The following is a 57,671-nucleotide window of genomic DNA, read 5'->3' as shown; positions in this document are numbered from 1 at the left end:
TAAAATGTGGTAAAGTTGTTGAGTTCGAAGATGATACGATTGAACGTCGCCAAGAAGAAATCGCAAAAGAGAACGGTATTAAACTAACAAACCACTCTCTTTACCTTTATGGTGAATGCGAAGACACTGCTAAGTGCAAAGAGTTCGCTGAATCAAATAGTTAAAATTTGATTTAGACATAAAAAAACCTGCATTAAGCAGGTTTTTTTATGTCTGTAGAAATTAATTAGATAATTTCTAGTAACTCAACATCAAAGATTAATGTTGAGAAAGGTGCGATTGCAGCACCTGCGCCACGCTCACCATAGGCAAGTTCGTGTGGTACGTATAAACGCCATTTTGAACCAGTACCCATCATTTGTACCGCTTCAGTCCAACCTTTGATAACACCGCTTACTGGGAATTCAGCAGGTTGACCACGCTCATAAGAGCTGTCAAAAACAGTACCGTTAATTAATGTACCGTGGTAATGAGCACGAATTGTAGACTCAGCAGTTGGCTTTTCACCCTCACCCGCTGTTAATACTTCGTACTGTAAGCCTGATTCGGTTACCGTAATTTCTGGACGTTTTGCATTTTCTTCTAAGAACGCAACACCTTCAGCAGCAAGTACTTTAGCTTCTTCTTCACGACGAGCTTGGATTTCTGCATTGATTTTTTCGAAAGCAGCTTGAATTGCAGGGATCTCAACTTGGAAATCACTTCCTGCGTATGCGTCTTTCATACCTTCAAAAACTGAGTTTAGGTTTAAACCTTCAAAAGGGTTAGCTTTAAGTTGCTCACCCATTTGTAAACCAATACCGTAGCTTGCTTTTTCAGCGTCTGTTGTAAAAATATCTGACATGTTTAAATTCACGTTTATTAGTTAAAAGATGCATTTATACTAACATAAAAAAACAACGAATAATGCTTAGTTTACTGCGTTTGCTCAGTGTTTAAACTAATTCGCTGCTTTATTTTTTCAATGACAAAGGTTGACGTTGGTAAACTTAAGATCATTGCGACAATAAAATAAACATCCATCAATCCTGCTTTACCGAGTATAACAAGTGGCACAATTAACAAGCCAACTGATGCGATATACAGTGCAGCTATAACAGGCCAATGCTTATCATATTTTCCAATTAAGTGACCAACCAGCACATTAAAACCGATGCCATAAGCAATCGATGTGAGTAAACCATGCTCTGGCTTTGCATCATGTGCCATAGCAACTAGAACATTCACGCCGCTATGATAAAAATAAGAAAAAACACTCCAAAACAGAATATGTTTTATAAGGTGTTTAAAAGTAGACGAAGACTCGCTTGTTGACATGACTTATCTCCAGATAGCAAAAAACCGCCCTGTAGGCGGTTTTTTAAAAATAATGGTGGAGAGATAGGGATTTGAACCCTAGAGGGGCTACAAACCCCTGCCGGTTTTCAAGACCGGTGCATTCGACCACTCTGCCATCTCTCCGTACGGCGCGCATAATAGTGCTTACAGCTTTCATTGTAAAGACTTAACTGTAAAAAAAGCCTAAAAAATTTAAATCAATAATATTGCTTTGGTCTGCGGGCAATCCATGAACAAATTAAACAGACGAATAAACTGATTAGTGCAAAGCCGAGTGTCTGAACAATAATGTCTATTTTATTCATATTGTGATTTGGCACAATCACCAGTAAAAAGGCCGGTAGACTGCTAAACGTTAAAACATAACAACAGACTTTAAACGCACGCCCAAAATCAAAACGTTTTGTACTGTGCATCCACCAGGTAAGTAGAAACAAAACACCGACCGCTGATAAACCTAAAAACTGAGGTGCTTTTGTCGAGAGTGCAACAAACAAAGTGATCACTGCACCAACAATGCCCCAAAGAGACCAAGCGAACCAATTTTCTTTTTCACGTAAAAATAAGTTTCCCATTTTTCTCGTCTTCTTTATCGTTATTTTTCTAAGACTATCCATACGTTAACAAAAAACAACCGATTAAAAAACATACTGAAGAAGAATAATTAAGTTTTTGCATCCAAGCGCTTCTTACAGCAAAGCCACAACTTGAAAAAAAGTAACATAAGCAAGCTTAATCAGGTATGACTCTTGTGATGCTAAAAAGTTCCCTTAACTTACAGTTTCTCAAAAAAAGTGTCTGGTTTATGACGAATGGGCTTTTTAATATCTACCTCAGGTGTGCCTATATACAAGTAGCCGACAATTTCATCCTCTGCTTTGCAACCAAGCGCGTGTTTAACAGCTGGACTTTGCGCAAAGTAGCCTGTGCGCCAAATGCCACCTAATCCCTGAGCGAATGCAGCTTGTTGCATTGCTAACACAGCGCACCCAGCACTTTGCACCTGCTCTATCCGCGGTACTTTTGGGTTTTCTTTTACATCGGCAATTGCGATTATCACCATAGGTGCTCTGAGGGGGAGCTCTTTTGCCCGCTCAATTACGCGGTCATCTTGCTGCTCTTCGATAGCGGCTTGGTGATAGATCTCACCTAATTTATGGCGTGCTTCGCCTTCCACCACGATAAAACGCCACGGCGCAATGCAACCATGATCGGGGACTTTAATCGCAGCGCGCTGAATAATTGAAAGCTGTTCTTCTGTTGGACCCGGTGAAATTAAACGTGGATCTGACTGTCGTGTTTGTAAAAGCGTTAAAGCGTCCATTATTATTCCGTAAATTCTTAAATACGATGCCCGTTAATACAGGCAATAAAATGTAAGCTTATCATTTAACTTCATTATCAATAAAGCGATTACGGTACTTTCTGCTAAACCAGTAATCGAGACTGACATAGCGTCCCCCGCCTGTAAAAAATAGGCCTAACAGCATCGCAAAATAAATAACAGAAAACTCCATTCCGTTATTTAAAATCACAGGGCGCCCTGTTTCATATAAATAATCAGTAAAACCGTGGGTTTCTAATAAGTCGCGCATTTTTGTTAAGCGCTCAGCTGCCGCTGAGGAGTTGTCTAGGCTTGCTTGTGCACCTGGTATTTGTAGCCAGCTTAATACTCTTGCAGGACTGGTACTGGCATCTGTAGGCGTGACAGCAAACCAGCCATTATCAACGTGTACGCTAGTCGCAGCCACACACATCGTAATCATTAATGGAATAGCGGTAAGACGTGTAAACAGCCCCAAAAATAGCAGTATACCGCCAAGAAACTCTGCCCATGCGGCCAAAAATGCCAGTAGTGCAGGCATCGGTAAACCTAAGCCCCATTCTTTGTTACCAAACCATGTAACGATGTCATCAGATGCAAGAAAATATTGGTAAAAATGCGAGACATCTCCGCTCAACGCTAACTTGTTAAATCCTGCGATTATCATAACCGGCGCTAAGATTAAGCGAAAAATTAAAGCGGGTATCCCCTCTAAACACTGCAGACGTTTGAAGATTGTTTGATAGGTATGTGTAATGTGCATAGCGGTCTCATGACTAAAATAGATTAATCAATAAGACCGCTAACAATGTGGTTATCTTTCAGTTAGATTTTGCGTGCGACTTGCAATGCTTCAAAAATAGCACGTTTTGCATCAATGGCCGCGGCCAGTTTTGCACCACCTATCACATGCACTTTTGCGTTTTCAGCCTCCGCTGCAAATGGTTCACTGTTAGACACCTGACCAATACAGGCAATCACTGTATCAACATCAAGTATCTGTTCCTCACCCTTTACGGTAATCTTTAACCCTTGGTTATCAAAACTGATGTACTGGCAGTCAGCAATTTGTTTAACACCATGCTGTTTTGCTACTTGGCGGTGGATCCAACCCGTCGTTTTACCCAGCTCACTGCCAAAGCGACCTGAGCTTCGTTTTAGCATATAAATTTGGCGATTATCTTTGTGAGGTTGTGGCTCACACTCTATTCCCCATTGAGTTTTAAACTCTTCAATGGTTTGATCTTTATGCTCACTTAAAAAGGCCACCATATCGAAACCGATACCTCCAGCGCCTAATATCGCAATTTTTTCACCCAGTTCAACGTCACCTCTAATCACTTCATCGTAGGCAAAAACACGCTTACCATCAGCACATTCAATTTTAGCTTCACGAGGTCTAACACCGGTCGCAAAAACAACATCATCGTATTGATTTAGCATGTTATCTGAAAACTCAGTGCCCAATTTTAATTCAACATTTAAACGCTTAAGTTCATTAGTGAAATAATTTAGCGTGTGATTAAAATCTTCTTTTCCGGGTATTTGCATGGCTAAATTAAACTGGCCGCCCATTTGCTCTTTACGCTCAATGAGCGTTACTTTGTGCCCTTTTTGCGCTAAATAGCAACTCGCAGCAAGGCCAGCTGGTCCTGCACCTACCACTAACACTAAACGTGATGACGCGGCTTTTTCTAGGCTATATTCAAGCTCAAATGCAGCTTGAGGGTTCACTAAACAGGTCGCACGTTTATTTTTAAATACGTGGTCTAAACAACCCTGATTACAACCAATACAAATATTTATCTGCTCAGTTTTATTATTTACGTATTTATTAAAAAACTCAGGATCAGCTAAAAGTGGTCTTGCCATCGAAATAAGGTCTGACTCTCCTGCCGCTAAAATACTATTAGCAATCTGTGGGGTGTTAATACGGTTTACCGCAACCACAGGAACTGAGACTGTGTCTTTTAAACGTTTTGACGCCTCTTTAAATGCGCCAGGAGGAACCATACTGGCAATCGTTGGGACGCGAGCCTCATGCCAACCTATACCAGTATTAAAGATATCAACGCCGGCTTCTTCTAGCGCCAAAGCTTGTTGCTTTACTTCATCAGGAGTAGAACCGTCAGGAACTAAATCCATCACTGATAAACGAAAAATAATAATAAATTTTTCACTGACTTTTGCGCGTACTGCTTTCACTATTTCAACAGCTAGGCGCATTCGGTTTTCTAAGCTACCACCATAAGCATCATTACGTTTATTAGTATGATTCGCCATAAACTCATTAATTAAGTAGCCTTCTGAGCCCATGATCTCAACACCATCGTAGCCCGCCTTTTCGGCTAAGCGCGCTGAGCTTGCAAAATCTTTTATGGTTTTTTTAATGGCACCAAGCGACATCGCCTTTGGTTTGTATGGGTTTATTGGCGCTTTAATCGCACTAGGAGCATGATTAAATGGATGGTAGGCATAACGCCCTGCATGCAAAAGCTGTAAACAAATTTTCCCACCATGCTGGTGTACTGCTTCAGTGTAAGCACGGTGTTTAACAACGTCATAATATGAGCTAAACGTTGATGCAAATGGAGTAAGTTTACCGCGTAAATTCGGACTATACCCGCCGGTAATAATTAAGCCTGTGCCTCCTTTTGCACGTGCTTCATAAAATGCGCGTAACCGTTTACGATTATGCCAGCCCTCTTCAAGACCGGTGTGCATTGAGCCCATAACCAAACGATTACGAAGTTCGGTATGCGGTAATTGTAATTTTTGTTCTAACATTGTCTGCCCCGTTAACTGGTCGAACCTCTATGATGTTTAGATTCTGCGGTAATAACCCAGAATAATCAACTTTTAGCGAGTAATTAACTGTCGCAATTTCTCGTTTTAAACACTCTGTTACTATTTAACAGTTAAATTTCAGATTATTCTAAGCTAAGATGGGATTACTACTAAGCTGTACTGAATTAAGGAATTATTTTGCTAGCAAAGATATTTAAAGGCATATGGACTGGGATAAACTTTTCCCGCCGTTTGGTTCTAAACCTATTATTTTTAATACTAGTAATACTCTTTATCGTCGCTATTACTAGCGAAGAAGACAAAGTTAAAGTCGCGGATGGAACCGTACTGCGCCTAAACTTAAATGGCCCTATCGTTGAAGAGAAAACCTATGTTGACCCTGTAGAAGCAGCCATTAATGATGCGACTATGGGCAAAGAAGCACCTTCAGAGATTTTGCTTGATGATATTATTGAAGTTATCAACCAAGCTGCAAAAGATGACCGTATCTCTGTTATGTTGCTTGATCTTCAAAAAATGCCAAGCGCGCATATCAATAAGCTTAAACAAATAACAAAAGCGATTGATGAGTTCAAAGACGCTGGTAAACAAGTTATTGCTACAGGCTATTACTACACTCAAGCACAGTACTATATTGCAGCACATGCCAATGAAGTGTCTATGCACCCTTATGGTGGTGTCAGCATTGAAGGTTACGGCATGTTCCCGCTTTACTTTAAAGACGCCCTTGAAAAGCTAAAAGTAACACAGCATATTTTCCGTGTAGGTACGTACAAGTCAGCAGTTGAACCATTTATTCGTAATGATATGTCAGATGCAGCAAAAGAAGCCAACCAAGTATGGTTAACTGCACTTTGGAACGAATATAAGTCAGATGTTGCCGCTTCTCGCCCATTTGATGAAAGTAACTTTGACGAAGATATGGATGTTTACCTTGCAAAAATGCAAGCAGTGGATGGAAATTCAGGTGACTATGCCTTAAACAATCAATGGGTTGATTCACTAAAAACATCTCAACAAATTCGCCAGCAACTTATTGACCTAGTCGGTACAGAAGAAACCGGTAAAACATTTAAGCAAGTGAGCTTCCGTGAATATTTATCGCTGGTTAAACCTCCTATCGAATTTGATAACCCTATTACTGAAAAAGTAGCGGTAATCGTAGCAAAAGGCACGATTGTTGATGGTGAACGTAAAGCCGGTGAAATTGGCGGTGATTCTACCGCAGCCCTACTTCGCAAAGCGCGCTTAGATGATAAAGTAAAAGCTGTGGTTCTGCGTATTGACTCTGGCGGTGGTAGCATGTTTGCCTCTGAGATTATTCGTGCTGAAGTTCTGGCACTTAAAGCCGCAGGAAAACCGGTTATTGCGTCAATGAGTTCTGTTGCGGCCTCGGGGGGGTATTGGATTGCCTCTGCTGCAAATGAGATTTGGGCAGCGCCAAGTACGATTACAGGTTCAATCGGTGTTTTTGGTACTTTTATGACATTTGAAAACACCATGGCTGAGTTAGGTATCTATTCAGATGGTGTTGCAACTACTGATTTAGCAGGCTTCTCTATTGCTCGCCCACTGGATGAAAAAATGGCCGACATCATTCAACTCAGTGTAGAAAATGCCTACAAACGCTTCTTAAACGTTGTAGCCGAAGCGCGCAATATGACTCCTGAGCAAGTTGATAAAATTGCCCAAGGGCGTGTGTGGATTGCCACTCAGGCGAAAGAGCTTGGCTTAGTTGATAAACTAGGTGACAAACAAGATGCGATTAAAGCGGCAGCAGAACTTGCAAAATTAAAGCATTACGATGTTAAAACCATCAAGCAATCTTTAACACCCCAAGAGCAAATGCTACAGGATATTTTTGGCACCGCTGCTGTACAAGCATTCTTAGCTAAGTCGCAGTCTTCTGACTCTGTGCTTGCAACACAAGCTAACTTACAAAGCCTTGTTAAGCAGTTGAGTAGTGAAATTGATAATTTAAAAGATTACAACGACCCACAAGGTGTCTATGCACGCTGTTTAGTGTGTAATGTAATTCAATAAGTTACTAACTAACGCGATTTTAGGTATACTAAGCCCAGTTAATTTACTGGGCTTTTTTATGAAACGTAAACGTATATATATCGCCTATACAGGCGGCACAATCGGGATGAAAAAATCGAGCCGAGGCTATGTTCCTGCTGAAGGTTTTTTAACCGAAACAGTGGTCAACAATGCTGAGTTTAATCGTGATGAAATGCCTTTATTTGATATTCACGAATACTGCCCTTTGATTGATTCATCCGATATGTCACCGGCACATTGGCAACTTATTGCTGACGATATCAAAAGTAAATACCAAGACTATGATGGCTTTGTCGTATTACATGGCACTGACACAATGGCCTACACGGCATCGGCTTTATCGTTTATGTTTGAAAATTTGACCAAACCCGTGATTGTCACAGGCTCGCAAATTCCTTTGTCACAGCTTCGCTCTGATGGTCAAGTTAATTTACTAAACGCTATGTACTTAGCAGCGAATTACCCTATTGCTGAAGTCAGTCTGTTTTTCAATAACCAACTGTTCCGTGGTAATAGAGCAACAAAAGCACACGCAGATGGTTTTGACGCGTTTGCTTCACCTAACCTTGAACCGTTAGCGTTATCAGGTATCAATATACAATTAATCAAGGGGCAATTGAGCCCGTATGTCGATAACGAACTGCAAGTATCTAACATTACTCCACAACCAATTGGCGTGCTGTATTTATATCCGGGGATCAGTCCTGAGGTTGTAAAAAGCTTGGTTAACGATAACATTAAAGCGCTTGTATTATTAAGCTTTGGCGTTGGCAATGCACCACAAGACCCTGCCTTTCTAGACATCCTTAATGAGGCTAGTAAGCGTGGCATGGTGATTGTTAATCTTACCCAGTGTTTAAAAGGACATGTCAACATGGGCGGGTATGCCACCGGTAATGCATTACTCAACTGTGGTGTCATCAGTGGCTATGACATGACTTTAGAAGCCTGTTTAACAAAGTTACATTACTTATTTAGCCAAAAGCTTGAGGTTGAAACAGTGCGCCATCTTATGCAAGACAACCTACGTGGCGAGTTGAGTCGATAAAATTAAAGTTTTAGATATTAAAAAGGCACCGTACGGTGCCTTTTTTCATGATGGTGAGTAATTCAACTCATTAACGGACTTTTTCGTCAATATCGACTAAATCAGTTAAATGGCAAACTTCACCACTGTGTGTTTTGATACCGTGCTCACCGAAGTAATCACGCTGTGCCTGAACCAAATGTCCATTACTTGGTGTTGTAAGTGTTGCAATATACGTTTGTGTTGCAGTTAACACAGGGAATGCAAGACCAGAAGCAACTGCCGCCCCTGTCACTTTACGAAGTGCAGCTGATTCACGCTGCATAGAATCAATAAACTCTACGCCTTCAGCAACATTATCTAAGTAATCGGCACGAATAATACAACCCGCTCGCCACGTTTGTAACGTTTTAGCAAGATCAACTTTCCATTGGTGCGCACGTGATGCACCTTTGATAAGCGCAAGACCTTGACGGTAAGCCAGTAAACTTGCCAACGTAAACGCGTCTTTTAATTCTTCTAGGTCTAACTCAACAGTGTTAGTTGCTTTGGCTGCATAGGTCATTTCTTTTGCAGCATGCGTATCACATGTATTTGTTAAATGGCGAGCTTGTACCGCAGCAACCAGTGAAGGCACTGCAATGCCTAACTCAAGCGCATTTTGTGCTGTCCATAATCCAGTGCCTTTGGCCCCTACTTTATTGTCAATTAAGTCAACTAAAGGCTCACCTTCAGTTGTTTCAAGGCTAAGAATATGACTAGAGATTGATAGTAGGTAGCTATTTAATGTTCCTTCAGACCAATCATTAAAAATCTGGGCAACTTCTTTTGGCGTGCGATTAGTGCCCAAACGAAGCAGTTGATACATTTCTGCAATAAGCTGCATCAACGCATATTCGATACCGTTGTGCACCATTTTTACAAAGTGACCGCTTGCAGATTGCCCTACACGCGCAAAACACGACTCACCCTTGTAACTTGCTGCAACTTTTTCAAACCACGGCTCAACACGCTCCCAGCCGCCTTCTGAGCCACTAGCCATCATTGCAGGACCATGGCGTGCGCCTTCGGCACCCCCTGAGATCCCCATTGTGGCGAATTCAAATTTATTTTGGAACTTAAGTTTACGGCTAATACCGTCTTTATAGTTACTATTGCCGCAATCGACGATGATGTCATCACACTCGACGCCTGCTTCCGCAAGCTCAGTACATACTTTATCAACCAATTCACCAGCAGGAACTAAAAGTAAAATTGAACGAGGCGGCTCTAAACGTCTAACCATATCATTTAAATCAGACACAATATGTAAACGGTCTGCCAATCCGAGTGCTTTCGCACAGCTTAGTAACTCAGCACCCGCATCAGGGTTCTTATCGTACGCTACTAATGTCAGCCCTTTTTCAATCAGGTTGAGGGCAAGATTTTTACCCATAACGCCTAACCCTACTAATGCAACTTGCATTTAGTGTCCTCCTCGGTAACAACTATTGGTTAGTTAATCAAAATAAATACGCGCGCATTATACCCAAGCAGCCCAAAAATGCGAGCATCCAAGCCAACTTGGTAAAAATCAGTGTGTTTAAAAGCGACGTTGTTCAAATTATATCAAAATAACGCAGGCATCGGACCAGATTTTTATAATACCCATTTAAAAGTTAAGTGTATTGACGCTACCTGACACCGGTGTCATAATATCGTCATTCAATTTTTGTATTATGATTCAATAATACATGGATTCAGATACTCATAGTTAAAAAACACATTTTTTACCTATGAGTTCTACACCGTGCCGTTGTATAAGCCCATTAGCAAGGCTTTTAGCACGACTTTTTAATAGTAAACCATCAATTCGCTTAACATCGATTAAGCGCACAGGAGAATTTGATGCTAAGACGCACAAAAATTGTTGCGACACTTGGACCGGCAACCGATCGCGATAACAACCTAGAAAAAATTATTCGTGCAGGTGCCAATGTTGTTCGTTTGAACTTCTCACATGGCGTTGCTCAAGATCACAAAGACCGTGCTCAAGCTGTACGCGATATAGCAAAGCGTTTAGGCAAGCACGTTGCAATACTTGCTGATTTACAAGGTCCTAAGATTCGCGTTTCTACATTTAAAGATGGCAAAGTAAACTTAGAAGTAGGTGCTAAATTTACGCTAGACGCAAAAATGGAAAAAGGCCAAGGCGACGTAAACGCTGTGGGTATTGACTACAAAGAATTACCAAACGATGTAAAATCAGGTGATTTACTACTGTTAAATGATGGCTTAATTCAACTTACTGTCGACTCTGTTGAAGGTGAATTAGTGCATACCACAGTCACTGTGGGTGGCGTGCTTTCGAACAATAAAGGCATCAACCGTTTAGGCGGTGGTCTAACGGCCCCTGCTTTCACCGAGAAAGACAAAGAAGATTTAATCACAGCAACCGAAATTGGTGTTGACTATATTGCAGTTTCCTTCCCACGCAGTGGTGACGACATGCGCTATGTACGTTCACTAGCCGAAGCGGCAGGTTCGAACGCGCAGTTACTCGCTAAAATTGAGCGTGCAGAAGCGGTTGAAACCGTTGAAGCAATTGATGATATCGTCCTAGCTTCTGATGCTGTAATGGTGGCGCGTGGTGATTTAGGTGTTGAAATTGGTGATGCTGCCCTTGTGGGTAAGCAAAAGCTTATTATTAGACGCGCTCGCTCATTAAACCGTACAGTAGTAACGGCAACGCAAATGATGGAATCAATGATCGATAACCCAATGCCAACACGTGCAGAAGTTATGGACGTTGCCAACGCAGTGCTTGATGGGACTGACGCGGTTATGTTATCAGCAGAAACAGCGGCAGGTGACTACCCAGAAGAGACTGTCGCAACCATGGCGCGTGTATGTTTAGGTGCCGAGTCACAAAAAGAAACGCACGTCTCTAAACACCGTTTAGATAGCCGTTTTTCTTCTAACGCTGAATCTATTGCACTTTCAGCCATGTATGCTGCTAACCACCTTGACTCAGTGAAAGCGATTATCACACTGACTGAATCTGGTAGCACGGCTAAACTTATGTCGCGTATCAGCTCTGGTTTACCTATTTATTCGCTGTCTCGTCATGCAAGTACATTAGGTCAAACAGCACTTTATCGTGGCGTTTACCCTGTATACTTTGACTCAACTAAATGTGAAAAAGACAACATGGTTCGTGATGCGTTAAACACGCTTGTTGAGCAAGGCTCTTTAGCCACAGGTGACACTGTAATATTAACTCACGGTGACGCTATGGAAACCATTGGTGCAACTAACACGATGAAAATTGTGACGGTTTAAAAACCAATATAACGAAAAAAGGCGCAAAATTAATTTTGCGCCTTTTTTGTTTAAAATAGCGTATCAGCTTGCCAGTGCTGCTTTTACTTTATCACGATAACTGCGGCTTACTTTTAACTCTTGGCCATTATCGAGCACTAATAAGTACTCACCGCTGACTTGAGTAACAAGTTTGCTGATTTGTTTTGTATTAACAATCGCACTGCGATGTACTCGCACAAATAACTGGGGATCAAGCTCTTGTTCAAGCTCTTTCATTGTTTTGCGTAAGATATGTGTTTGCCCGTCTTGGCAATGTAAACACATGTAATCACCAGCAGCGTCAACCCATTGAATAGTAACAACAGGCACACGGACTATTTCACCCTGCTCTTTTACAGCCAGTGACTCCGGATAACGACGGTCGGCTAAGCTATCACCTGTGGCCAGTTTTTTTAAAATCTCTTCGCAATTATTGCCTGTTATACCCGCGACAAAACTCGCTAGTTTTTTCTTATGGGCGTTATCTTGTTGCGTCTTTAAATAGGTATGCACTTTCTCTACCGCCTGTTTTAGTCTGTTGTCATCGACTGGTTTAAGAATATAATCCAATGCATGAATCTCGAATGCTTTTACAGCAAACTGATCAAACGCCGTTACAAATACAATTGCAGGTAAAGGGTTCACACTTTCGCTTAACGCACGTGCTACTTCAAAACCATTCATATTTGGCATTTGAATATCTAAAAAAACTAATTGGATGTTACCACTAAGGCATTCATCTATTGCCTCTTGACCATTGCTACATAAACGAATGACTTCTATGTCGTCAAACTCAGAGAGTCGAACCGCTAAGCCTTTCCTAGCTAATGGTTCATCATCAACGATCAAAGTTCTAATTTTGCTCATTTCTTAACAGCCTTTTCAAACGGAACACGCAGATTAACTTTTAATCCACTTGGCGAATTTTCAGAGAGTACAAACGAATAGTTGTTCTCATAAAGTGTTTTTAATCGGTCCTTTGTATTTGCTATGCCAACGCCTTGAGAATTAACCAGTTGACCATCTATTAACTCAGTACCAGGACCATTATCGCCTACTTCCAATAATAGTTCATTTGCAAAAACTTGTGCTTTAATATCAATCACTCCCCCCTCATTAAGCTGCGCTATCGCATACTTGATTGAGTTTTCAATAATGGGCTGGAGGATCAAACTCGGTACTAATGCCTCTTTCGCTTGCTCGCTAACATCAACATTAACCTGTAGACGCTCATCAAAACGTACTTTTTCAATCTCTAAATACAGCATGAGTGCGTGTATTTCTTGCTCTAGAGGCACCTTTTTAATGGGATCAGTATTGAGTGTGTAGCGTAAGAAGTCACTTAATTTAGAGACCATTAAATTCGCATCTTTATTCTCTTTCACCAAAATTAAGGTTGATATTGCATTCAGTGTATTAAATAAAAAGTGCGGATTAAGTTGGTAGCGCAGCATTTTTAACTGTGCTTCGTGCGCCATTGTTGTTGCTTTTAGGGCTTTTTGACGCTCACTTTGCAGTAGTTGGTAATACTTTATGCCAAAATACAAACCACTCCAGCACAGAATAATATAGACAGAGTCTAATCCTTGCTGAAAATAATAAAACCATTCATTCGGCCGGTAGCCGTGTCGATAAATTTCCCATAAGTTGAATTTTTGAACGACCGCCCATAACGTGCCCGTGATATAGGATGCCCCAAACACAACCAGCATAAGAACCCATGGCGATGCATTCCAAACTTTGCGATACATATAACGCAGTGGTACTGTCATTAAACACCCTGCATAGGCGTTTAATACAATAACAAATACGTAAATATCACGCATTTCAAATACTTTTGAGCCGATATAATTCACCAACGCGTAGCCTATCCAGCCTGCTATTTGCAAAACCCAGAAGAAGCGTTGTCGATTATCAACTAATGATTGCCAATTCAAAATATCAAGTTACCTTTCGTCGTTATTTTTATTATACCGATAGTCACTCATGCAAAGCACTGCCACCTATCTTAATTTTTAATAGCCTTACCGCATTCTACAGGCATTAAAAAAGCGAAGACTTTGACGGCCTTCGCTTTTTAATCGGCAATTTATTACGCCAATTTATCAGAGGCTACTTTGTATTTAGGATCCTCAATCACGTTAACCTCGACAAGATCGCGCGCCTTATGAAGCAACTGAATACAATCTGGGCTTAAATGACGTAAATGTAATTTTTTACCCGCTTTAGCATACTTATCGGCTAAACTATCAATGGCTTCAATCGCACTGTGATCTGCCACTCGGCTATGTTTAAACTCAATAATGACGTCTTGGGGATCACTTTTTACATCGAATAATTCGGCAAAGTTTTTCACCGAGCCAAAAAACAGTGGGCCATGCAATTCATACACTTTTGAGCCTTCTTGGTCGATATAGTTACTTGTATAAATGTGTTTAGCATGCTGCCAAGCAAATACCAGTGCAGACACAATCACACCTACGCACACAGCAATAGCAAGGTCAGTGGCAACAGTCACACCAGACACTAATACAATCACAAATGCATCAGACTTAGGCACGCGCTTCATCATTTTAAAGCTTGCCCATTCAAATGTGCCCAGTACCACCATGAACATTACACCAACCAGTGCCGCCAGCGGGATCATTTCGATTAAGCCTGCTGCAAAAATAATGAATGCCAATAGGAGTAAGGCCGCGCTAATACCTGATAAACGTGAGCGACCACCCGAGTTAATGTTAATCATTGATTGGCCAATCATTGCACACCCGCCCATTGCACCAAAGAAACCACAGGTTACATTAGCAGCACCTTGACCAATACACTCTTTATTACTGTGGCCACGCGTTTCTGTAATTTCATCTATAAGCGTGAGTGTTAACAATGATTCAATTAAACCAATTGCCGCTAGAATTAATGCATACGGAAAAATTATTTTTAACGTTTCAAGGGTAAATGGCACCATTGGAATATGGAATTGCGGCAGACCGCCTGCGATAGTTGCTTGCTCGTTACCCGTCATCCCTTTTAAGAAATCAAGCACAGTGCGTGCTTCAAGGTCAAACCCAATCACAATGCCCGTGACTGTCACAATAGCAACTAATGATGAAGGTACCGCGGTAGTTAGCTTAGGTAAAAAGTGAATAATCGCCATGGTTAACGCGACTAAACCAAGCATTATGTAGAGCGCTTGACCTTCCATCCACTGCTGGCCGCCCATACCATCTGGCACTTTAAATTGACCTAGTTGGGCTAAGAAAATAACGATAGCAAGACCATTCACAAAGCCTAACATGACGGGGTGAGGTACCATGCGAATAAACTTACCAAGCTTAAATATACCTGCGAGGATCTGTAATATCCCCATCAATAATACCGTCGCAAATAGATATTCAACGCCATGGTCTAATACTAAACTTACCATTACGACGGCTAATGCGCCGGTTGCACCTGATATCATTCCAGGGCGACCACCAAAAATAGCCGTAATCAAACCAACAATAAATGCGGCATATAGGCCTACTAAAGGCTCTACATTAGCAACGAAAGCAAAAGCAACGGCTTCTGGCACCAATGCCAGTGCGACTGTCAGGCCTGATAATATATCGTTTTTAGCAGAGCTTGGCGCTTTGCTGAGTAAGTTAAACATTAAGATCCTCTTTCAAGTGTATGCATTTTGGCAAGGCGCAGAATTCTAGCAAAAACTGCCTACGTTAACAATCAGCAACAACCGTAAACACACAGACAACAAAACGGTTAGCACGCAAAAGCACTAACCGTTTGTCAATAAAAAGCTAAATGAAGAAGGTATAATTAAAGAGGTAAAGATGTACTTCGCTTCACACAAGTCATCGTCACATTTGAGTGTACTTCTTGCACAAACTCAAGATTTAGAAGGTTATCGCGAACAAACTGCTCATACCCTTCAATTCCTTTAGAAATAATGCGCAGCATAAAGTCCATAGTACCCGCCATGCTATAGCACTCGGTCACTTCGTCGTAGCTCATGATTAAACGTTCAAATTCAGCTAAGTTTGTTCTGCCATGATTTGATAAGCGAACATGTGCATAAACCAACATATCAAAGCCAAGCTTTTTCTCATCAAGTAAAGCAACTTTACCTTTGATATAACCATCTTGTTCAAGTTTAGCGATACGACGCCAACAAGGAGATTGAGATAAACCAACTTTATCGGCAATTTCTGCCGTTGATAAGCTAGCATCCTGCTGTAATAATGCCAAAATTTGGCGATCTACTTGGTTTAGAGACATTTTATTTCTTTTTCTTTAAAAATACTGAGTAAATTATATAACTGATTTGAATGTCAGTCTGCCTATTTTCTATTATTTATGCGAAAAAAATGCAATTTTAGCCAAAGCGTCCACTAATAAATGGATTCGTTTTTCGCTCATGCCCTACGGTAGTGTTTGGACCATGACCAGGTAAAATGGCAACTTCATCTGCAAACGATAAAATTTCTGATTTAATTGATGCAAGCAGCTGCGCACTATCGCCTTTTGGAAAGTCTGTGCGCCCTACTGAACCTTGAAAAATAACATCTCCGACGATGACCTGCTGTGTCTCGTCATCATAAAAGACCACGTGCCCTGGCGTATGGCCTGGACAATGGCGCACCGATAACTGACTATTACCCACGCTAATCATATCGCCATGGTTTAACCACTGTGTTGGATAAAAAGGTGAAATGGGTGCAAATCCGAACATTTGAGCTTGCATTGGCAGTGAATCAAACCAAAACTTGTCGTCAATGTGTGGACCAATGATGTCAACATTAAACTTATCGGCAAGCTGTTTAGCCGCACCAACATGATCTAAATGACCATGGGTTAGATAAATTGCAATTAATTCACAACCAAGTGAGGCAAGCTGAGCGCATAATTTTTCAGCATCACCGCCAGGGTCAACTAATGCTGCTTTATTCGTCTGCTGGCAAATAATTATGCGGCAGTTTTGTGCAAACCCCGTCACAGGGACTGTAATGACTTTCATCGTTTTTATCCTTGTTCAGGTGTCTCAAACGTCATTAAAATTGGGTATTTTAAATACGCTTGATCATAAAATGGGGTACGCTCATAAAGCCAATTCAAACGCGCTTCTGGATCATTCGCAAATTGTTTATCTTCACGAATTTTCTGATCAAACTCTAACGCAAGGGCCGGTTTTTCTTTTAACATCTGTCGAGCATACGGCATGAGCGCGTAATTTTCCATGTACTCAGTACGTTGAAAAATGGTGTTAAACTCACCCCATGAAAAAAATGAATCAGGGGCTTCAGGGTGCAGCAAATGTGTTGCCAATTCTGAGTAGGGTTGCGCCGTTGAGACTTTATACCAGCCCTGTACATCTACTTGCACAGGAGCATAGTCAAATTTGGCATCTACACGAAAACGCCCTTCAAAGGGAGCTTTAGCAAATGTATAGTCGACTACGCTTGCCTGTGTCATCACTGCTGTTGGCGTGTTATCAACCTGGGTAACGTCGATACCGTGTAACTTAAGTTTTTTGATTATATTGCTATACGCAGGTGGAATGTAAAACGCACGAGGAACATGAACCGTTTTCTTAACGTCTTTTTGCCAAAAAATCGGCAATGACTCATAGTTTTTAGCTTCACCGAGGTATTTAACTTCAGCTTGCCCTGTAAGCGCGCTTTCACTGCGTGAATAGGCAATGCCTTTAAATGCGAGTGTGTCGGGTTGCTTTGCGTAACTACGCTCAACAACGAGTTGTCTCGGTTTAAAATCGAGCTCTTTTTTTACAGCGGCATTTAATGCTTTATCGTTAGCTGCAAGCGCATCAATAGCGCCGTCGATAAACACATAAGTCCCTAACACACGCTGCTTGTAAGGTTTTAAAGAGTGATTTTCAACTAAAATACTAGGCAATGAACGTAAGTCACCCCACCCATTCGAATAACGAGGTGTCGCTACCCATCCTGCTAAGCCTTTTTTAAAATCGCGCTTGTCCATAACAAACACTAATGGCCCAGGTATGTGCCCTGCTTTTTCTAATTTGGCATCAATGACAGGTTTAAACAGGGTGTCTAGCGCTTCTGACACACTTGGTGACTCACTTGAGAACACAGGATTGTACCCATACGTGACATCGTATTGGTAATCAGCGCCATCTGTTACATGTACATCAATATAAAGGTCGGGTTTGAATTGATTTATAACCTGCATAACCCCTTGTACTTCGGGGGTATCAAGCTTGGTATAATCACGATTTAAGTTTAAATTTAGACCGTTAGTTCTAAATCCCATTTCTGCTGGGCCGCGTTGATTTATACGGTTAAATTGGCTACTACGTTCGTGACCATCTACATTCAGAATTGGAATGAACAGAATGTTTACTTTACTTAAAATATCACGACGCTTTCCGGTCGCAATATCACGTAATAGCATAAACATGGCATCTTTACCGTCAATTTCCCCGCTGTGAATACCCGCTTGAACAAAGATAGTTGGTTTGGTATCTGCAACAAGTTGTGTTGGCTCAAACAACCCTTGCTCATTAGCAACAAGCATTTTTATTGCGCGGCCACTGCTACTTGTGGCAATCGTTTTTACTTTAAATTGAGTAGGATTAGCCGCAACGAGTCGATCTACAAAAGCCATTGTGTCTGCATAATTTGGCGATAAGGTGCCATCACTTAATTCAAAATCAGTCGTTAATGGCCCTTTTTCTTGCATTAAAGACACACTGTTACCTTGCCACGGTAACAAAGGAGGTAGGTGGCTGTCTAAAGTCACTACAGTAGATAAAAACACTAAACTGGCAAACATATCACTCTCAAGTGCGGTACTTATTCTATTAACGGGAATTATAACAACTAATTAGAATAGATTGCGTAAACTGCGGTGATTCAACAAAAAAATGGAGCAAATGACAGGACGTGATTATTTAAAGATTCACGGTTCAAGGAGTTCTAAGATCAAAAAAAGGAGCACTAGGCTCCTTTTTAAACTGTATCAAAAGCGAAAATTAAGCCGCTAGGCCTTCTTTAGCTTTTGCAACAAGCGCTGCGAATGCAACTTGGTCGTAAACAGCGATATCTGCAAGGATCTTACGATCGATTTCTACAGATGTCTTTTTAAGACCATTGATAAAACGGCTGTATGAAAGACCGTTTTGACGAGCTGCTGCATTGATACGTGCAATCCAAAGTTGACGGAAAGTACGTTTCTTAGCACGACGGTCACGGTAAGCGTATTGACCCGCTTTAGTAACTGCCTGGAAAGCTACGCGGTAAACACGTGAACGTGCTCCGTAGTAACCTTTAGCTTGTTTTAAAACTTTTTTGTGACGTGCACGTGCGATAACACCGCGTTTAACTCTTGCCATTTCTGAAGACTCCTATTAAGCGAATGGTAACATACGTGAAACTAGACCATGGTCATTCTTATGAACCATCATCTTAGGACGTAAGTGTAATTTACGCTTAGAAGTTTTCTTAGTCAGAATGTGACGAAGATGCGCTTGTTTACGCTTGAAACCGCCAGAAGCAGTTTTCTTGAAACGCTTAGCTGCGCCTCTGTGTGATTTTAGCTTGTAAGCCATTGCAATAACTCCAAATGTATTGCTCAACAATATGGCAAGCAGGCGAGAGATATAAATAGCTCTTCTTTCAAGGCCTAACTTACCGCCATTATCCGGTGAAAGCCCAGTACTAATGCACTGCAACTTTACTTAAACCGGTTATTTCAGGTGAACAGCAAGCTGTTACTTGATGACCTGAGATAAATTCGGTGCGTATTATCGCTTGTTTATTGCTTTTTAGCAATAGGTGCCATCATCATAACCATTTGGCGACCTTCAACACGATTTGGGAAAGATTCAACTTGTGAAACATCTTCCAAATCAGCTTTAACACGATTTAATAATTCAATACCAATTTCTTGGTGAGCCATTTCACGACCACGGAAACGAATAGTAATTTTAGCTTTATCACCCGCTTCTAAGAACTTACGCAAATTGCGAAGCTTAACCTGGTAATCACCTTCATCCGTGCCTGGACGGAATTTGATTTCTTTCACCTGGATTTGCTTTTGCTTTTTCTTTTGTTCTTTTAGTTCTTTGCTTTTCTCAAAGATGAACTTACCGTAGTCCATAACCTTACAAACAGGTGGCTCAGCATTAGGACTGATTTCTACAAGATCTACACCCGCATCATCAGCCATAGCTTGCGCCTCTTTTAATGACACGATGCCAGCTTGCTCGCCGTCAATGTCAATTAAACGAACTTCTTTAGCTGTAATATCTTCGTTGATACGATTTTTTTGAGCTGTTTGTTGCCCTTTCTTGCCGCCTCTAATGGTACGATCCTCCAAGAATATAAAATAAAAAGCGTGTAGTTGGCTGTTTGTTATGCCCTACACGCTCATGATTTATTGTCGATTTTTTATTTCGTCGCTAATTTTTGCAATGAAATCATCAACATTAAATTTGCCTAGGTCTTCACCTGTGCGAGTGCGTACTGCCACTTCTTGTTGTTCAACTTCTTTGTCGCCTACAACAAGTAAGTAAGGAATACGTTTTAACGTATGTTCACGGATTTTAAAGCCAATCTTCTCATTTCTCAAGTCAGCAGCGGCTCTAATTCCAAGTTTATTTAATTTTTGTACAATTTCTTGCACATAGTCAGCTTGTTTATCCGTGATATTCATGATCACCACTTGCTTAGGTGCAAGCCATGTCGGGAACAATCCGGCGTATTCTTCGGTTAAAATACCAATGAAACGCTCAATCGAACCTAATATAGCACGGTGTATCATAACTGGTGTACGACGTTCGTTATTTTCTGCAACGTATGTCGCACCTAAACGACCTGGTAATGCAAAATCTAATTGCACTGTACCACATTGCCATGCACGGTCTAAACAATCATATAATGTAAATTCAATTTTCGGACCGTAAAACGCCCCTTCACCCGGTAAGTAATCAAACTCAATGTCGTTTACTTTCAGAGCTTCTGCTAACGCAAGCTCTGCTTTGTCCCACATTTCGTCTTCACCGATACGTTTTTCTGGGCGAGTAGACAGTTTTACAACGATCTTTTCAAAACCGAACGTTTCATACGTGTCGTAAACCATTTTGATACACGCTGATACTTCATCCATAATTTGGTCTTCAGTACAGAATATATGTGCATCATCTTGTGTAAAACCACGAACACGCATTAAGCCATGTAATGCACCTGATGGCTCATTACGATGACAACAACCAAACTCAGCCATACGCAATGGTAAGTCACGGTATGATTTTAGACCTTGGTTGAAAATTTGCACATGACCAGGACAGTTCATTGGTTTAATAGCATATTCACGCTTTTCAGATTCTGTGGTGAACATGGCATCTGCGTATTTATCCCAGTGCCCTGATTTTTCCCACAAAACTCGGTCCATCATTAATGGGCCTTTCACTTCTTCGTAATCGTACTCACGTAGTTTTTCACGAACGAAGTCTTCAAGCTCACGGTAAATGCTCCAGCCGTCATTATGCCAAAACACCATACCCGGCGCTTCTTCTTGCCAATGCCATAAATCAAGTGCTTTACCAATGCGACGGTGGTCACGTTTTTCAGCTTCTTCTAAACGTTTTAGATACGCTTTAAGTTGCTTTTTATCTGCCCATGCTGTGCCGTAAATACGTTGCAGCATTTTGTTTTCAGAATCACCGCGCCAATAAGCACCCGCCACTTTCATTATTTTAAAATGTTGGCAGAATTTCATATTTGGTACGTGTGGGCCACGACACATGTCAATGTATTCTTCGTGGTGGTATAAACCAGGGCGGTCATCTTTTGCGATATTCTCGTCTAAGATTTCCATTTTGTATGTTTCACCACGTGCTTCGAATGTATCACGCGCTTCTTGCCAGCTTACGGTCTTTTTAACCACATCGTAGTTTGTTTTTGCAAGTTCAAGCATGCGCTTTTCGATGGCGTCTAAATCGTCTTGACTTAATGAGTGATCCATATCGATATCGTAGTAAAAACCATTGTCGATCGTTGGACCAATTGCCATTTTCGCGTCAGGGAAAAGTTGCTTAACTGCGTGACCAATAAGGTGCGCACAAGAGTGACGGATGATTTCTAAACCGTCGTCATCCTTGGCAGTAATAATTTCTAAGCGCGCATCGTCGGTAATTAAGTCACATGCATCAACACGATTACCATTTACACGACCGGCTATGGTTGCTTTCGCTAAACCTGGGCCAATATCGCTGGCAACATCATATGTACTTACTGGGTTTTCAAAACTACGCTGACTGCCGTCAGGAAGGGTAATAACTGGCATTATAAATCCTTATACAGTGGTGATGCCTACAATGCATCACATGTAATTTTTTAAATAAATTTTGAGTAACTCTGCAACGCTTTTACGAATAAGCATTGCCATTTGGTGCCTAAAAGACGTGTATTTACTGAGTCTTCGCAAATACAAGCGCCCATTGTCGCCGCTAGAGTCCTCAAATACAAGTATTTAGGTCAGTAAATTGACAATTACTTAAGTCATTTCATACTTAACAGGTCAGTACTTTAACGGTGATCACGATGCCACACACGCATACGCTCAAGTTTGCTAGTTTGAATTTACTTAACTACACCGCTCCCCCTTATTCGTTTTACCAACAGCATGAACGCTATAACAACACGCAGTGGCAGCAAAAGCAGCAGTTTGTGCGTGATTTTCTGTTTGATTCGAAAGCCGATGTGGTCGCGTTTCAAGAGGTTTTTAGTGCTCACGCATTAGAAATACAGTGTAAAGAAGCCGGTTATGATTATTTTGAAACCGTCGACTCCCCTTCGCACGATGCGCTGTACCCTCAAGTGCTGTTTAATCCTATTGTTGCTATCGCCAGTAAATACCCTTTCACTTTTGTCGAACCTTTGACTCCCTGCCCAGAATTGCTTGAATACCTCAACAACCAAAGTGATTTTAAGTTTAATCGCACGCCTATAAAGTGTTTCTTGGACTTTCCTGAATTTGGTGAGGTGTGCTGTTATGTTGTGCATTTTAAATCACAACGTGTGCAATCTATGGCGCACATACTCAACATACATAACCTTGAAGATCCCTTATTGCAGTTGCTGCACCAAACAGTTGGCGCAATGCAATCGCAAATATCACGCTCATTAGAAGCGTCTATTGTTTATTACGATGCGTTAAAAACACAGCGTGAAAAACAATGTGCCACCTTGGTGATGGGCGATTTTAACGACGTGCTGACAAGCCCCACATTATCATTTATGACACAAGGCTTTCACCCGACTCGTTGCGAGCCCTGTATAGCAAATAATGAACCCGTCGTCGGCTTAACAGACGCCTACCTATTTTGCGCTGCTAGTGAGAACAACACAAAGCCGTTTAGCCACTATTATCACGGCAAGGGGAATGTGCTCGATTATATTTTGGTCTCTGCGCATTTTAATCCACAATGCGCACTATCAAAGGTCTCAAAGCTGGAATACGAAAGCTATGATGCGCATTTAAACCCCCACCAAGCAGTAGAAGATATTACAGTAAGTGACCATAGTTCGATTGCAATTAAAATTCATTTTTAAAGCAACTGTTTTTCAGGACGTTACTTGCTATAATTGCGCAAATTAAGTTATTTAGAGATTAACTATGAGAACATGCGGTGTAGAAATTACAGGTAGTGATGTACTACTGTGTATTTTAACGAAAGATAACGACGTGTTTGATATCCGTGATGTAAGACAAACTCGCTTTACGTTAGGCGATGGTAATGACACAGAAGTTATGCGCAAATTTCAGTTTGATTTTAGAAAACTGATGCAAGATTACCAAATTGATTCTGTTGCAATTAAAGAGCGTCAACCTAAAGGTAAATTTGCAGGCAGTGCTAAAGGTTTCAAAATGGAAACAGCCATTCAACTTATTGAAGAGTTAGATGTGCAAATTTTCAGCGCAACAACAATTAAAGAGCAGCTTAAACGCAATCCACTGCCTATCGAATTTGAAGACACTGGACTGAAAAAGTTTCAAGAAAACGCGTTTATCAGTGCCTATGTGTACTTAATGCGAAAAACCTATAAACAAGATCAAGCGTAATTTATCTTGTTTAAAAAGAACGTGCTACGGCACGTTTTTTTATGCCTGCCAAAAACCATTCTTTTCTCTTAATTTAGCTGCAATCACTGTACATTAGTCTTATAAGACTTTTATTTGTCGACAATCTATGCTTAGTTAAAACTGTAAACTGACACTAAATGAACACGCAGTGTATTCATTTTTGTTATTTTCGCATCAAGTCCATGACAACATTTTAATAGGACACGGAGAAAACAATGCAAGCAAAGAACATACATAATAACAGTCTCCCATTAATACAAAGCTATTTTAAAGGTCGCACTGACATTCCTCTCATAGAGCAAACCATTGGTCAGTACCTAGATGGCATTGTCGACAATTACCCAGAACACCCCGCGATTGTTGTTAATCATCAAAATATCCGCCTTACGTATAAAGAATACCAGCAACAGATTAACCAACTTGCGATGGGCTTGCTGTCAATTGGCGTTAAACCCGGTGATCGTGTGGGTATTTGGTCACCCAATAACATTGAATGGTGTTTAACACAATTTGCCACGGCGAAAATAGGTGCCATTATGGTGTGTATTAACCCTGCCTACCGCCCAAGCGAGCTAAAATACGCATTAAACAGTGTCGAATGCTCAACACTCATCACCGCTGATGAGTTTAAATCGAGTAATTATATCGACATGCTAAATGAACTTGCACCTGAACTAAAAAATGCAAATGCAGGCAATTTAGATCTTAAAGCACTTCCCCATTTGAAAAATATCATTCGCATTGGCGAACGTCCTACAGCGGGAATGTATTGTTTTAGCGACATAATGCAACGTGCGACCGATGCACATAAACTTGAGCTTGATGCGATTAGTGCAACATTAAAAGCTGATCAAGATATCAATATTCAATTTACCTCGGGTACGACAGGAAACCCTAAAGGCGCAACGTTATCGCATAAAAACATTCTCAATAATGGTTTCTTAATGGCACAAGCCATGAAACTAACCCATCTTGATAAATTATGCATTCCAGTTCCGTTATATCATTGTTTTGGCATGGTACTGGGCAATTTAGTGTGTATTAGTAAAGGGGCTACTGCCGTTTTTCCGGGTGATTCCTTTGATCCGAAAACAACGTTAGATGTTGTTGAAAAAGAACACTGTACAGCACTTCATGGCGTACCCACTATGTTTATTGCCGAACTTGAACTAAAAAACTTTGCTGATTATGACTTATCAAGCCTGCGTACAGGTGTTATGGCTGGCTCCACATGCCCAGAGGAAGTCATGCGCAAAGTACAGACCTTAATGCACATGAAAGAGGTGGTTATTGGTTATGGACAAACTGAATGCAGCCCGATTAACAATGTAACCGAAACAGATTCACCACTGGAAAAACAAGTGACAACAGTAGGACGAGCACTTGCCCATACCGAGGTGAAAATTATTGATGAACTTGGCGATATCCAAAAAATTGGTGTGCCCGGTGAAGTATGTAGCCGAGGTGCGGGTATTATGCGTTGTTACTGGAACGATGAAGAAAAAACCAATGCCACTATCGATGAACACGGCTGGTTACATTCTGGCGATTTAGGTGTGATGGACGAACACGGTTTTGTAGCGATTGTTGGTCGTATTAAAGATATGATCATTCGCGGCGGCGAAAACATTTACCCTCGTGAAATAGAGGAAGTACTATACACCTACCCAGGTATTCAGGATGCAGCGATTTTTGGCATCAGTGATGAAAAATATGGTGAAGAAGTGTGTGCGTGGATCCAACCAAAAGAGGATGCCGTACTTGATGAAGATGCCATTCGTGATTTTTTAAAAGACAAGCTGGCTTATTTTAAAGTGCCAAAGCACATTCGCTTTGTCGACGAATACCCGATGACAGTTACAGGCAAATTGCAAAAATTCAAAATGCGTGAACAGATGCAAGAACTACTCAACGAAAAGGCATTTTCGTAGTGTAGAAACAGTAAAGCTCAGCAAGGCTGAGCTTTACATAAATAGGCAATCAGACAGAAAAACTCAATGGGCTTAAACACGCCCACATACACGCTTCTTATTTGTCTAATATAATATCGAAACCACCATAAATCAAACGCTTACCATCAAATGGCATAGGGTTGTTTTCAGGGCTCATACGTGAATCCTCCATTAGTTTCTGCCAGCCGCTATCGCGAACAGCTTTTGAAGGCCAGATGACCCATGAAAACACCACCGTTTCATTTTCATCCGCTTTTACAGCCATGGGAAATGAAGTGACTTCACCCTCGGGTACATCACTCCCCCAGGTTTCGACCACCTTTAACGCACCGTATTCTTTGAATATTTCGGCTGCAAATTCAGCATGGGCAAGGTATTTTTCTTTATTTACTGTGGGTACAGCAGCTACAAAACCGTCGGCATAAGACATAAGTTAACTCCTTTAATAAGCATGTTAAACATAGTCTAATTGCAAAAAAGTGGCTAGCTATTTTCATCAGCAGCGCATTCTTAACATTAATAAGCTGTTCTGTGAGTTAAACAACGCCTTGCTTAAGCATCGCCTGAGCAACCCGTTCAAACCCTGCAATGTTTGCACCGAGCGACAGGTCGTCTTCACTTGAATAACGCTTTGCCGTTGCTGATACTCTATCAAAAATGTTTTTCATTACTTGTTGCAGTTTTTCGTCAACCTGCTGTGGCCGCCATGTTTGCAAGCTTGCATTTTGCGCCATTTCAAATTGACTCGTTGCAACCCCACCAGCATTAGCAGCCTTGCTTGGACCTAAATATACATCGTGCTTTTGAAATATAGCGTGTGCCTCAGCGGTCGTTGGCATGTTTGCACCTTCACAGACAATTTTACAGCCATTATCGACAAGCGCTTGGGCATCTTTTTTAGTTATTTCATTTTGTGTGGCGCACGGTAATGCGATATCGCCGTTAAAGTGCCAAACTTGGTGACCGTCTTTTGGATACTGACTCACAGGGATATACTCTGCTTGTGGGTGCTCGTTCAAGTAATCACGCAGCGCAGCGCCCTGCTCTTTTTTTAAGTGTTTTATTAATTCAACATCAAGGCCATCTTCACAATATAAGGTGCCTTTTGAGTCACTGCAGGTCAAAATAATCGCATCGAATTGTGACAGTTTTTCCATTAAATACAGCGCAACATTTCCAGCCCCTGACACCAAGCAACGTTTACCTTTTAGTGAATCATTTTTAGCATCAAGCATGGCACTAAGAAAATAGGCGATACCATAACCCGTTGCTTCGACTCTTAATGAAGAGCCCCCTAACAGAGTGGGCTTACCTGTAAGTACCCCATTATATTGGTTTGTAATCCGCTTGTACTGACCAAATAGATAGCCAATTTCTCGCTCCCCAACACCAATATCACCTGCAGGCACATCGGTTTGTGCACCAATATGTCGGTACAACTCTGTCATAAAAGAGTGACAAAAACGCATAATTTCATGATCACTCTTTCCTTTTGGATCAAAGTCAGCCCCTCCTTTTGCACCGCCTAAAGGAAGCCCTGTTAACGCATTTTTTAAAACTTGCTCAAAGCCTAAAAATTTGACCACGCTTAAATTAACACTCGGATGAAACCGTAATCCCCCTTTGTAAGGACCAAGAGAAGAGCTAAATTCGATTCTAAATCCCCGATTAACTTGCACGTTTCCTTTATCGTCTAACCAAGGCACGCGAAACATTATCTGTCTTTCAGGCTCAACTAAACGCTCAACAATCGCATTATGTTGATACACGTCATTTTCTTTAAGAATTGGGGTTAATGAGGTAAGCACTTCTTCAACGGCTTGATGGAATTCCTGTTCGTGTGGGTTAGAATCCTTTACAGTTTGCAGCATATTTTCTAGATATTGCATGTCAGCTCCTTTTTCAAGCTATTGAAATGTCTCACTAGTTTTAAACTCACTGATGAGACAAATCGATCACTTTATAATAAAGACGTGTTATTAGGTTTTAGGGCTCATTATTCGCCCATTCGAATGCACCCACATCACCCGGAAAAACAACGGGTGATTCAATACCGTCTTTATTTACTGCTGCAACACCAAAATAGTAGTTATCAATCACCACATTTTTTAACGTCGCTGTTGTCACTTTGCCAACATCACGACTAAATTGCCACTGAGGTTCACTGGTATAACGCCAGTAAATTTTATAGCCTGTAATTGTAGGATCATCACTGTGGTGCCACGATAAGGTGGTGCTTGGTTTAACGGCCCCTGAAATACTGACTCCCGTTGGTGGTGCTGGCGCCCATGCCATTGACGCAAGACTCACTGCATTTAATGACGTTAACTTTGCAGCATATGCAAAATCAACATGATCAATTGTATCACCATATGTAATGCCATCTTCGGTGCGCAAGTCTTGATGTTGTTGATTATAATTTTCGTTGGTTTCCATTATACGAACAGCAGCAAAGCCAACATCGTTGAATGGGCGGTGATGCCCTCCACGCCCAAACCTGTCTAATCGATACACCAACATGGTATCAAGATTTTCTATGTATTTGTCTGCGATTGTATCGATGTAACGTGCGAGGTTGCGGCTCGCGGAATCGACTTCGCCCCCGGTAAACCGACGCTTATGGGCTTGTTCTTTGGTTTCAATAACCCGTGTGCCTTCAGAGAAAATACGTGCGGTGGTGTTATCTGTTACCCCATTAATACCGGTAGAATTACCGATCATATCGTTATTTAAGACAGCATGTACTCGCCAGTTATTATCTTGCGCGTATTTCGCTAATATTTTACCACCAAACAATCCTTGCTCTTCACCTGATAGTGCGGCATAAACAATCGAGCCATTAAATGTGTATTGTGACAACACTCGCGCAGACTCAATCACACCCGCTACACCTGAGGCATTATCGTTCGCACCCGGTGCATCTGAGGTGTAGTCCATCACATCACTGACACGAGAATCGATATCACCCGACATCATAACCATCCGATTAGGGTCAACCTGTCCTCGCTGAATGGCAATTATATTTACCACTTCAACAGGGTTTGGAATACGTTTTTCGCCAGAAATAGTGTCTTTGACCTCAATAATTTCAAGGCACTGGCCACACGCTTTTGAAATTGTTTCAAACTCCGCTTTTATCCAGCGTCTTGCAGCCCCAATACCACGAGTATTTGATTTAGTCTCTGATAAAGTATGTCGCGTGCCAAAATCAACCAAGGTTTGAATATCTTGCTCTATACGGGTCTTTGAAACTGCACTCGCTATTTCATGCAACGCTCGTTGGTTATTAACTTCAGGCGTTGTGGCGTGTGCAGCCGTTGCTAATAGTAATGATGAGCCAAACAAAACACTGCTCGTTGTTATTGTTTTTCGCTTTAACATAGTGTCACTCCTTCAATGAATCATTCAAGGCTAACTAATATTTCGCTTCAAGCAATAGTAATGAGTTAGAAGACAGATTATTAGGTTAAAACTTTTAACACAGCAGATAGGTATTAAGCGCCTCTATTAAATAAAGGCGATTGCTTTTTGTAATATGTGTCTATTTAAAGACCTATTTTGATGGCCTGAGTCGCAGTTGAACTTTTACTTATGGTTTAATACTTTGAGCGCTGGGTAACTTTATATCATCGTTATAAAACACAACTTGATTCCCCCCCGAATGCTTGGCACGGTACATGGCTTTATCAGCACATTGAATCAAATACTCTGCATCACCATAATATTCAGGAAACATTACGGCCCCCATACTAGGGGAGTAAGCAAGCTCGGCATCGTTAAATTCAAGTGGCTTTACTATCTCTTTCTTTAACGTGTCGACCAACATGAGAATGTCTTGCTTGTTCTTTATACTGTTTAAAATGACAACGAACTCATCACCCCCTAAGCGACCTACACTGTCATTTTTTTTAAGCACATGACGAATTCGCATCGCGATGGTTTTTAATAATTTATCACCTGCTGCATGACCATGAATATCATTAACTTGCTTAAATCCATCTATATCAATAAACAACACCCCAAGCACCGACGAAAGCGTATTAGCGATTGACAGTGATTCTTCAAGTTGGTTTATTAAAAAGCTTCGATTTGGTAAGTCAGTGAGCGGGTCATGCCCTGCTAAATAGATAAGCTTTTGTTCGAGTTTTTTTTGCTCTGTTATGTCAAACGCAATGGCGACTCTTACTTGCTTCTCTTGTGACCAATACACAGACCACAAAACATGCACGATCCGGCCATCTTTTCTTACCCAGCGATTTTCAAACCGTGGGTGCTGATTGTTGTTCATTATTTGGTTAATTGCATGTATGGTTTTTGCTCTGTCTTCGGGGTAAACAAAATCGAGCATTTGTCTATTAATTGCTTCGCCAGGTGAATAACCAAAAATAGTTTCGAAGGCAGGATTTGTAAAAAGTAAGCAACCTTTAACATCTACAACACACACAGCGTCTAGTAAAAGCTCAACAATATCAGGTAAATATTCAGATGTTTTTGTATTCATAAGCGACTTCTAAGCAACCCATATTCTGAGTATAGCCGAAACAAAGCGAGTCACTAAACCACTAAAAATTAATTTTTGATCGGGTATAAGCGCTTAGATAACCAAACAGAAATACCACTAAAAAAAGCAATGCCCATGAAATCAGCGACTAAATCAATAAAATCTAACGTCCGAGTTTCAACAAAGTATTGACTCAACTCCTCTAACACCACGAACGTTGCCACGATTGCTGCGGCATAATAGATAGTATACCCGGCCACAACAAACGTTTTAAATTTAAAGGCAAGATTAATAAACAAAGTAAGTAACCCGAACAGACAAAAATGGCCTACTTTATCACCGTAAGGAATGGCAGCAACGAGATCAAAAAACACCGCTTTTTGACCCGTATTAGCGAGGTAAATTACCCAGCCGATAAAAATAAAAAAAGCAGCAGCTAAAACGACCAGTGCGCGTTGTAACATGTTATTACTCCATATGAGATGTTAAGAATAAAAACTGATAAGGGATCACTCGACGCCAATAATGCCAGTCATGTTTCCCAGCACGCTCAATATAGTCATGGCGGATTCGCATTGTGAGCATAGCGTGGTGTAATGCACGATTCTGTTCAATAAAAAAGTCATCAACCCCTATATCGAGCATAATCGCTAAACTGTCATCGCCTTTTTTCCAAGCCGTATTGCCCCCAGCTATTTTATGAAGGTTGTTTATAATGGCAATATCATCCCAGCGGGCTTTATTTTGTGCATAACTGCCCAGCACATTTGCTAAGTCAAATTCTGCCGAAAACGGCCTTACATCAACCCCAGCTGAGATACCCGATACCGCAGCAAACCGTTCAGGGTTATTAATTGCAATATGTAATGCACCAAAGCCTCCCATCGACAAGCCTGTTATTGCTCTGCCTGATTTACTGGCATTCGTTGCATATGTATTATCAATAAAATTAACGACATCATCTGCAATGTATGTTTCGTATTGAGATGCGTTATCAACTTCAGAATCAACATACCACGAACCATAGTTACCATCCGGATTGACGATAATGACGTTATAGTGATCTGCTAATCTTTCTATCTCTGTCAGGTTTGACCAATCGGTATGGTTTCCGCTAAAGCCGTGCAATACGTACACCACGTTATAACGTACAGACAAATTGTAACCCTGCGGTAGAATGACAGTCAGCGGCTTTTCAATCGCTGTTTTTTGACCTTTAAACGTAACGGTTTCGAGCTGATACGCACTGACAGGCAAACACACTAATAGCGACAATGCACAGAGTAATTTTTTCATGATGGCGTCCTTTTTCCTGCTATGTTTTCATTAATTTAAATACATGTAAATACATGAATAAATGTTGTATTTTAAACGTTATTTTTATCGTAAATGCTCTGCTAAAAAGCCAGCTCAATGATATAGTACCACTACTTAATTTTATAAAAGCGTCGCTTATGTATCGTATATTTGAACGGATGACCAATCCATTTCCTAAAGAAAAGCCTTCTCAGCCGCCCAATAGTTTGTTTGCTTTTTGCCGCCATTATACGCGAGGCATGGAGCTGTCATTATTCTTTATGTCATTAAGTGCAGCTGCATTAGCTATTTTAGAGGTTTCTCTTTTTAGTTACATGGGTCAGTTAGTTGACTGGCTAGGCCAATACACACCAGAGACTTTATTTGTTGAGCAAAAATCTGAGTTGATCAGAATGGCTGTGATACTGCTTGTTGTGTTGCCTATCGTGGTGTTTTTTCACTCTGCGGTTTTACACCAAGCACTCCTAGGTAACTACCCAATGTCTATACGTTGGTTAGCTCACCGCTACTTACTTCGCCAAAGTATCAGTTTTTATCAAAATGAGTTTGCGGGCCGCATTGCGACTAAAGTAATGCAAACCTCTCTTGCAGTTCGCGAGGCCGTGATGAAGCTGCTCGATGTTTTGATGTACATTGTGGTGTATTTTGGCGCGATGGTATTTTTAGTCGCAGAATCTGACTGGCGTTTAATGATCCCACTATTAGTTTGGTTACTATTATATGCAGCCATTCAACTTTACTTTGTTCCTAAGCTAAAGCGTGTTGCCAGCTCGCAAGCTGATGCACGCTCAGAAATGACAGGCCGCGTAGTCGATAGTTACACCAACATTTCAACAATCAAATTGTTCTCTTATACTCAGCGAGAAGAGCAATACGCCAAAGACAGCATGGATGTGTTTTTACAACCTGTTTATAAGCAAATGCGTTTAGTGACGAGCCTTAACTTTTCGATCAATACCTTAAATTATTTACTGGTCTTTAGTATTGCTGCCTTATCTTTATACCTGTGGTCGATTAGCGCTATTTCTGTTGGTGCAATCGCTATTGCTGTCAGTCTTTCATTGCGATTAAACGGGATGGCACAGTGGATCATGTGGGAAATTAGCAGCCTATTTGAAAACATTGGCACGGTTGCCGATGGTATGAAGACTTTATCGACGCCTATCGAGGTTGACGATCAACCCAACGCGTCAACGCTTGCGGTATCGAAAGGTGCAATCAACTTTGAAAACGTGCAGTTTAATTATGGTAAAGCAGCAAATGAAACGCACCGTGGCCCCGTTATTAATGGTTTAAATTTAAACATTAAAGCAGGTGAGAAAATTGGCCTAGTTGGCCGCTCAGGTGCCGGTAAATCAACGTTGGTTAATTTGCTTCTTCGCTTTTACGATGTTGATTCCGGAAATATCACCATTGATAACCAAAATATTGCTACGGTAAGCCAAGAGAGCTTACGTAAACACATCGCAATGGTGACGCAAGACACATCACTACTGCATCGCTCTGTAAAAGATAACATCTTATATGGTAGACCTGATGCAACAGAAGATGAAATGTTAGCCGCAGCAAAACAAGCAAAAGCGCTTGAGTTTATCGAAGATTTAGAAGACAGCAAAGGCAATAAAGGGTTTGCTGCTCAAGTGGGTGAACGAGGTGTCAAACTATCTGGGGGACAGCGCCAGCGAATCGCGATTGCACGCGTACTACTTAAAGATGCACCCATTCTCATTTTAGACGAAGCAACCAGTGCGCTTGACTCCGAGGTCGAAGCCGCTATACAAACCAGCCTTGATGATTTGATGACGGGTAAAACGGTCATCGCAATTGCCCATCGCTTATCAACCATTGCGCAAATGGACAGACTTATCGTGCTGGATGAAGGCGGTGTTGTTGAACAAGGCAGTCATGAACAATTAATAGCACAAGGCGGTATTTATGCTGCCTTATGGTCTCATCAAACCGGTGGCTTTATAGGTGTTGAGTAGTAAATCGCGTATTTAAACGTTTAATCGCAGAGGCATTGATAATTCATTCAATGCCTCTTTTTTTTCGCTAATGTGGTTTAAAAACAAAGCACGTTAGGCTTAAAAAATGATGACCACTACACTAAACGTAACCCTATTAATACCACGAGGGCTATATTGGCAATCGCTGCAATCAAAAAGAAATAGCTGCGCGGGCTTGGGTTCTTTTCTATTGCAATAGCGTAATACAGCAGCATGTGAATAATCCTTGCTATCACATACACCCAGATACACAGAGCGAATACATTACTATTCACATTTAGAAAAAAACCTAAAAATACCGCACCTAAAAACAACGGGCTATTTTCTAAACTATTCATAAACGTGCGATGCGCACGAAATACAAAGCTTTCATGACCCAAAGATGCGCTAAACTTACCAGGTACAGCACCGGGTTGTTTTGCCTTAACAACCGCAGCCACACCCCATTGAACAATAAGCATGATTAAGTAAACATAGACAGCAAAATAAGCAGACAAGGTTAATTCAGGCATTGTTAATTCCTTTTGTTAAAATAAGACGAATTCTTTTAAGCTTGCAAAAAGCCAACCAAAATAACCCACTGATTTTTAATGAGATTAATTTTTTTAAATCTTAAAGCTGCATAATTAGTACGGACTGTGTATAAATTTTACAATGTGTGTGCCACATGCAATATACGCTTATTTCCCGCGACCACTTCATTAAGTGCCCTACCTTATTAAGTGCCCTAAAATATAAAGTACCCTAGTATTGCCATAAAAACACTGATAACCCGCTGTTTCATTTATTCAAGGCGCGAACATTTCTTATCAAGACTGTTTAAAGAGTATTTTGCTTTCTCGAAGAGCTAAATAAAGTAAAATCAGACATATCATTTGTTGTCGATAAAATGCCCCAGCTCCTGCGTGTACCAGCGCGGGCCGAGCGCGCTTTGCTGCAGTAATGAATGACCAACAGGCTGGCTACTTGCTGCCTAAGTCACCAAGCGATGCGCTGTATACTATTGTACGCTTGTCAGTAGTCACTGAATTGAAAAGTCCGATATTAGTAGTACACCGTAAGCTTTGCTTGTGCTGCAACTCGGGCAATCACTGTTGCTTTGCCGTCTTTAGAGATTGAACCCAGTTTACAATGTGTTGTTGGTGACATTAAAGTTCTGTTCTTTAGTTGCAAAACCAAATGACTGTGCGTAATTAACATGACCATGGAATGCGCTGAACACGCTTTGATAAAGTTAACTCACTCAACGTTCACTGCCATTTATCTCACTGCGCTAAATAAATGTGTATGACGCAATACCGCAAACAGCGTCGCAAATAAACAAGAATATTTTTTATTGTGCTCATTTTTACTATATTGATTTAATTAAAGAACGTTAAAACACTAAAAAAGAGTAAATAAATTCATTCAAATAATCATAATTAAGTATGCTAACTATCAATTTACTTGCACTTTTGAAGTAGTTTTCGTTTTGCCCCCTCAAATCTCACCGTTTTTACTTTACCCTCAGAACCACACATTATATCGTGAGCATTTACAGACAGCACTTCTCACACGGTGGCTTTGCTGCCTAGCGATGAGTTGATTAGCTAAAATTCACTATTCTAATAATAAAAAGGTTTTACATGCGTTTAGGACCCGGACTTCTTGTCACTGCTGCCTTTATAGGCCCAGGCACCATTACCACCGCAAGCGTTGCAGGGGCAAACTTTGGTTTTGCTTTAATTTGGACACTCTTATTTTCGGTTATCGCCACTATTTTGCTGCAATCTATGGCTGCTAGACTCGGTGTTACAACGGGACAAGACTTAGCAACTGCACTGAGAACAACCATCAAAACGCCTGTGTTTAAGTTATTAGCCGCGTTTTTGGTGATCAGCGCAATAGGGATTGGCAGTGCAGCCTATGAAGCAGGCAACCTCTCTGGAGCAAGCCTGGGTTTACAAGAAATATTGCCCTCGTTTAATCCTTTGATTTGGACACCTTTGATTGCAATTTTAAGTGTCGTGCTGTTGTATACAGGAAAGCATAAAGTAATTGAAGGTGCATTGATCGTTTTAGTTGTGCTGATGAGCTTGGTCTTTATTTCGACATTAATAATGGCTGCGCCGCCCTTAACTCTCGTTTTAAAGGGCTTTATACCAAGTTTACCTGATAACTCCATTACCACGGTATTAGCCTTAATCGGCACCACCATTGTTCCTTATAATCTGTTTTTACATTCAGGCGTTCTTGCCCAAAAACATGACAAAAATAAAGATATTGAAAAGGTAATTAAAGAAACTAATGTAGATACCAGTATCTCAATAACCCTAGGCGGTATTATTACCTTAGCAATTTTATCAACAGCTTCCGTGGCGTTTTATGGCACCGACGCGGGTAAAATTTCTGCAGCCAATATGGCCGTACAACTAGAGCCTTTGTTAGGTGGAATGGCCCACTACTTTTTTGCTATTGGCTTATGTGCGGCAGGCCTCACCAGTGCAATAACGGCCCCTTTAGCGGGTGCATATGCCGTGTGTGGTATGTTGGGTTGGTCAACAAAAATGAGTAATACACGCTTTAAAGGTGTGGCAATTATTATCTTAGCGTTTGGGGCGGTTGTGGCGTCTCTCGGACTTGACCCTGTTGCGGTGATCATCTTTGCGCAAGCAGCCAATGGCTTACTCCTGCCGATTGTGACTTGCTACCTTGTTTGGTTGGTGAATCAAAAATCAATTATGGGAGAATACACTAACTCTGTTTTTGTTAATGTTGTTGTTTTCCCTGTCTTGTTACTCATTTTTAGTTTAAGTATTTATAAATTATTCAGTTTGATTTTCTAGAGTGATAGTGCGAAATGGTAAAATAAAAACCATTTATAACAGATTAGTCGTCCATACCAGCGCAATATTACTTAATCAAAAGCCGCATGGTTTCCCTATGCGGCTTAAATTTTATGCGCTCAAGTCTATGCGCTTTGTCTTATTGCTTACCTGACATTAACTGCTCCATAAGCTGGCTAAAGTCAAAGCTTGCTGCTTTTTGAAGCGGTGGGTATTCAGTAAGCGACTTAATATGCTCACCTAATAAGTGTTGTACAGGTTCGTTAAGCCATTGTTTAGCCTGAACTATATCAGAGCGGTCAGTCAAACCATCAAAGCTTTCAAACGGATCCATGCGAAGGTTGTAGAAAATGGGGAACTTTTGTTTTTCATACTGTGCATAGTAGTTTTCGCTTGTTTCAAAATGCAGCTTCCATTGTTTATAGCGAATCGCTTTAATGCTTGATTCGTAATAATAGAAAAAGTGGTCACGTGCACTGTCATCTGTTTTTCCTAACCAGTAATCTAAGTTATTTACACCATCAAGTGGCTGTTTATGCTCTTTAAGTGCTTTTTTGGCTACATTAGGCTCACCCGCAGCAGCTGCCAAAGTGGTGTAAATATCCATGTGTGTTTGAATACCGTTTAAAATTCTATCTGCGGGTACTTTACCTGGCCAACGAACAATCATTGGTACACGTACACCGCCTTCGTAGGTTGTCATTTTTTCTCCACGGAATGGCGTTGTACCACCATGAAGACGCGCACTGTGTTCTGGACCATTATCTGTCGAGTAAACAACGATCGTATTATCTAGCACACCCATGTCTTGAAGTGCAGCCATCAATTCACCCACTTGTTGATCATGCTCAATTAAGCCACTACCATACAAATCGTGCTCTGTAGTGTGCTTGGCAGCTAAATAACGACTTTCATCACTTAAACGGGTATACATGTGCATACGGCTTGGATTAAACCACACAAAGAACGGCTTATTCTCTTTTTGTGCTCGCTTGATAAAGTCTAAACTTGCATCCATGAATTCTTTATCAACCGTTTTCATTCGCTCGCGAGAAAGCTGGCCTGTGTCTTTAATTTTTTGCTTACCAACTTTACCAAATCGTGGGTCAACTGTTTTGTCATCTACATTAGTTGCATAAGTGTGTAAAACCCCGCGTGTACCGTATTTTTTGAAGAATTCAGGATCTTTAGGGTAATCAACTTGCTCAAACTCTTCTTGGGTATTTAAGTGATATAAGTTTCCAAAGAATTCATCAAAACCATGAACGGTTGGTAAGTGCTCGTTGCGATCACCTAAATGGTTTTTACCGAATTGACCCGTAGCGTAACCTTGCTCTTTAAGAACTTCAGCAAGAGTATAGGAGCCCGCTTTTAAACCAAGCTCTGCGCCGGGTCTGCCAACAGTTGTCATGCCACTACGGATTGGGTACTGTCCGGTAATAAGGGCCGCGCGACCAGCAGTACATGACGGTTGAGCATAATGATCAGTGAACATCGTGCCTTCATGGGCGAGTTTATCAATATTTGGGGTTTTATAGCCCATTGTACCCAAACCATAGGCACTTATATTCTGCCACCCTACATCATCAGGGAATATTATAAGAATATTGGGTTTATCTTTAGCGAACGCCACTGAGCTTACTAAATACAAAGCAGCAGATGCGACGGCGAGAAATCTTTTCATAACAGCAATCCTTCGTGTTTTGGAGTATCACAATCCACTTAACTAAATGATTAAGTATTAATGTAGATTGGTATTGAGTACTAAAGGTACCTTTTTAGTCTACTAAATGTTTACACTTCCGCAAATTAATTAGTTGAAAAACAAACAAAAATGCCGCATGGTTTCCCTATGCGGCATTTTTAACTTATTAGGCTAATAAAACTTATTTAATAACCTCTAAGCCTCCCATGTATGGGCGTAATACCTCTGGCACAACAATTGAACCATCAGCTTGTTGATAGTTTTCTAAAATGGCAACCAATGTACGACCTACAGCCAAACCTGAACCATTAAGTGTATGCAATAGTTCTGGTTTTTTCTCACCTTGACGACGGAAACGCGCTTGCATGCGACGTGCTTGGAAATCAACCATGTTTGAACACGATGAAATTTCACGGTAGGTATTTTGTGCAGGTAACCATACTTCTAAATCGTAAGTTTTCGCAGCACCAAAGCCCATATCGCCGGTACAAAGAATCACTTTACGGTAAGGAAGCTCTAATGCTTGTAAGATTTGCTCTGCGTGACCTGTTAGCTCTTCTAGCGCTTGCATTGAGTCTTCTGGTTTTACTAGCTGTACTAATTCAACTTTGTCGAATTGGTGCTGACGAATAAGACCACGTGTATCACGACCATAGCTGCCGGCCTCACTGCGGAAACATGGCGTATGCGCGGTTAAACGAATTGGCAAGTCACTTTCGTCATAAATTTCATCGCGGGCACAGTTCGTAAGGGGTACTTCTGCTGTTGGAATTAAGCTAAAACCAGGTTGTTGTTGACCTTCGTCATCCACTAAACCTAACGTGTGGAATAAATCACCGGCGAACTTAGGCAGTTGGCTTGTACCGTACAAACTTGCGCTATTAACAAGGTAAGGTACGTACATTTCTGTGTAACCGTTTTTATCGGTGTGCGTATCAAGCATGAATTGAGTTAATGCACGGTGCATACGCGCAACTTGGCCACGCATCACAGTAAAACGTGCACCACTGATCTTCACGCCCATTTCAAAATCAAGACCCTTTACGTCTTGACCTACATCAACGTGATCTTTTACTTCAAAGTCAAATGATTTTGGTGTACCCCACGTTGAGATTTCAACGTTTTGCTCTTCATCTTCACCAACAGGAACTGACTCATCTGGTAAGTTTGGAATGGCAAGGGCAATTTGCTTAAGCTCTTCAAGCACTGCGTCTTGCTCTGCTTTTACGCTGTCTAGTTCATCCCCAAGGGTACTGACCGAATCAAGCAAAGCTTGTGCTTTATCGTGCTCGCTTTTGGCTTTAGCTTGGCCGATAGCTTTGGAACTTGCGTTACGTTCGCTTTGAAGTTCTTGCGTTTTTACTTGTAATGTTTTGCGTTTTTCTTCAAGTGCAGTCACTGCATCGATATCAAGTTCAAAGCCGCGTGTTGCTAAACGCGCAGCCGCTTGTTCAATATCTTGACGTAAATATTTAGAATCTAACATGTTAGTTTTTAACCTTTTTGCATTACCAGCTGAAGGCCCAGCCAAGCCATAAATATACACACCACCACGTTTAAGGTGATATTGAGGGCCATTTTAAAAAAGTGACCTTGTTGCAACAGCAACAACGAATCCATTGAGAATGTTGAAAAGGTGGTCAATGCACCTAAAAAGCCAATACCAATTAAGGTCTTAGCAGGGCTAACAGCGATTATTTCTTTTTCAATCAAGCCGTATAAAATGCCCATTAACAATGAACCAAGAATATTAACTGTCAACGTGCCAAAAGGGAATCCCCTACCCAGCAGTTTTAGCATTGTTTCGCTAAGAAAATAGCGTAAGCAAGCACCTGATGCGCCACCCAATGCAATCATCATGTAAAGTTTTAAACTATTCATAACGTTTAATATCGCTTTGCTCATTTCGCTGCGTTAAATAATCCAGCTTTTGTTTTATTTTTTGCTCAAGCCCGCGATCCGTAGGAAAGTAATACTGCCTATCGCTAATAGCTTCAGGAAAATATTTTTCGCCTGCGGCAAATGCGCCTTCTTCGTTATGCGCATAACGATACTCAGCACCATAGCCCAAATCTTTCATTAGGCTGGTAGGTGCATTACGCAGGTGCTCTGGTACAGGGTAACTAGGTTCATTTTGCGCATCGTGCTTGGCCTGATTAAAAGCCATATACACAGCATTGCTCTTAGGCGCACTGGCTAAATAGAGCGTGGCTTGCGCTATGGCACGTTCACCTTCACTTGGCCCCACTCGCTGATAAATATCCCATGCATTGAGTGCAACTTCCATAGCGCGAGGGTCTGCATTGCCGATATCTTCTGTCGCGATGGCTAATAAACGTCTTGCAACATATAGCGGGTCGCCCCCCCCCGCTAAAATACGGCAATACCAATATAAAGCACCATCGGGTGAGCTGCCTCGTACAGACTTATGAAACGCAGAGATTAGATCGTAAAACTCATCGCCCCCTTTGTCATATTTCGCTAAATGCGTTGGCAGCACTTGACTTAAAACATGCTGATCAATTAGGTAATTACCTTGTTTTTCAGTGGTTAAATCAACGGCTTGTTCAAGTAAATTGAGTACTTTACGGGCATCACCGTCGCTGGCTTGGCAAAGTGCCTGCTTTGCGTTATCGGCAATGACGATGTTTTTTTCACTTAGCTCTACATCATCACGTAATGCGCGCTCAATCACATTGTGTAAATCGGTTTGCTCTAACGCTTTAAGTACATAAACACGCGCACGTGAAAGTATGGCGTTATTGAGTGCAAACGAAGGATTTTCTGTGGTGGCGCCAACAAAAATAAACGTGCCGTCTTCTATGTGAGGCAAGAAGGCATCTTGTTGTGATTTATTAAAACGGTGTACTTCGTCGACAAATAATAGCGTACGCTGACCTCGCCCAGCAAGGTTAGCTTTGGCTTCATTGACCGCTTCACGGATGTCTTTTACGCCAGCGGTGACAGCAGACATTTGAATAAGACTTGCATCTGCATGATTAGCAATAATTTGCGCAAGAGTGGTTTTGCCAACCCCCGGCGGGCCCCACAAAATCAGGCTGTGGCAGCGCCCAGCTAAAATTGCTTGGTATAGCGGTTTATCAGGGCTTAAAAGATGTTGCTGACCAATGTAGTCATTCAATGTTTCAGGTCGCATGCGCGCCGCAAGTGGGCGCACATCAGGACCAAAATTAAATCCTAGATTACTCAAGCCCTATTCACCTTGGCTTTGATCATCAACTTCAACACCTTCAGGAATGATAAATTCAAAGGTCGTCGCAGCCAATGGTTGATTAACCTGAGCATCTTTAAAGGTAAATAACGATTGCTGACCCGAGGTATCCATCACGGTCAATGAAGATAAAGCCTGTTTATCATCACTGAATGCAATATCAAGTTGCTCAACTTGGCTTTCTATGCCTTTATTTGGTGTAACACTAAAGCCTGTATCGGTGGCCAATACTTGGTATTTAGCCCACTGCTCAGGGTCTTTTGATGTAAGTAGCACAAACGGGGTTGAATCTATCAGACTATGGGTATTCATTATGGTAACTTGCTCAGCGAAGCTATCAAAATAATAGGTTTTTTCACCGTTAGAAACAAATAACGTTTCATCTGGACTTTGCTGTTGCCAGCGAATCATCATAGGTTGCTGGAGCGCAATATTGCCCTCACCTTGCATAATGGCTTCGCCCTGTGCATCGGTTACTTTTTGTATAAATTGCGCTTTAAAACTGTTAATTGTGCCAAGTTGCTGTTGCAATGCTTGGCTGTCGTCAGCACGACTCTGACCGCTTAATAAACACCCTACTATTAGGGTTAACACTGTAATTTTTTTCATTAATTTGCTCCACCATTGGGCACTAATACTTCTCGGGCACCATTATGACCTGGCGCACTGACAATGCCTGACGTTTCCATTTGTTCCACTAAACGTGCTGCGCGGTTATAACCAACGCGAAGCTTACGTTGTACACTCGATACCGACACTTTGCCGGTTTCTATCACAAATGATACTGCTTCATCGTAAAGCGGATCTGACTCTTCATCACCGTCTTCACTGGTTTCTCCTGGTAGTAAAATTTCTTCTGTGGCATCACCATTTAAAATTTCATCAATGTAATTTGGCTTGCCCCGTTTCTTCCAATCGTCGACCACGGCATGAACTTCATGATCATCAACAAATGCACCGTGAACACGCACAGGCACGCTGGTGCCAGGCGGTAAGTAAAGCATATCACCCATACCCAGTAAGTTTTCAGCACCTTGTTGGTCTAAAATGGTGCGCGAGTCAATCTTACTTGATACTTGGAACGCCATACGCGTTGGAATATTCGCTTTAATTAAACCCGTTATAACATCAACCGACGGGCGCTGTGTTGCAAGCACTAAGTGAATACCTGCTGCACGGGCTTTTTGTGCAATACGTGCAATTAGCTCTTCTACTTTTTTACCGACAATCATCATCATGTCAGCAAATTCATCAATCACCACGACAATACTAGGCAGTTTACCCAGCTCTTCAGGGCCATCAGCCATGCCGTCAGTGTCTTTAAAAAGTGGATCAAGGATCGGTTGACCGGCCTCTTTCGCATCCAATACTTTTTGGTTGTAACCTTTTAAGTTACGCACACCCAGTGCCGACATAAGCTTATAACGACGCTCCATTTCCCCCACACACCAACGCAGTGCATTAGCCGCTTCTTTCATGTCTGTGACCACTTCACACAATAAATGCGGAATACCTTCGTACACAGAAAGTTCAAGCATTTTAGGGTCTATCATAATCATACGTACATCATCAGGCCCTGATTTGTACAGTAAGCTTAATATCATTACATTAACGCCCACTGACTTACCTGAACCGGTTGTACCAGCGACAAGTAAATGAGGCATTTTACCCAAGTCAGCACACACAGGCTCACCGGCAATATCTTTTCCTAATACCATGGTTAATGGTGATGGGTTTGACTCAAACTTAGGGGCATTGATTACTTCGCTTAAACGCACGATTTCGCGGTGTTTATTCGGCAACTCAATACCTACATAGGTTTTACCCGGAATAACCTCAACAACACGCACACTGACAGCAGACAGCGAGCGCGCTAAATCTTTTGCAAGACCGGTGATTTTCGCCACTTTAATACCCGGTGCTAAATCGAGTTCAAAACGCGTAACAACAGGGCCTGGGTATACGCCGACAACCGTGGCTTGAATATTAAAATCAAGCAATTTGGTTTCAACTAAACGTGAAATGCCATCAAGCTCTTCTTGCGATAATGGGTTCTTCGCTTTATCTGGGCGGTCTAACAGCTCCAGCGACGGTAACGGGGTTGCTGGCGGTTGCTCTTCTAATAAGGCCTCAAATTTTTCTTTTGCAGTAGGAGGTGGCTGATACGCAGGCTTTGCCTTTGGCATTGGGCGTGCAGGAGAGACAACCGTTGTCGTTGGCTTTTCAGGTTCAACAACGGGGCTTTGATCAAGCGCATTGAGAGCTGACACTGTGTCAAACGATTCATCATCAAGCGCACTAAAACCGATTTCTTGATCTAAAATATCGTCAAGTTCATCAAAACCATTAAATTCAGACTCTGTTTTTTTAGCTGGTTTTGCAGCCGCTTTTTCTTGAGCAGGTTGGTTTACATCGGGCTCGGTAAAACCAATTGAAGGCTCACTATCAGGCTCGACAAAGTTCGCATCGGGTTCTGATGAAAGAACAGCTTTATTTGCGTCTTTTTCGCGTTGAAGCCAGGCCGACAAGTGCTTGCGTGTAAAATAAAAGGCACGCATTACCCAATCACCTAAGAAGTCAACAAATTGCACCCATGACACACCCGTTAAAAGCGTTAAGCCTGCGAAAAAGAAACACAGTAATAAAATAGATGTACCTGTGAAATTAAAGGTCGGCATCATCGCCGAGGCAATAACGTCCCCTACTACCCCGCCCGATGAAAAATTATAAATATCGTCAAAATTGATGCTGCTAATCGCGGTTGCAGAGGTAATAAATAAAGCAAAACCAATGATTCTTAAAGCCAGCGTGGTGTAATCAAGTTGGAATATGCGATGGGGCTGCTTAAATAATAAGTAACCAAATAACTGAATAGCCGCCGGCACCAAATAGGCAAGCCAGCCAAATGTAAGCAATAAGATATCTGCTATCCACGCACCTGCTGTGCCGGTAATATTCTTTACATTAACAAATTCACCGGTTTGCGACCATGATGGGTCGGCAGGATCAAAACTGATTAATGCACATAAAATAAATACTGCAGCAAAGGTGCTGATAATTAGCCCAGTTTCTAACAGTCTTTGAACACCATTTAGGCGCATAGCTCCCTATTCCTTATTATTCTTTACTCATCGATTAGCAGTGAAATACCTTAGCAGGAAATGCCGTTTGTTGCACTTTATCTTAACCATGATGGACTGATAATGAACAAGTTTTTGTTACTCTTTGTTTATTTTAACAGTTTATGCAATATAAGGACGAATAATCACCCCTTGTTCACCTTTTACTTCTTCCATCACGACGTAGGTACGGCTCTCACTTACATTAGGTAACTTAAGTAAGATATCACCCAGTACGTTACGGTATTCTGACATGTCATTAACGCGGGTCTTTAATAAAAAGTCGAAATTTCCCGAAACGAGGTGACACTCAATTATTTCATCGTGCTTTTTTACCGCCGAATTAAATTCTTCAAATACATCAGGTGAGGTTTTCGTAATCGTGACCTCAACGTACACCGACAACCCCTGACCCAATTTGGCAGGATCAACAACTGCTTTGTACCCGAGTATGTAGCCTTCTCTTTCAAGCTTCTTTACACGCTCTAAACACGGGGTCGCACTTAAGCCTACACGCCTTGCTAACTCTACGTTAGAGAGCCTTCCATCAAGCTGTAATTCCATTAAAATTTTTCGGTCTATTCTGTCAAGTAATTGATGCATACGCCAAACCAGAGTTTTACACTGTTAAAATATATTTTTTAGATTATATCACTACAAATGAAATTAAAAAAGGTGAGACACACTGCCATGTCATGAATATAATAGTCGAAAATTTTATCCCGTTCTATTAAGGCGAAAAACTATGATTATTGGTGTACCAAAAGAAATTAAAAACCATGAATACCGTGTAGGTATGGTTCCTGCGAGTGTTCGTGAACTAGTAAACCATGGCCACCAAGTGTTCGTTGAAACTGATGCAGGTATGGGCATTGGCTTCACTAACGAAGATTATATTGCAGCAGGCGCTGAAATTTTACCTACCCCAGCTGACGTTTTTGCTAAAGCTGAAATGATCGTAAAAGTAAAAGAGCCACAAGCGGTTGAGCGTGCAATGTTACGCGAAGACCAAATTCTATTTACTTACCTTCACTTAGCACCTGATCTTCCACAAACTGAAGACCTTGTTAAAAGTGGCGCAATCTGTATCGCTTACGAAACAGTAACAGACGCTCGTGGCGGTTTACCACTTCTAGCACCGATGAGTGAAGTTGCTGGTCGTATGTCAATCCAAGCTGGTGCACAAGCGCTAGAAAAGTCGAACCACGGCCGTGGTATGTTACTTGGTGGTGTACCAGGTGTTGAGCCAGCTAAAGTTGTTGTTATCGGCGGCGGCATGGTTGGGCGTAGTGCAGCACAAATGGCAGTTGGCCTAGGTGCAGATGTGGTTGTTTTAGACCGTAACATCGATGTATTACGTGCACTAGACGCTCAGTTTGGTAACAAAGTGAAAGCGATTTACTCAACCGCTGATGCGCTAGAGAAACACGTACTAGAAGCTGACCTTGTGATCGGTGGCGTACTAATCCCAGGTGCTGCAGCGCCTAAATTAGTGACAGCTGAACACATCAAAGCAATGAAGCCTGGTTCTGCAATCGTTGACGTTGCAATCGACCAAGGTGGTTGTATCGCGACTTCAAAAGCGACGACACACGCTGATCCTACTTACATTGTTGATGACGTTGTTCACTACTGTGTTGCAAACATGCCAGGTGCTGTTCCACGTACTTCTACGTTCGCACTTAATAACGCAACATTACCGTTTATCATCAACCTTGCTAACAAAGGCTATAAGAAAGCGCTTCTTGACGATGCACACTTCTTAAAAGGCTTAAACGTGATTAAAGGCCAAGTTACTTACAAAGAAGTAGCTGAAGCATTCAACATGGAATATGTTGACCCACGTACAGCAGTTGAAAATGCTTAATTAGCATTGTGAAACAAAAAAGCAGCGATATCGCTGCTTTTTTTTCGTCTCAAAAAACACAAGACTCTGTTTATCTGGTTGATAGTTAGATAAATCGTTTGATTATAAAATCAACTTTCACACGTTTGGCCTGACCCAGTAATTTTTTTACAGGCGCTGGGTAGTCATCCATCGTTTCTAAATCTTGCGGGCCTGATAAGCGTCGGCAATGAGTTAATATCGCCTGCTTTTCTTGCTCTATTTGCTTTAGTATATGCTGCTGCGGATCGTCAATTAAAATACCATTTTCAATATCAAGCCCCCATGCACGCGGATTTAAATTATGCCCGCTTAACAGATGCAAACGCTTGTCAGAGCAAATCCCTTTTAAATGGAATGAGTTGCTCTCGTGTTTCCACAGATAAACGTTAAGGTTACCATTGGCGATATGACGCTTTTGCGATTTTAAAAATTTATACAAAATGGTTTCGTATAAATATGGCAGCGCACCAATTTTACTAAACGGCTCAGATGGCGGTAAGTAAAAGTCGTTTGCTGTTTTATCTCCCACCACAATGGTCACGTTTTTACCTTGTTTTAAAAGGCGACGTAACGAGCGCATCAACGGTGCAGGGAAATTAAAATACGGCGTGTAAAGAATGAGTTCGTGCTCTGTTGTATCAAATAATGATTTGATTAAGCGGTTTAGCTTATTGCTACGCCGACCTAAACCCAAAAACAAACGCACCCCTAACTCACCTGCACTTGCCTCAGCCGCACTGTCATAACTTGCTGATTTTAGATCTCTCATTAATTGCTTTTGAGCAACTTTGATATCATTGAATTGAGTTAACGGGCGCGTATCAATGCGTGGAACAGCTGCAGAGCTCAATAAATGTGTGTTAATAAATTCGATGACCGAATTACACAAGCCTGCTTGGTGAACTAAAAAATAACGGTCAAGACGATAACGATCATCCTGTTGTAAATAAACATTATTTAAGCTCGCACCGCTGTAAAGTAAGGTGTCGTCAATTACGAAGCCTTTTAAATGTAATACCCCAAAAAGCTCTTTCGCTTTTACGGGTACACCATACACTTTAACGTTTGACTGATACTTTTCTTGGAAATCACAATACATGCTGGCATTGCCATCAGACTTGGCAGCACCAATTAAGCCCCGTTGAGCACGATGAAAGTCTACTAACACGTTTACTTCCAACTCAGGATTCGCTAAAGACGCCTCATGTAAGGCTGTTAAAACCTCTTGACCCGCTTCATCGTCTTGTAAATATAAAGCAGTAATATAAATTCTTTTCGTCGCCGAACGAATTAGACGCAATAGTTCAGTGCGATACTCTCTCGCATTGGTTAAGACTTGGACGTCTTCTGTAGTCAGCCCAAATGCGGGCTTTTCCTGCCAAAATACCATAATTGCCTGTTCGTTTATCTAGCCTAAAGTCTAAGCTAATATCAAAATTAGCTAAAACATACCAAAAAAATATTGCTTGGTCATGAATTAACGCACTTTGCTACGCTAATACTTCACTATTAGCTCGTTTTATAAGCAAAAAGAGGCATTTAAATTTTATTAAGTAAGGATTATTTGACAGCTTCGCGATTTACTTAAAAAAATAATCCGCCCTTTTGTTTACTTCCGCCTTGTTTTTCTTAGAATCGGGCGCATAGACATCGTATCAAAACGTTTTTAGGAAAAACCATGAGTGACGCAAAACACTGTAAATTACTAATTTTAGGTTCTGGCCCTGCTGGCTACACTGCTGCTGTATATGCTGCACGTGCAAACCTTAACCCTGTTCTTATCACGGGTATTCAACAAGGTGGTCAATTAACAACGACAACTGAAGTTGAAAACTGGCCGGGTGATGCTCACGGCCTAACAGGCCCAGCATTAATGGAACGTATGAAAGAACACGCTGAACGTTTTGAAACTGAAATTGTGTTCGACCACATTAACAAAGTAGATGTATCTAAGCGTCCTTTCACTCTAACAGGTGATTCTGGTACGTATACGTGTGATGCACTTATTATCGCAACAGGCGCATCAGCTAAATACTTAGGCTTAGAGTCTGAAACAAACTTCCAAGGTCGTGGTGTTTCAGCCTGTGCAACGTGCGATGGTTTCTTTTATCGTGGTCAAAAGGTTGCTGTTGTAGGCGGTGGTAATACGGCTGTTGAAGAAGCGTTATATTTATCAAATATTGCAGCAGAAGTTCACGTGGTTCATCGCCGTGATAGCTTCCGCAGTGAAAAAATCTTAGCAGACCGCCTTAAAGAAAAAGCTGAAAATGGTAATGTTGTCTTACACTATAACCGTACCCTAGACGAAGTATTAGGTGATGAAATGGGTGTAACCGGTATTCGCATTAAAGCCACGGATTCTGATGAGACTGAGAATTTAGATCTTGCCGGTGTATTCATTGCAATTGGTCATAAGCCAAACACGGATATGTTTGCAGGTCAGCTTGAAATGAAAGACGGCTACTTAGTGGTTGAATCTGGCTTAAACGGTAACGCAACACAAACAAGCGTACCGGGTGTTTTTGCTGCGGGTGATGTATGTGACCATATTTATCGCCAAGCCATCACATCAGCCGGTACAGGCTGTATGGCAGCACTTGATGCAGAGCGCTTCCTAGACAATCTGTAACCAGCGATTTAAAACACCTTTTTAAAATACCAAGGGGCTATACAGCCCCTTTTTTTAGGCAAAAATTTTGCTAAAATTATCAAAAATAATAATGAATCCGCTGCAATGACAAAGCAAATTTATCAACTTCCTGAATCAGGTGTTGATTTCCCCAACCCTGAGCATGCCCTTGACGAGCCTGATGGCCTTTTAGCAATTGGCGGTGGGTTATCTGTTGCGCGCTTAAAGAACGCCTATCAATCCGGTATATTCCCTTGGTTTAGTGATTATGAGCCGATTATGTGGTGGTCACCTAGCCTGCGAGGCATCATTGAACTTGACGAGTTTCATGTTAGTCGTAGCTTAAAAAAATATTTAAAGTGCTCTGCGTTTCGCGTCACGATTAATCATGCTTTTTCTCACGTGATTTCAGCTTGCCGTGAACAACGCTTAGACGCAGAAGGTACGTGGATCACTGAGCAAATGATGGATGCTTACATTCAAGCCCATCAACAAGGTCTTGCACACAGTGTCGAGATTTGGCATGACAATGAGTTAGTCGCCGGTCTCTATGGCATCATGCAACATGGCGTATTTTGTGGAGAGTCGATGTTTCACCAAGTATCAAACGGCTCAAAACTGGCAATGTGGGCACTCGTTAACTGGCTAAAGAAACACAATGCTCATTTTATTGATTGTCAGCTAGAGAACCCTTATTTGCTAACTTTAGGTGCAAAAGTTATCCCACGTAGTGAATTTTTAACTAGACTTAAGTTAGCAAAAAACTATGTTCCCACAGCAGACATGTGGCAACCACAAGAGTTGATAAATATTTATGACTGAGCATTTACCCGCTAGGCTTGGTTTGAGCCAGCAATTTGATTGCAGTTATTTACCGGATCGCCAAGAGCAGCTCCTCGTTATATTGGACCCAAGTTGCTATTGCCCTGATAAATTTGAACAATTGTTAGCATTAGGGTTTAGGCGCAGTGGTGACCAAATATATCGTCCTCACTGCCCTGTTTGTAACGCCTGTAATTCAGTGCGTGTCTTAGCGCAACAATTTACGCCTTCTAAATCACAAAAACGTAAACTAAACAAAGCAGACAAACTTTTTACGGTTAGTTACAGTGAATATGAACGCGCAGAATATTACCCTCTTTATTGCAAGTACATTACGCAACGACATCAAGATGGCTCTATGTTTCCGCCTGATCAGAACCAATATGAAAGCTTTTTATTTTGCCAATGGTTGCCTGTGACATTTATTGAACTGCGAGAAGGTGACAAGCTCGTTGCTGTAGCAGTCACCGACTGCATGCACAATGCAGTTTCCGCAATTTACACATTTTTTGATCCCGATTATGAGAAGTACAGCATTGGTAGTATCATGATCATGCAGCAAATTAAGTTTGCTAAACAACAAGCAAAACAATTTGTCTATTTGGGCTATCAAATCGACGAATGTGACAAAATGAAATACAAAACCCAATTTTTGCCCGCAGAAAAGCATCTTGGCGATCACTGGTTGGCGATTTAATTTACAAATTTGAGCCCTGTAGCTTTACTTATTGCTGTATTTTCGGCAAAATCTGCAGCGTTTAACTATTAAAGAGGTGTTACGCTAAACATGGCGAAAGAAGACGTAATCGAAATGCAAGGTACGGTCCTTGATACTTTACCAAATACAATGTTCCGAGTTGAGCTAGAAAATGGTCACGTAGTTGTGGCTCATATCTCTGGAAAAATGCGCAAAAACTATATCCGCATCTTAACTGGCGACAAAGTAACCGTAGAAATGACTCCTTACGATTTATCGAAAGGTCGCATCGTATTCCGTGCTCGCTAAGTTAGTGCGATAACGAGAGATTTAGCTTTTTGCTGCTTTGAATGGGCAGGTGTGTTTATTACAAAGAGCTAAAAGCGTTTATTAAATGGTGTTCAAACTACCCTAGTTTCAATTCCATTTAATAAACAAAAAGCCCAGCATTAGCTGGGCTTTTTGTTTTCTGCCTTTTAAACCTTACGCTGTTTCAAGGTTTGTTTCATATTCAAAGTGAATTTTCTTGTCCTTAACCGACACTTTCACTGAACCACCCGCGGCCAGCTCACCAAATAGAATTTCATTGGCCAACGGCTTTTTGAGCTCGTCTTGAATCACACGCGCCATTGGCCGTGCGCCCATTGCTTTGTCGTAACCTTTATCAGCCAACCATTCACGAGCTTTAGATGTCAGTTCAAGATTAACAGACTTCTTATCTAGCTGAGCTTGAAGCTCAACAATGAATTTATCAACAACCTGCAAAATAACGTCTTTTTCAAGGTGATTAAACCAAATAATGTTATCTAAGCGGTTTCTAAATTCAGGTGAAAAGACCTTGTTAATCTCAGTCATGGCATCGTGAGAATGATCTTGCTCTGTAAAGCCTATCGATTTACGCACAGTCTCTTGTACACCGGCGTTGGTTGTCATTACCACTACCACATTTCTAAAGTCGGCTTTACGGCCGTTATTATCCGTTAAGGTGCCGTGATCCATCACTTGTAATAAAATGTTGTAGATATCTGGATGCGCTTTTTCAATTTCATCAAGCAACACCACCGCGTGCGGGTTTTTGATAACGGCTTCGGTTAATAAACCACCTTGCTCAAAGCCAACATAGCCTGGAGGAGCACCAATCAAACGGCTTACTGCGTGACGTTCAACGTATTCAGACATATCAAAGCGAATAAACTCAACCCCCAAGCACTTAGCTAACTGCTTAGTGACCTCTGTTTTACCGACACCCGTTGGGCCTGCAAATAAGAACGACCCCACAGGTTTATCTTCATTTGCGAGTCCAGAGCGAGATAAACGAATAGCCGATGTTAATGCATCAATTGATTGATCTTGACCAAATACAAGCATCTTCAAGTTACGATCAAGGTTCTTCAATGTTTCTTTATCACTTGAAGAAACGCTTTGCTGTGGTATACGCGCCATTTTTGACACAATTAACTCGATATCAGCTACACCAATGGTTTTTTTGCGTTTTGATATCGGTTGTAGGCGCTGATTTGCACCGGCTTCGTCAATCACATCAATTGCTTTGTCAGGTAAATGACGCTCATTAATGTATTTTGCGCTCAGCTCAGCAGCTGCCTTAAGGGCTTTTTGCGTGTAACGAATACCATGATGCTCTTCGTAACGCTCTTTTAAGCCATTGAGGATTTTCGTTGTATCAGCCACACTTGGTTCAAGTACATCAATTTTTTGGAAACGACGTACCAGAGCACGGTCTTTCTCAAAAATATTTTTATACTCATTGTAAGTGGTCGAGCCCATACAACGTAATTTACCACTTGAAAGTAAAGGCTTAATTAAGTTAGACGCATCCATTACACCACCAGACGCAGCACCCGCACCAATAATGGTATGTATCTCATCGATAAATAAAATTGAATGCGGTTTAGCTTGCAGCTCTTTTAGTAACGATTTAAAACGTTTTTCAAAGTCGCCGCGGTATTTTGTACCGGCTAATAATGCCCCCATATCAAGTGAATAAACAACCGCATCGGCTATTACATCAGGCACTTCGTTTTTCACAATACGATAAGCAAGGCCTTCAGCAATGGCTGTTTTACCTACCCCGGCTTCACCAACCAATAATGGATTATTTTTCTTACGACGGCATAATACTTGTACCGTACGTTCGACTTCATTATCACGGCCAACAAGCGGATCGATATTTCCTTCAATCGCTTGCTGATTGAGGTTTGTTGTAAAGTTTTCAAGTTTAGTCGGCTCTTCGCCTTGCACCTCTTGTACTTCTTCATGAATATCATCATGGTCATCACCACCGATATCATCATCGGCTTTCGAAATACCATGCGAAATGAAGTTAACGATGTCTAAACGATTTACATCCGCTTTTTTAAGTAAATAAACAGCTTGACTTTCTTGTTCAGAGAACATAGCCACAAGTACATTTACGCCTGTTACTTCGCTCTTACCTGACGATTGCACATGAAACACCGCGCGTTGAAGCACACGTTGAAAACCCAAAGTAGGCTGTGTTTCTCTGTCTTCTTCTAAGTCAGGAATAACCGGCGTTGTTTCGTCGATAAAATCTGATAACTCAACTTTTAACGCGCTCATATCTACACCACAGGCGTTAAGCGCTTCTCCAGCAGAAGGGTTATCGAGCAGCGCGAGTAAAAGATGCTCGACGGTCATAAATTCATGTCGGCGCGTTCTTGCTTCGCGAAACGCCGCATTCAAGGTTAGTTCTAAGTCTTTGTTTAGCATTGGCAACCCCTTACTGAGATAATATTTATATACCGTTGTGATGGGCTAAATGTTCACCCTACCTTGGTATTTATTCCTGCTCACAACTACATAGCAGTGGATGCTCGTTGTCTCGTGCGTAACGATTAACTTGCTCAACTTTGGTGTAAGCAACATCGGCGCTATAAATGCCGCATATTGCTTTACCATTATGATGAACTTGAAGCATCACATCTGTTGCTCTATCGCTATCCATATTAAAAAACGTCATTAGTACTTCTATCACAAAGTCCATTGGCGTGTAATCATCATTATTTAAAATGACCTTATATTTTCGCGGTGGTTGCAGTTTTTGCTTTTCACTATCGCGAACCGTTTCAATAACACCAGAATCTTTCATACCACTCATAATTAAATATAGTCTTGTCTTTAGAACTCAAGCAAACTTGAATAAAAAAATAAATAAATTGTTAAAAAATAGTTCAAAACACTTGACTGACTGCCTAAATAAACTACAGTCAATTATAGATTGATTAAACCTTAGTCAGTCTAGCAAATTACACGGTTTAGAATAACTAAATTAGTCAACTTATAGAAGGATGTAGAAGTATGGCTTGTGGTAAAGTCAAATGGTTCAACAATGCCAAAGGTTTTGGTTTCATCGTAGAAGACGGTAGCGAGACTGATATATTCGCTCATTACTCAACGATTGTAATGGACGGTTATAAAACACTTAAAGCTGGTCAAGATGTAACATTCGAATTGCAACAAGGTCCAAAAGGGTTACACGCAACGAATATTGCGCCTAACGATGAAATTTCTTAGGTATTACCTATTCGAGTATCAAGCGAGCGACCTTGTTAAGTTCCTCGCTTACTCTCTTCCCACTAATATATCTTATATTTATCCTTGAAATTCCTTTTCTTCATCCCAATTGTTTAATTGTTATTAGCCCTTTAGAGCCAAGCTTGTTACACTCTTGTTGCTTAAATTTAGCTTTTTCGTCATTTTGACCTAAGGCTTATGGCTAATTTCATTTTATGCCTATTTAGGCTATAAGAATTTTACAGTCTGTCAGCTGTGGTTATTTTGATACCCCGTATTAAGTTGCAACAGCTAACAGACTGATTGCTATGATACCAATTCAGTTAATTAAATGAGCGATATTGAGGAAAATCTTGCCGATAACTCAGCAAAAGTCGTTATTTAGTGATTCTAAATAAGCGCTGCAATGCTGTTAGGTGCGGTTTATTCTCGAATAAAGCAAATGTTATGGCGAGTTGGTATTATTCGATAGCAATATAATTGCATTGTTGAATATGGCTAATTAAGGGTGGCTGCTTGCAGTAACTGCCAAACATTACGCCAACTATCTAGGAATGATGATGACATCAAAAATTATCTACACTAAAACAGATGAAGCGCCAGCACTGGCAACGTATTCATTGTTACCAATCATCCAGGCGTATACTAACGCGGCAGGTGTTGAAGTTGAAACTCGCGACATTTCATTAGCAGGTCGTGTAATTGCTAACTTCCCTGAGTACCTTACAGAAGAGCAACGTATTGATGATGCACTTGCTGAACTAGGCCAAATGGCTAAAACGCCTGAAGCAAATATTATCAAGCTTCCTAATATCAGTGCGTCGGTTCCACAGCTACGCGCTGTAATCAAAGAGCTACAAGAAAAAGGTTACGCACTACCTGACTACCCATCAGAGCCAAAAACTGATGAAGAGCAAAAAATTAAAGCGACTTACGACAAAATCAAAGGCAGTGCTGTAAACCCTGTACTTCGTGAAGGTAACTCTGACCGTCGTGCACCTAGCTCTGTAAAAGAGTATGCTCGTAATAACCCACATTCAATGGGTGCTTGGAGCAAAGATTCTGAGTCGTATGTTGCAAGTATGGAAGAAGGTGATTTCTTTGGTTCTGAGCAATCAGTGACTGTTGCAGAAGCGACTGATGTGCGTATTGAGCACGTTGCAGAAAATGGCGACGTTACAGTACTTAAAGCAAGCACACCGCTTCTAGCAGGCGAAGTGATTGACGCATCTCGTTTAAGCGTTGCAAAATTACAAGATTTTTTAGCGAAAGAAATTCAGACTGCTAAAGAAAAAGGTGTATTGTTCTCACTACACATGAAAGCAACGATGATGAAGGTATCTGACCCAATCATCTTTGGCCATGCAGTAAAAGTATTCTTTAAAGATGTATTTACCAAACACGCTGACCTTTTCAAAGAGTTAGATGTTGATGTGAATAACGGTTTTGGTGACGTATTTGCTAAAATCGAAAAACTAGATGCTGCTAAAAAAGCTGAAATCGAAGCCGATATCCAAGCTGTTTATGACAACAACCCTGCTATCGCGATGGTTGACTCAGACCGTGGTATTACTAATCTTCACGTACCAAGCGATGTGATCATTGATGCATCAATGCCTGCTGCAATCCGTTCAAGCGGTCAAATGTGGAACAGCGAAGGTAAATTACAAGACACAAGTTTTGTCATTCCAGATCGTTGTTATTCTGGTGTTTACCAAGCAACTATTGATTTCTGTAAAGAAAATGGTGCATTCGATCCTACAACCATGGGTAGCGTACCTAACGTAGGCCTTATGGCACAAAAAGCGGAAGAATACGGCTCACACGATAAAACGTTTGAAGTATCAGCAGCAGGTACTGTTCGCGTGGTAGATACAAACGGCACAACATTACTTGAGCACGCTGTTGAGCAAGGTGACATCTGGCGTATGTGTCAGGTAAAAGATGCACCAATTCAAGATTGGGTTAAACTTGCTGTTAATCGTGCTCGCGCAACAAATACACCCGCGGTATTCTGGTTAGATGAAAATCGTGCGCACGATGCCGAGCTAATCAAAAAAGTAAATGCGTATTTACCACATCACGATACTGATGGTTTAGATATCCGTATTTTAGCACCCCTTGAAGCGACTAAGTTCTCACTTGAGCGTATTAAAGAAGGTAAAGATACGATTTCTGTAACAGGTAACGTACTGCGTGATTACCTAACTGACTTATTCCCTATTCTTGAGCTAGGTACAAGCGCTAAAATGCTGTCAATCGTACCACTTATGAATGGTGGTGGTTTATTCGAAACGGGTGCGGGTGGTTCTGCTCCTAAGCATGTACAGCAATTCGAAAAAGAAAACCACTTACGTTGGGATTCTCTGGGTGAGTTTTTAGCACTTGCGGCTTCTTTAGAGCACTTAAGCGTTAATACTGGTAATAAGAAAGCACAAGTACTTGCTGATACGCTAGATAAAGCAACAGGTACTTTCCTTGCTGAAAACAAATCACCTTCACGTAAAGTGAAAGAGATTGATAACCGTGGTTCTCACTTCTTCTTAGCATTATTCTGGGCACAAGAACTTGCTGCTCAAAACGATGACGCTGAGTTAAAAGCACAGTTCACGCAAATCGCTTCTGACCTTGAATCACAAAAAGAGCAAATCGTTACTGAGTTGAACGATGCACAAGGTACAGCAATGAATGTAGGTGGTTATTACCAACCAAATGACGATGCGGCATTTAAAGCAATGCGTCCAAGCACAACATTCAATGACATTTTAGCTAAATTAGTTTAATTGTTATTGAAATCTGTTAAAAAAGCGCTCATTGAGCGCTTTTTTTTATGAATGCGATAATACCAACCCGCAATACGACTTAATTATTTTGAGTGATTAAACCTGTCGCTACCTGCGTTAAAAATGTCTAATTTACGACAGCATGGATGCAGGAGATAGAGCAATGCAGGAGCAATTGCCGAGAACAACTTACTAACGACATTTTTGCCTTGGTATAAACGGGGGTTTTATTGCGTGAAAAAAAAGACCAGTTAATTAAGCTAATTGGTATAAAAGGCCGCATAGGCGTAATGCCAGTCAGTTAAGAGCTGACTGGCATTTTCTTTTGTAAGGATACTTATTTGGTTTCCTTCTTATCACCCTTGGATAATGCCTGTCTGGTAGCCTATCGGGTAAGATAAACAACCTAAGTGTTGTCAGTAACTCATCATAATGAACAGGTAACTTACTTGCACTATGTATTGGCGTAAACATGAAGAAAGCGATTACCTGCCGCATAGATTGGCTAAAGCTTAATTGAGTAGGCAAGATATCTTCTTCTTTAGTTGCATCAAGCATGATTATGCGTATTAAGTTGTAAGCGAGTAGTAACCCCCATAACTCTTGGCGTACCATGTCTG

At 41.2% G+C, this 57,671-nt stretch carries 50 protein-coding genes, 1 tRNA gene and 1 pseudogene (1 of these 52 running past the window's edge); 16 read left to right on the top strand and 36 right to left on the bottom strand.

Annotated elements, in window-relative coordinates:
• A protein-coding gene (gene fur / locus BM378_RS15985; protein WP_036968236.1) for a ferric iron uptake transcriptional regulator crosses the window boundary here: on the top strand, window positions 1-164 show its final stretch. 280 nt of this gene lie to the left of the window's left edge; only the last 164 of its 444 coding nucleotides appear in the window; its start codon lies beyond the left edge, outside the window; it ends in the stop codon at window positions 162-164.
• A 62-nt stretch (window positions 165-226) separates the two neighbouring features.
• Here the strand turns inward: fur and bamJ are convergent, their stop codons facing one another.
• From bamJ to BM378_RS15950, 7 genes are all read right to left on the bottom strand, one after another.
• A complete protein-coding gene (gene bamJ / locus BM378_RS15980) occupies window positions 227-844 on the bottom strand; it encodes a BamJ family beta-barrel-assembly machinery protein (protein ID WP_036968233.1) in 618 nt (205 codons plus the stop codon).
• Window positions 845-915: 71 nt separating this feature from the next.
• Entirely contained in the window at window positions 916-1,317 is a 402-nt protein-coding gene (locus tag BM378_RS15975) for a hypothetical protein (RefSeq protein ID WP_074989592.1), read from the bottom strand.
• Window positions 1,318-1,370: 53 nt separating this feature from the next.
• Window positions 1,371-1,461, bottom strand: a tRNA-Ser gene (locus BM378_RS15970).
• A 74-nt stretch (window positions 1,462-1,535) separates the two neighbouring features.
• Entirely contained in the window at window positions 1,536-1,913 is a 378-nt protein-coding gene (locus tag BM378_RS15965; protein ID WP_036968230.1) for a hypothetical protein, read from the bottom strand.
• Between the two features lie 200 nt (window positions 1,914-2,113).
• Window positions 2,114-2,662 (bottom strand): NAD(P)H nitroreductase, encoded by a 549-nt coding sequence (locus BM378_RS15960; RefSeq protein ID WP_074989591.1) that lies wholly within the window; start codon window positions 2,660-2,662, stop codon window positions 2,114-2,116.
• A gap of 61 nt (window positions 2,663-2,723) precedes the next feature.
• The gene (locus tag BM378_RS15955; RefSeq protein ID WP_074989590.1) at window positions 2,724-3,425 is read right to left on the bottom strand and encodes an HvfX family Cu-binding RiPP maturation protein; all 702 of its coding nucleotides are present in this window, start codon (window positions 3,423-3,425) and stop codon (window positions 2,724-2,726) included.
• 62 nt (window positions 3,426-3,487) lie between these two features.
• Window positions 3,488-5,449: an oxidoreductase gene (locus BM378_RS15950; RefSeq protein WP_065979965.1), complete on the bottom strand. Its 1,962-nt coding sequence runs from the start codon at window positions 5,447-5,449 to the stop codon at window positions 3,488-3,490.
• 198 nt (window positions 5,450-5,647) lie between these two features.
• Between BM378_RS15950 and sppA the strand changes: the two genes are divergently transcribed.
• Window positions 5,648-7,513 (top strand): signal peptide peptidase SppA, encoded by a 1,866-nt coding sequence (sppA, locus tag BM378_RS15945; protein ID WP_074989589.1) that lies wholly within the window; start codon window positions 5,648-5,650, stop codon window positions 7,511-7,513.
• A 58-nt stretch (window positions 7,514-7,571) separates the two neighbouring features.
• A complete protein-coding gene (ansA, locus tag BM378_RS15940; RefSeq protein ID WP_036968216.1) occupies window positions 7,572-8,582 on the top strand; it encodes an asparaginase in 1,011 nt (336 codons plus the stop codon).
• 70 nt (window positions 8,583-8,652) lie between these two features.
• Here the strand turns inward: ansA and gnd are convergent, their stop codons facing one another.
• A complete protein-coding gene (gnd, locus tag BM378_RS15935) occupies window positions 8,653-10,026 on the bottom strand; it encodes an NADP-dependent phosphogluconate dehydrogenase (RefSeq protein WP_074989588.1) in 1,374 nt (457 codons plus the stop codon).
• A gap of 422 nt (window positions 10,027-10,448) precedes the next feature.
• On the opposite strand from gnd, the gene pyk reads away from it, so the two are divergent.
• Window positions 10,449-11,882 (top strand): pyruvate kinase, encoded by a 1,434-nt coding sequence (pyk, locus tag BM378_RS15930; protein ID WP_036968210.1) that lies wholly within the window; start codon window positions 10,449-10,451, stop codon window positions 11,880-11,882.
• Between the two features lie 63 nt (window positions 11,883-11,945).
• Here the strand turns inward: pyk and BM378_RS15925 are convergent, their stop codons facing one another.
• The 10 genes from BM378_RS15925 to thrS form a co-directional block, all read right to left on the bottom strand.
• Entirely contained in the window at window positions 11,946-12,770 is an 825-nt protein-coding gene (locus BM378_RS15925; protein WP_036968204.1) for a LytR/AlgR family response regulator transcription factor, read from the bottom strand.
• On the bottom strand, window positions 12,767-13,840 hold the full coding sequence (locus tag BM378_RS15920; RefSeq protein WP_074989587.1) for a sensor histidine kinase: 1,074 nt from the start codon (window positions 13,838-13,840) through the stop codon (window positions 12,767-12,769). The genes BM378_RS15925 and BM378_RS15920 overlap by 4 nt, the downstream gene beginning before the upstream one ends.
• 155 nt (window positions 13,841-13,995) lie before the next feature.
• Window positions 13,996-15,552, bottom strand: a complete 1,557-nt coding sequence (locus BM378_RS15915; RefSeq protein ID WP_036968200.1) for a SulP family inorganic anion transporter — start codon at window positions 15,550-15,552, stop codon at window positions 13,996-13,998.
• Between the two features lie 164 nt (window positions 15,553-15,716).
• Window positions 15,717-16,175 carry an Lrp/AsnC family transcriptional regulator gene (locus tag BM378_RS15910; RefSeq protein WP_036968198.1) on the bottom strand — a complete coding sequence of 153 codons (459 nt, stop codon included), beginning with the start codon at window positions 16,173-16,175 and terminating at the stop codon, window positions 15,717-15,719.
• Window positions 16,176-16,272: 97 nt separating this feature from the next.
• On the bottom strand, window positions 16,273-16,914 hold the full coding sequence (locus BM378_RS15905; RefSeq protein ID WP_074989586.1) for an MBL fold metallo-hydrolase: 642 nt from the start codon (window positions 16,912-16,914) through the stop codon (window positions 16,273-16,275).
• 5 nt (window positions 16,915-16,919) lie between these two features.
• Window positions 16,920-18,710 carry a M14 family metallopeptidase gene (locus tag BM378_RS15900; protein ID WP_036968192.1) on the bottom strand — a complete coding sequence of 597 codons (1,791 nt, stop codon included), beginning with the start codon at window positions 18,708-18,710 and terminating at the stop codon, window positions 16,920-16,922.
• Between the two features lie 199 nt (window positions 18,711-18,909).
• Window positions 18,910-19,269, bottom strand: coding sequence for a 50S ribosomal protein L20 (gene rplT / locus BM378_RS15895; RefSeq protein ID WP_036968189.1), 360 nt, complete (start codon window positions 19,267-19,269; stop codon window positions 18,910-18,912).
• A 15-nt stretch (window positions 19,270-19,284) separates the two neighbouring features.
• A complete protein-coding gene (rpmI, locus tag BM378_RS15890) occupies window positions 19,285-19,485 on the bottom strand; it encodes a 50S ribosomal protein L35 (RefSeq protein ID WP_004587840.1) in 201 nt (66 codons plus the stop codon).
• A gap of 206 nt (window positions 19,486-19,691) precedes the next feature.
• Window positions 19,692-20,255, bottom strand: coding sequence for a translation initiation factor IF-3 (gene infC / locus BM378_RS15885; RefSeq protein WP_074989585.1), 564 nt, complete (start codon window positions 20,253-20,255; stop codon window positions 19,692-19,694).
• Between the two features lie 57 nt (window positions 20,256-20,312).
• A complete protein-coding gene (gene thrS / locus BM378_RS15880) occupies window positions 20,313-22,223 on the bottom strand; it encodes a threonine--tRNA ligase (RefSeq protein ID WP_036968184.1) in 1,911 nt (636 codons plus the stop codon).
• A 257-nt stretch (window positions 22,224-22,480) separates the two neighbouring features.
• Between thrS and BM378_RS15875 the strand changes: the two genes are divergently transcribed.
• The 3 genes from BM378_RS15875 to BM378_RS15865 all read left to right on the top strand — a co-directional run bounded on the left by BM378_RS15875 (window position 22,481) and on the right by BM378_RS15865 (window position 25,954).
• Entirely contained in the window at window positions 22,481-23,491 is a 1,011-nt protein-coding gene (locus BM378_RS15875; protein WP_036968181.1) for an endonuclease/exonuclease/phosphatase family protein, read from the top strand.
• A gap of 64 nt (window positions 23,492-23,555) precedes the next feature.
• A complete protein-coding gene (locus BM378_RS15870) occupies window positions 23,556-24,002 on the top strand; it encodes a DUF3010 family protein (RefSeq protein WP_036968178.1) in 447 nt (148 codons plus the stop codon).
• A gap of 236 nt (window positions 24,003-24,238) precedes the next feature.
• On the top strand, window positions 24,239-25,954 hold the full coding sequence (locus BM378_RS15865; RefSeq protein ID WP_074989584.1) for an AMP-binding protein: 1,716 nt from the start codon (window positions 24,239-24,241) through the stop codon (window positions 25,952-25,954).
• Between the two features lie 97 nt (window positions 25,955-26,051).
• Here the strand turns inward: BM378_RS15865 and BM378_RS15860 are convergent, their stop codons facing one another.
• The 6 genes from BM378_RS15860 to BM378_RS15835 all read right to left on the bottom strand — a co-directional run bounded on the left by BM378_RS15860 (window position 26,052) and on the right by BM378_RS15835 (window position 31,772).
• Complete coding sequence (locus tag BM378_RS15860) at window positions 26,052-26,405, bottom strand: DUF1428 domain-containing protein (protein WP_074989583.1); 354 nt, start codon at window positions 26,403-26,405, stop codon at window positions 26,052-26,054.
• 106 nt (window positions 26,406-26,511) lie between these two features.
• Window positions 26,512-27,864 carry an NADP-specific glutamate dehydrogenase gene (gdhA, locus tag BM378_RS15855; protein ID WP_074989582.1) on the bottom strand — a complete coding sequence of 451 codons (1,353 nt, stop codon included), beginning with the start codon at window positions 27,862-27,864 and terminating at the stop codon, window positions 26,512-26,514.
• Window positions 27,865-27,961: 97 nt separating this feature from the next.
• Entirely contained in the window at window positions 27,962-29,356 is a 1,395-nt protein-coding gene (locus tag BM378_RS15850; protein ID WP_074989581.1) for a M28 family metallopeptidase, read from the bottom strand.
• Window positions 29,357-29,564: 208 nt separating this feature from the next.
• On the bottom strand, window positions 29,565-30,476 hold the full coding sequence (locus tag BM378_RS15845) for a sensor domain-containing diguanylate cyclase (protein WP_074989580.1): 912 nt from the start codon (window positions 30,474-30,476) through the stop codon (window positions 29,565-29,567).
• A 68-nt stretch (window positions 30,477-30,544) separates the two neighbouring features.
• Window positions 30,545-30,940 (bottom strand): VanZ family protein, encoded by a 396-nt coding sequence (locus tag BM378_RS15840; protein ID WP_036968155.1) that lies wholly within the window; start codon window positions 30,938-30,940, stop codon window positions 30,545-30,547.
• A gap of 4 nt (window positions 30,941-30,944) precedes the next feature.
• Window positions 30,945-31,772 (bottom strand): alpha/beta hydrolase, encoded by an 828-nt coding sequence (locus BM378_RS15835; protein ID WP_036968151.1) that lies wholly within the window; start codon window positions 31,770-31,772, stop codon window positions 30,945-30,947.
• 158 nt (window positions 31,773-31,930) lie between these two features.
• Between BM378_RS15835 and BM378_RS15830 the strand changes: the two genes are divergently transcribed.
• On the top strand, window positions 31,931-33,778 hold the full coding sequence (locus tag BM378_RS15830) for an ABC transporter ATP-binding protein (protein ID WP_074989601.1): 1,848 nt from the start codon (window positions 31,931-31,933) through the stop codon (window positions 33,776-33,778).
• 116 nt (window positions 33,779-33,894) lie between these two features.
• On the opposite strand, the gene BM378_RS15825 is transcribed toward BM378_RS15830, so the two are convergent.
• A complete protein-coding gene (locus BM378_RS15825) occupies window positions 33,895-34,311 on the bottom strand; it encodes an MAPEG family protein (protein WP_074989579.1) in 417 nt (138 codons plus the stop codon).
• Window positions 34,312-35,424: 1,113 nt separating this feature from the next.
• On the opposite strand from BM378_RS15825, the gene BM378_RS15820 reads away from it, so the two are divergent.
• Window positions 35,425-36,624 carry an Nramp family divalent metal transporter gene (locus BM378_RS15820; RefSeq protein WP_074989578.1) on the top strand — a complete coding sequence of 400 codons (1,200 nt, stop codon included), beginning with the start codon at window positions 35,425-35,427 and terminating at the stop codon, window positions 36,622-36,624.
• A 139-nt stretch (window positions 36,625-36,763) separates the two neighbouring features.
• On the opposite strand, the gene BM378_RS15815 is transcribed toward BM378_RS15820, so the two are convergent.
• From BM378_RS15815 to lrp, 7 genes are all read right to left on the bottom strand, one after another.
• Entirely contained in the window at window positions 36,764-38,308 is a 1,545-nt protein-coding gene (locus tag BM378_RS15815) for an arylsulfatase (RefSeq protein WP_065979977.1), read from the bottom strand.
• A 202-nt stretch (window positions 38,309-38,510) separates the two neighbouring features.
• Window positions 38,511-39,815 carry a serine--tRNA ligase gene (serS, locus tag BM378_RS15810; protein WP_074989577.1) on the bottom strand — a complete coding sequence of 435 codons (1,305 nt, stop codon included), beginning with the start codon at window positions 39,813-39,815 and terminating at the stop codon, window positions 38,511-38,513.
• An 8-nt stretch (window positions 39,816-39,823) separates the two neighbouring features.
• A complete protein-coding gene (gene crcB, locus BM378_RS15805) occupies window positions 39,824-40,210 on the bottom strand; it encodes a fluoride efflux transporter CrcB (protein WP_074989576.1) in 387 nt (128 codons plus the stop codon).
• On the bottom strand, window positions 40,203-41,540 hold the full coding sequence (locus BM378_RS15800; protein ID WP_036968135.1) for a replication-associated recombination protein A: 1,338 nt from the start codon (window positions 41,538-41,540) through the stop codon (window positions 40,203-40,205). Before BM378_RS15800 ends, crcB begins: the two co-directional genes overlap by 8 nt.
• 3 nt (window positions 41,541-41,543) lie before the next feature.
• The gene (gene lolA, locus BM378_RS15795) at window positions 41,544-42,170 is read right to left on the bottom strand and encodes an outer membrane lipoprotein periplasmic chaperone LolA (RefSeq protein ID WP_074989575.1); all 627 of its coding nucleotides are present in this window, start codon (window positions 42,168-42,170) and stop codon (window positions 41,544-41,546) included.
• The gene (locus BM378_RS15790; protein ID WP_036968127.1) at window positions 42,170-44,662 is read right to left on the bottom strand and encodes a DNA translocase FtsK; all 2,493 of its coding nucleotides are present in this window, start codon (window positions 44,660-44,662) and stop codon (window positions 42,170-42,172) included. Before BM378_RS15790 ends, lolA begins: the two co-directional genes overlap by 1 nt.
• 141 nt (window positions 44,663-44,803) lie before the next feature.
• Complete coding sequence (gene lrp, locus BM378_RS15785; protein ID WP_074989574.1) at window positions 44,804-45,283, bottom strand: leucine-responsive transcriptional regulator Lrp; 480 nt, start codon at window positions 45,281-45,283, stop codon at window positions 44,804-44,806.
• Between the two features lie 142 nt (window positions 45,284-45,425).
• Between lrp and ald the strand changes: the two genes are divergently transcribed.
• A complete protein-coding gene (ald, locus tag BM378_RS15780; protein ID WP_036968120.1) occupies window positions 45,426-46,547 on the top strand; it encodes an alanine dehydrogenase in 1,122 nt (373 codons plus the stop codon).
• An 85-nt stretch (window positions 46,548-46,632) separates the two neighbouring features.
• Here ald and pssA read toward each other — a convergent pair whose 3' ends face one another.
• Window positions 46,633-47,958: a CDP-diacylglycerol--serine O-phosphatidyltransferase gene (gene pssA, locus BM378_RS15775; RefSeq protein WP_036968117.1), complete on the bottom strand. Its 1,326-nt coding sequence runs from the start codon at window positions 47,956-47,958 to the stop codon at window positions 46,633-46,635.
• Window positions 47,959-48,246: 288 nt separating this feature from the next.
• Between pssA and trxB the strand changes: the two genes are divergently transcribed.
• The 4 genes from trxB (at window position 48,247) to infA (ending at window position 51,025) form a co-directional block, all read left to right on the top strand.
• Window positions 48,247-49,197 carry a thioredoxin-disulfide reductase gene (gene trxB / locus BM378_RS15770; protein WP_036968114.1) on the top strand — a complete coding sequence of 317 codons (951 nt, stop codon included), beginning with the start codon at window positions 48,247-48,249 and terminating at the stop codon, window positions 49,195-49,197.
• 105 nt (window positions 49,198-49,302) lie between these two features.
• Window positions 49,303-50,019, top strand: coding sequence for a leucyl/phenylalanyl-tRNA--protein transferase (aat, locus tag BM378_RS15765; RefSeq protein WP_074989573.1), 717 nt, complete (start codon window positions 49,303-49,305; stop codon window positions 50,017-50,019).
• Window positions 50,012-50,716 (top strand): arginyltransferase, encoded by a 705-nt coding sequence (locus BM378_RS15760; RefSeq protein ID WP_036968108.1) that lies wholly within the window; start codon window positions 50,012-50,014, stop codon window positions 50,714-50,716. Before aat ends, BM378_RS15760 begins: the two co-directional genes overlap by 8 nt.
• 90 nt (window positions 50,717-50,806) lie before the next feature.
• Window positions 50,807-51,025, top strand: coding sequence for a translation initiation factor IF-1 (gene infA / locus BM378_RS15755; protein ID WP_002962494.1), 219 nt, complete (start codon window positions 50,807-50,809; stop codon window positions 51,023-51,025).
• 174 nt (window positions 51,026-51,199) lie between these two features.
• Here infA and clpA read toward each other — a convergent pair whose 3' ends face one another.
• A complete protein-coding gene (clpA, locus tag BM378_RS15750) occupies window positions 51,200-53,464 on the bottom strand; it encodes an ATP-dependent Clp protease ATP-binding subunit ClpA (protein WP_074989572.1) in 2,265 nt (754 codons plus the stop codon).
• A 70-nt stretch (window positions 53,465-53,534) separates the two neighbouring features.
• Window positions 53,535-53,843 (bottom strand): ATP-dependent Clp protease adapter ClpS, encoded by a 309-nt coding sequence (clpS, locus tag BM378_RS15745; RefSeq protein WP_174403847.1) that lies wholly within the window; start codon window positions 53,841-53,843, stop codon window positions 53,535-53,537.
• Between the two features lie 209 nt (window positions 53,844-54,052).
• Between clpS and cspD the strand changes: the two genes are divergently transcribed.
• Window positions 54,053-54,268, top strand: a complete 216-nt coding sequence (cspD, locus tag BM378_RS15740; RefSeq protein WP_036968098.1) for a cold shock domain-containing protein CspD — start codon at window positions 54,053-54,055, stop codon at window positions 54,266-54,268.
• A 560-nt stretch (window positions 54,269-54,828) separates the two neighbouring features.
• Window positions 54,829-57,051, top strand: a complete 2,223-nt coding sequence (locus tag BM378_RS15735; RefSeq protein ID WP_036968093.1) for an NADP-dependent isocitrate dehydrogenase — start codon at window positions 54,829-54,831, stop codon at window positions 57,049-57,051.
• 297 nt (window positions 57,052-57,348) lie between these two features.
• On the opposite strand, the pseudogene BM378_RS20455 reads toward BM378_RS15735, so the two are convergent.
• Window positions 57,349-57,671 (bottom strand): annotated as a pseudogene (locus BM378_RS20455) (IS4 family transposase); the annotation flags it as partial.

It is taken from the genome of Pseudoalteromonas lipolytica (assembly GCF_900116435.1).
Classification (GTDB): domain Bacteria; phylum Pseudomonadota; class Gammaproteobacteria; order Enterobacterales; family Alteromonadaceae; genus Pseudoalteromonas; species Pseudoalteromonas lipolytica.
This window is presented reverse-complemented; position numbering and strand designations above follow the sequence as displayed.

Coding starts and splice junctions, on each gene's coding strand:
- bamJ (WP_036968233.1), bottom strand. CDS start 844: ATGTCAGATATTTTTACAACAGACGCTGAAAAAGCAAGCTACGGTATT.
- BM378_RS15975 (WP_074989592.1), bottom strand. CDS start 1,317: ATGTCAACAAGCGAGTCTTCGTCTACTTTTAAACACCTTATAAAACAT.
- BM378_RS15965 (WP_036968230.1), bottom strand. CDS start 1,913: ATGGGAAACTTATTTTTACGTGAAAAAGAAAATTGGTTCGCTTGGTCT.
- BM378_RS15960 (WP_074989591.1), bottom strand. CDS start 2,662: ATGGACGCTTTAACGCTTTTACAAACACGACAGTCAGATCCACGTTTA.
- BM378_RS15955 (WP_074989590.1), bottom strand. CDS start 3,425: ATGCACATTACACATACCTATCAAACAATCTTCAAACGTCTGCAGTGT.
- BM378_RS15950 (WP_065979965.1), bottom strand. CDS start 5,449: ATGTTAGAACAAAAATTACAATTACCGCATACCGAACTTCGTAATCGT.
- ansA (WP_036968216.1), top strand. CDS start 7,572: ATGAAACGTAAACGTATATATATCGCCTATACAGGCGGCACAATCGGG.
- gnd (WP_074989588.1), bottom strand. CDS start 10,026: ATGCAAGTTGCATTAGTAGGGTTAGGCGTTATGGGTAAAAATCTTGCC.
- pyk (WP_036968210.1), top strand. CDS start 10,449: ATGCTAAGACGCACAAAAATTGTTGCGACACTTGGACCGGCAACCGAT.
- BM378_RS15925 (WP_036968204.1), bottom strand. CDS start 12,770: ATGAGCAAAATTAGAACTTTGATCGTTGATGATGAACCATTAGCTAGG.
- BM378_RS15915 (WP_036968200.1), bottom strand. CDS start 15,552: ATGTTTAACTTACTCAGCAAAGCGCCAAGCTCTGCTAAAAACGATATA.
- BM378_RS15910 (WP_036968198.1), bottom strand. CDS start 16,175: ATGTCTCTAAACCAAGTAGATCGCCAAATTTTGGCATTATTACAGCAG.
- BM378_RS15905 (WP_074989586.1), bottom strand. CDS start 16,914: ATGAAAGTCATTACAGTCCCTGTGACGGGGTTTGCACAAAACTGCCGC.
- BM378_RS15900 (WP_036968192.1), bottom strand. CDS start 18,710: ATGTTTGCCAGTTTAGTGTTTTTATCTACTGTAGTGACTTTAGACAGC.
- rplT (WP_036968189.1), bottom strand. CDS start 19,269: ATGGCAAGAGTTAAACGCGGTGTTATCGCACGTGCACGTCACAAAAAA.
- rpmI (WP_004587840.1), bottom strand. CDS start 19,485: ATGGCTTACAAGCTAAAATCACACAGAGGCGCAGCTAAGCGTTTCAAG.
- thrS (WP_036968184.1), bottom strand. CDS start 22,223: ATGCCAGTTATTACCCTTCCTGACGGCAGTCAGCGTAGTTTTGAAAAC.
- BM378_RS15875 (WP_036968181.1), top strand. CDS start 22,481: ATGCCACACACGCATACGCTCAAGTTTGCTAGTTTGAATTTACTTAAC.
- BM378_RS15870 (WP_036968178.1), top strand. CDS start 23,556: ATGAGAACATGCGGTGTAGAAATTACAGGTAGTGATGTACTACTGTGT.
- BM378_RS15865 (WP_074989584.1), top strand. CDS start 24,239: ATGCAAGCAAAGAACATACATAATAACAGTCTCCCATTAATACAAAGC.
- BM378_RS15860 (WP_074989583.1), bottom strand. CDS start 26,405: ATGTCTTATGCCGACGGTTTTGTAGCTGCTGTACCCACAGTAAATAAA.
- gdhA (WP_074989582.1), bottom strand. CDS start 27,864: ATGCAATATCTAGAAAATATGCTGCAAACTGTAAAGGATTCTAACCCA.
- BM378_RS15850 (WP_074989581.1), bottom strand. CDS start 29,356: ATGTTAAAGCGAAAAACAATAACAACGAGCAGTGTTTTGTTTGGCTCA.
- BM378_RS15845 (WP_074989580.1), bottom strand. CDS start 30,476: ATGAATACAAAAACATCTGAATATTTACCTGATATTGTTGAGCTTTTA.
- BM378_RS15840 (WP_036968155.1), bottom strand. CDS start 30,940: ATGTTACAACGCGCACTGGTCGTTTTAGCTGCTGCTTTTTTTATTTTT.
- BM378_RS15835 (WP_036968151.1), bottom strand. CDS start 31,772: ATGAAAAAATTACTCTGTGCATTGTCGCTATTAGTGTGTTTGCCTGTC.
- BM378_RS15830 (WP_074989601.1), top strand. CDS start 31,931: ATGTATCGTATATTTGAACGGATGACCAATCCATTTCCTAAAGAAAAG.
- BM378_RS15825 (WP_074989579.1), bottom strand. CDS start 34,311: ATGCCTGAATTAACCTTGTCTGCTTATTTTGCTGTCTATGTTTACTTA.
- BM378_RS15820 (WP_074989578.1), top strand. CDS start 35,425: ATGCGTTTAGGACCCGGACTTCTTGTCACTGCTGCCTTTATAGGCCCA.
- BM378_RS15815 (WP_065979977.1), bottom strand. CDS start 38,308: ATGAAAAGATTTCTCGCCGTCGCATCTGCTGCTTTGTATTTAGTAAGC.
- serS (WP_074989577.1), bottom strand. CDS start 39,815: ATGTTAGATTCTAAATATTTACGTCAAGATATTGAACAAGCGGCTGCG.
- crcB (WP_074989576.1), bottom strand. CDS start 40,210: ATGAATAGTTTAAAACTTTACATGATGATTGCATTGGGTGGCGCATCA.
- lolA (WP_074989575.1), bottom strand. CDS start 42,170: ATGAAAAAAATTACAGTGTTAACCCTAATAGTAGGGTGTTTATTAAGC.
- BM378_RS15790 (WP_036968127.1), bottom strand. CDS start 44,662: ATGCGCCTAAATGGTGTTCAAAGACTGTTAGAAACTGGGCTAATTATC.
- lrp (WP_074989574.1), bottom strand. CDS start 45,283: ATGCATCAATTACTTGACAGAATAGACCGAAAAATTTTAATGGAATTA.
- ald (WP_036968120.1), top strand. CDS start 45,426: ATGATTATTGGTGTACCAAAAGAAATTAAAAACCATGAATACCGTGTA.
- pssA (WP_036968117.1), bottom strand. CDS start 47,958: ATGGTATTTTGGCAGGAAAAGCCCGCATTTGGGCTGACTACAGAAGAC.
- trxB (WP_036968114.1), top strand. CDS start 48,247: ATGAGTGACGCAAAACACTGTAAATTACTAATTTTAGGTTCTGGCCCT.
- aat (WP_074989573.1), top strand. CDS start 49,303: ATGACAAAGCAAATTTATCAACTTCCTGAATCAGGTGTTGATTTCCCC.
- BM378_RS15760 (WP_036968108.1), top strand. CDS start 50,012: ATGACTGAGCATTTACCCGCTAGGCTTGGTTTGAGCCAGCAATTTGAT.
- infA (WP_002962494.1), top strand. CDS start 50,807: ATGGCGAAAGAAGACGTAATCGAAATGCAAGGTACGGTCCTTGATACT.
- clpA (WP_074989572.1), bottom strand. CDS start 53,464: ATGCTAAACAAAGACTTAGAACTAACCTTGAATGCGGCGTTTCGCGAA.
- clpS (WP_174403847.1), bottom strand. CDS start 53,843: ATGAAAGATTCTGGTGTTATTGAAACGGTTCGCGATAGTGAAAAGCAA.
- cspD (WP_036968098.1), top strand. CDS start 54,053: ATGGCTTGTGGTAAAGTCAAATGGTTCAACAATGCCAAAGGTTTTGGT.
- BM378_RS15735 (WP_036968093.1), top strand. CDS start 54,829: ATGACATCAAAAATTATCTACACTAAAACAGATGAAGCGCCAGCACTG.